General features: G+C 40.2%; 54 protein-coding genes and 2 tRNA genes. 25 read left to right on the top strand and 31 right to left on the bottom strand.

Features of this window, described 5'->3' with window-relative positions; translation table 11 throughout:
- The first annotated feature begins 319 nt into the window (after window positions 1–319).
- From thrS to DX873_RS17945, 5 genes are all read left to right on the top strand, one after another.
- On the top strand, window positions 320–2260 hold the full coding sequence (thrS, locus tag DX873_RS17925; RefSeq protein WP_116185878.1) for a threonine--tRNA ligase: 1941 nt from the start codon (window positions 320–322) through the stop codon (window positions 2258–2260).
- A 30-nt stretch (window positions 2261–2290) separates the two neighbouring features.
- Window positions 2291–2848 (top strand): translation initiation factor IF-3, encoded by a 558-nt coding sequence (gene infC, locus DX873_RS17930; RefSeq protein ID WP_116185879.1) that lies wholly within the window; start codon window positions 2291–2293, stop codon window positions 2846–2848.
- Between the two features lie 52 nt (window positions 2849–2900).
- Window positions 2901–3098 carry a 50S ribosomal protein L35 gene (gene rpmI, locus DX873_RS17935; RefSeq protein ID WP_073181711.1) on the top strand — a complete coding sequence of 66 codons (198 nt, stop codon included), beginning with the start codon at window positions 2901–2903 and terminating at the stop codon, window positions 3096–3098.
- 98 nt (window positions 3099–3196) lie between these two features.
- Window positions 3197–3541, top strand: a complete 345-nt coding sequence (rplT, locus tag DX873_RS17940; RefSeq protein WP_116185880.1) for a 50S ribosomal protein L20 — start codon at window positions 3197–3199, stop codon at window positions 3539–3541.
- 67 nt (window positions 3542–3608) lie between these two features.
- On the top strand, window positions 3609–4259 hold the full coding sequence (locus DX873_RS17945) for an SGNH/GDSL hydrolase family protein (RefSeq protein ID WP_116185881.1): 651 nt from the start codon (window positions 3609–3611) through the stop codon (window positions 4257–4259).
- A gap of 21 nt (window positions 4260–4280) precedes the next feature.
- On the opposite strand, the gene DX873_RS17950 is transcribed toward DX873_RS17945, so the two are convergent.
- Entirely contained in the window at window positions 4281–4706 is a 426-nt protein-coding gene (locus DX873_RS17950; protein WP_116185882.1) for a secondary thiamine-phosphate synthase enzyme YjbQ, read from the bottom strand.
- Between the two features lie 97 nt (window positions 4707–4803).
- Between DX873_RS17950 and DX873_RS17955 the strand changes: the two genes are divergently transcribed.
- Window positions 4804–5595, top strand: a complete 792-nt coding sequence (locus tag DX873_RS17955; protein ID WP_116185883.1) for an HAD family hydrolase — start codon at window positions 4804–4806, stop codon at window positions 5593–5595.
- On the opposite strand, the gene DX873_RS17960 is transcribed toward DX873_RS17955, so the two are convergent.
- The 5 genes from DX873_RS17960 to tgt form a co-directional block, all read right to left on the bottom strand.
- Window positions 5592–6896, bottom strand: a complete 1305-nt coding sequence (locus DX873_RS17960; protein WP_116185884.1) for an asparagine synthetase B — start codon at window positions 6894–6896, stop codon at window positions 5592–5594. The two genes, DX873_RS17955 and DX873_RS17960, sit on opposite strands and share 4 nt — an antisense overlap.
- Window positions 6880–8427: a replicative DNA helicase gene (gene dnaB, locus DX873_RS17965; RefSeq protein ID WP_116185885.1), complete on the bottom strand. Its 1548-nt coding sequence runs from the start codon at window positions 8425–8427 to the stop codon at window positions 6880–6882. The genes DX873_RS17960 and dnaB overlap by 17 nt, the downstream gene beginning before the upstream one ends.
- A 168-nt stretch (window positions 8428–8595) precedes the next feature.
- A complete protein-coding gene (locus tag DX873_RS17970) occupies window positions 8596–9549 on the bottom strand; it encodes an acetyl-CoA carboxylase carboxyltransferase subunit alpha (protein ID WP_116185886.1) in 954 nt (317 codons plus the stop codon).
- Window positions 9550–9622: 73 nt separating this feature from the next.
- Window positions 9623–10705, bottom strand: coding sequence for an LptF/LptG family permease (locus DX873_RS17975; RefSeq protein WP_116185951.1), 1083 nt, complete (start codon window positions 10703–10705; stop codon window positions 9623–9625).
- Complete coding sequence (gene tgt / locus DX873_RS17980; RefSeq protein ID WP_116185887.1) at window positions 10705–11835, bottom strand: tRNA guanosine(34) transglycosylase Tgt; 1131 nt, start codon at window positions 11833–11835, stop codon at window positions 10705–10707. Before tgt ends, DX873_RS17975 begins: the two co-directional genes overlap by 1 nt.
- Window positions 11836–11990: 155 nt before the next feature.
- Here tgt and DX873_RS17985 point away from each other — a divergent pair, with 155 nt between their 5' ends.
- Genes DX873_RS17985 through DX873_RS17995 form a run of 3 tightly spaced genes read left to right on the top strand, consistent with a single transcriptional unit; the run spans window position 11991 to window position 14486 of the window.
- On the top strand, window positions 11991–12836 hold the full coding sequence (locus DX873_RS17985; protein ID WP_116185952.1) for a transketolase: 846 nt from the start codon (window positions 11991–11993) through the stop codon (window positions 12834–12836).
- Between the two features lie 17 nt (window positions 12837–12853).
- Window positions 12854–13807, top strand: a complete 954-nt coding sequence (locus DX873_RS17990; protein ID WP_116185888.1) for a transketolase family protein — start codon at window positions 12854–12856, stop codon at window positions 13805–13807.
- Between the two features lie 49 nt (window positions 13808–13856).
- Window positions 13857–14486 (top strand): outer membrane beta-barrel protein, encoded by a 630-nt coding sequence (locus tag DX873_RS17995; RefSeq protein WP_116185889.1) that lies wholly within the window; start codon window positions 13857–13859, stop codon window positions 14484–14486.
- 33 nt (window positions 14487–14519) lie between these two features.
- On the opposite strand, the gene DX873_RS18000 is transcribed toward DX873_RS17995, so the two are convergent.
- On the bottom strand, window positions 14520–15470 hold the full coding sequence (locus DX873_RS18000) for an FKBP-type peptidyl-prolyl cis-trans isomerase (protein WP_147296693.1): 951 nt from the start codon (window positions 15468–15470) through the stop codon (window positions 14520–14522).
- 78 nt (window positions 15471–15548) lie between these two features.
- On the opposite strand from DX873_RS18000, the gene DX873_RS18005 reads away from it, so the two are divergent.
- A complete protein-coding gene (locus tag DX873_RS18005; RefSeq protein ID WP_116185891.1) occupies window positions 15549–15920 on the top strand; it encodes an RNA-binding S4 domain-containing protein in 372 nt (123 codons plus the stop codon).
- Window positions 15921–15955: 35 nt separating this feature from the next.
- Entirely contained in the window at window positions 15956–16453 is a 498-nt protein-coding gene (locus DX873_RS18010) for a phosphoribosyltransferase family protein (RefSeq protein WP_116185892.1), read from the top strand.
- Here the strand turns inward: DX873_RS18010 and DX873_RS18015 are convergent.
- Complete coding sequence (locus tag DX873_RS18015; protein ID WP_116185893.1) at window positions 16445–16960, bottom strand: shikimate kinase; 516 nt, start codon at window positions 16958–16960, stop codon at window positions 16445–16447. The genes DX873_RS18010 and DX873_RS18015 overlap by 9 nt on opposite strands.
- Before the next feature lie 118 nt (window positions 16961–17078).
- Here DX873_RS18015 and DX873_RS18020 point away from each other — a divergent pair.
- Window positions 17079–17151 (top strand) — tRNA-Lys (locus DX873_RS18020).
- Between the two features lie 238 nt (window positions 17152–17389).
- On the top strand, window positions 17390–17911 hold the full coding sequence (locus DX873_RS18025; protein WP_116185894.1) for a nuclear transport factor 2 family protein: 522 nt from the start codon (window positions 17390–17392) through the stop codon (window positions 17909–17911).
- 116 nt (window positions 17912–18027) lie between these two features.
- Here DX873_RS18025 and DX873_RS18030 read toward each other — a convergent pair whose 3' ends face one another.
- The 4 genes from DX873_RS18030 to DX873_RS18045 all read right to left on the bottom strand — a co-directional run bounded on the left by DX873_RS18030 (window position 18028) and on the right by DX873_RS18045 (window position 27484).
- Entirely contained in the window at window positions 18028–21246 is a 3219-nt protein-coding gene (locus DX873_RS18030) for a TonB-dependent receptor (RefSeq protein WP_116185953.1), read from the bottom strand.
- 284 nt (window positions 21247–21530) lie between these two features.
- A complete protein-coding gene (locus DX873_RS18035) occupies window positions 21531–22484 on the bottom strand; it encodes a hypothetical protein (protein WP_116185895.1) in 954 nt (317 codons plus the stop codon).
- 30 nt (window positions 22485–22514) lie between these two features.
- Window positions 22515–24221 carry a SusD/RagB family nutrient-binding outer membrane lipoprotein gene (locus DX873_RS18040; RefSeq protein WP_116185896.1) on the bottom strand — a complete coding sequence of 569 codons (1707 nt, stop codon included), beginning with the start codon at window positions 24219–24221 and terminating at the stop codon, window positions 22515–22517.
- A gap of 20 nt (window positions 24222–24241) precedes the next feature.
- Window positions 24242–27484, bottom strand: a complete 3243-nt coding sequence (locus DX873_RS18045; protein ID WP_116185897.1) for a SusC/RagA family TonB-linked outer membrane protein — start codon at window positions 27482–27484, stop codon at window positions 24242–24244.
- A gap of 316 nt (window positions 27485–27800) precedes the next feature.
- On the opposite strand from DX873_RS18045, the gene DX873_RS18050 reads away from it, so the two are divergent.
- The gene (locus DX873_RS18050; RefSeq protein WP_232520979.1) at window positions 27801–28577 is read left to right on the top strand and encodes a LytR/AlgR family response regulator transcription factor; all 777 of its coding nucleotides are present in this window, start codon (window positions 27801–27803) and stop codon (window positions 28575–28577) included.
- A 221-nt stretch (window positions 28578–28798) separates the two neighbouring features.
- Window positions 28799–29923 carry a sensor histidine kinase gene (locus DX873_RS18055; protein WP_181899562.1) on the top strand — a complete coding sequence of 375 codons (1125 nt, stop codon included), beginning with the start codon at window positions 28799–28801 and terminating at the stop codon, window positions 29921–29923.
- Between the two features lie 31 nt (window positions 29924–29954).
- On the opposite strand, the gene DX873_RS18060 is transcribed toward DX873_RS18055, so the two are convergent.
- Window positions 29955–31730, bottom strand: coding sequence for a serine hydrolase domain-containing protein (locus DX873_RS18060; protein ID WP_232520980.1), 1776 nt, complete (start codon window positions 31728–31730; stop codon window positions 29955–29957).
- 370 nt (window positions 31731–32100) lie between these two features.
- Between DX873_RS18060 and DX873_RS18065 the strand changes: the two genes are divergently transcribed.
- The 5 genes from DX873_RS18065 (at window position 32101) to DX873_RS18085 (ending at window position 36018) form a co-directional block, all read left to right on the top strand.
- Window positions 32101–32184: transfer RNA gene (locus DX873_RS18065), tRNA-Leu, on the top strand.
- Between the two features lie 172 nt (window positions 32185–32356).
- A complete protein-coding gene (locus tag DX873_RS18070; RefSeq protein ID WP_116185900.1) occupies window positions 32357–33256 on the top strand; it encodes a MerR family transcriptional regulator in 900 nt (299 codons plus the stop codon).
- A gap of 13 nt (window positions 33257–33269) precedes the next feature.
- Window positions 33270–34724, top strand: coding sequence for a phytoene desaturase family protein (locus DX873_RS18075; protein ID WP_116185901.1), 1455 nt, complete (start codon window positions 33270–33272; stop codon window positions 34722–34724).
- Window positions 34725–34728: 4 nt separating this feature from the next.
- Window positions 34729–35568 (top strand): phytoene/squalene synthase family protein, encoded by an 840-nt coding sequence (locus tag DX873_RS18080; RefSeq protein ID WP_116185902.1) that lies wholly within the window; start codon window positions 34729–34731, stop codon window positions 35566–35568.
- The gene (locus DX873_RS18085; protein ID WP_116185903.1) at window positions 35569–36018 is read left to right on the top strand and encodes a sterol desaturase family protein; all 450 of its coding nucleotides are present in this window, start codon (window positions 35569–35571) and stop codon (window positions 36016–36018) included.
- A 4-nt stretch (window positions 36019–36022) separates the two neighbouring features.
- On the opposite strand, the gene DX873_RS18090 is transcribed toward DX873_RS18085, so the two are convergent.
- The 6 genes from DX873_RS18090 to DX873_RS18115 form a co-directional block, all read right to left on the bottom strand.
- A complete protein-coding gene (locus tag DX873_RS18090; protein WP_116185904.1) occupies window positions 36023–36589 on the bottom strand; it encodes a TlpA family protein disulfide reductase in 567 nt (188 codons plus the stop codon).
- Window positions 36589–37149, bottom strand: a complete 561-nt coding sequence (locus DX873_RS18095) for a TlpA family protein disulfide reductase (protein WP_116185905.1) — start codon at window positions 37147–37149, stop codon at window positions 36589–36591. Before DX873_RS18095 ends, DX873_RS18090 begins: the two co-directional genes overlap by 1 nt.
- A 70-nt stretch (window positions 37150–37219) precedes the next feature.
- Window positions 37220–39490: an aconitate hydratase gene (locus DX873_RS18100; protein WP_116185906.1), complete on the bottom strand. Its 2271-nt coding sequence runs from the start codon at window positions 39488–39490 to the stop codon at window positions 37220–37222.
- 95 nt (window positions 39491–39585) lie between these two features.
- A complete protein-coding gene (locus DX873_RS18105) occupies window positions 39586–40545 on the bottom strand; it encodes an AAA family ATPase (protein ID WP_116185907.1) in 960 nt (319 codons plus the stop codon).
- A 3-nt stretch (window positions 40546–40548) separates the two neighbouring features.
- Entirely contained in the window at window positions 40549–41952 is a 1404-nt protein-coding gene (locus DX873_RS18110) for a peptidylprolyl isomerase (protein ID WP_116185908.1), read from the bottom strand.
- Window positions 41936–42784 (bottom strand): peptidyl-prolyl cis-trans isomerase, encoded by an 849-nt coding sequence (locus DX873_RS18115; protein WP_232520981.1) that lies wholly within the window; start codon window positions 42782–42784, stop codon window positions 41936–41938. The genes DX873_RS18110 and DX873_RS18115 overlap by 17 nt, the downstream gene beginning before the upstream one ends.
- A 147-nt stretch (window positions 42785–42931) precedes the next feature.
- On the opposite strand from DX873_RS18115, the gene DX873_RS18120 reads away from it, so the two are divergent.
- From DX873_RS18120 to DX873_RS18135, 4 genes are read left to right on the top strand one after another with little or no spacing between them, the layout of a single operon-like run.
- Window positions 42932–43384, top strand: coding sequence for an SRPBCC family protein (locus tag DX873_RS18120; RefSeq protein WP_116185910.1), 453 nt, complete (start codon window positions 42932–42934; stop codon window positions 43382–43384).
- A gap of 3 nt (window positions 43385–43387) precedes the next feature.
- Window positions 43388–43642: a hypothetical protein gene (locus DX873_RS18125; RefSeq protein WP_116185911.1), complete on the top strand. Its 255-nt coding sequence runs from the start codon at window positions 43388–43390 to the stop codon at window positions 43640–43642.
- Window positions 43643–43694: 52 nt separating this feature from the next.
- Window positions 43695–44792: a serine hydrolase gene (locus tag DX873_RS18130; protein ID WP_116185912.1), complete on the top strand. Its 1098-nt coding sequence runs from the start codon at window positions 43695–43697 to the stop codon at window positions 44790–44792.
- Window positions 44789–45301 carry an SRPBCC family protein gene (locus DX873_RS18135; protein WP_116185913.1) on the top strand — a complete coding sequence of 171 codons (513 nt, stop codon included), beginning with the start codon at window positions 44789–44791 and terminating at the stop codon, window positions 45299–45301. The genes DX873_RS18130 and DX873_RS18135 overlap by 4 nt, the downstream gene beginning before the upstream one ends.
- Window position 45302: 1 nt before the next feature.
- Here DX873_RS18135 and DX873_RS18140 read toward each other — a convergent pair whose 3' ends face one another.
- The 3 genes from DX873_RS18140 to rimO all read right to left on the bottom strand — a co-directional run bounded on the left by DX873_RS18140 (window position 45303) and on the right by rimO (window position 48821).
- Complete coding sequence (locus tag DX873_RS18140) at window positions 45303–46925, bottom strand: Gfo/Idh/MocA family protein (protein WP_116185914.1); 1623 nt, start codon at window positions 46923–46925, stop codon at window positions 45303–45305.
- On the bottom strand, window positions 46922–47410 hold the full coding sequence (locus DX873_RS18145; RefSeq protein ID WP_116185955.1) for a DoxX family protein: 489 nt from the start codon (window positions 47408–47410) through the stop codon (window positions 46922–46924). The genes DX873_RS18140 and DX873_RS18145 overlap by 4 nt, the downstream gene beginning before the upstream one ends.
- 103 nt (window positions 47411–47513) lie before the next feature.
- Window positions 47514–48821 carry a 30S ribosomal protein S12 methylthiotransferase RimO gene (gene rimO / locus DX873_RS18150; protein WP_116185915.1) on the bottom strand — a complete coding sequence of 436 codons (1308 nt, stop codon included), beginning with the start codon at window positions 48819–48821 and terminating at the stop codon, window positions 47514–47516.
- Window positions 48822–48947: 126 nt separating this feature from the next.
- Between rimO and DX873_RS18155 the strand changes: the two genes are divergently transcribed.
- Window positions 48948–50045 carry a serine hydrolase domain-containing protein gene (locus DX873_RS18155; protein WP_116185916.1) on the top strand — a complete coding sequence of 366 codons (1098 nt, stop codon included), beginning with the start codon at window positions 48948–48950 and terminating at the stop codon, window positions 50043–50045.
- Window positions 50046–50127: 82 nt separating this feature from the next.
- On the opposite strand, the gene DX873_RS18160 is transcribed toward DX873_RS18155, so the two are convergent.
- The 9 genes from DX873_RS18160 to DX873_RS18200 all read right to left on the bottom strand — a co-directional run bounded on the left by DX873_RS18160 (window position 50128) and on the right by DX873_RS18200 (window position 57655).
- Window positions 50128–50643, bottom strand: coding sequence for a cupin domain-containing protein (locus DX873_RS18160; protein ID WP_116185956.1), 516 nt, complete (start codon window positions 50641–50643; stop codon window positions 50128–50130).
- 4 nt (window positions 50644–50647) lie between these two features.
- The gene (locus DX873_RS18165; protein ID WP_116185917.1) at window positions 50648–51259 is read right to left on the bottom strand and encodes an FMN-dependent NADH-azoreductase; all 612 of its coding nucleotides are present in this window, start codon (window positions 51257–51259) and stop codon (window positions 50648–50650) included.
- Window positions 51260–51334: 75 nt separating this feature from the next.
- Complete coding sequence (locus DX873_RS18170; RefSeq protein WP_116185918.1) at window positions 51335–51715, bottom strand: RidA family protein; 381 nt, start codon at window positions 51713–51715, stop codon at window positions 51335–51337.
- Window positions 51716–51743: 28 nt separating this feature from the next.
- Window positions 51744–52586, bottom strand: a complete 843-nt coding sequence (locus DX873_RS18175; protein ID WP_116185919.1) for a sigma-70 family RNA polymerase sigma factor — start codon at window positions 52584–52586, stop codon at window positions 51744–51746.
- Between the two features lie 62 nt (window positions 52587–52648).
- Entirely contained in the window at window positions 52649–53506 is an 858-nt protein-coding gene (locus DX873_RS18180; RefSeq protein WP_116185920.1) for a DUF2911 domain-containing protein, read from the bottom strand.
- Between the two features lies 1 nt (window position 53507).
- Window positions 53508–54281, bottom strand: coding sequence for a hypothetical protein (locus tag DX873_RS18185; protein WP_116185921.1), 774 nt, complete (start codon window positions 54279–54281; stop codon window positions 53508–53510).
- A 42-nt stretch (window positions 54282–54323) separates the two neighbouring features.
- Window positions 54324–56345 (bottom strand): six-hairpin glycosidase-like protein, encoded by a 2022-nt coding sequence (locus DX873_RS18190; RefSeq protein WP_116185922.1) that lies wholly within the window; start codon window positions 56343–56345, stop codon window positions 54324–54326.
- Between the two features lie 17 nt (window positions 56346–56362).
- On the bottom strand, window positions 56363–57319 hold the full coding sequence (gene ftsY / locus DX873_RS18195) for a signal recognition particle-docking protein FtsY (RefSeq protein WP_116185923.1): 957 nt from the start codon (window positions 57317–57319) through the stop codon (window positions 56363–56365).
- 183 nt (window positions 57320–57502) lie between these two features.
- Window positions 57503–57655 (bottom strand): DUF4295 domain-containing protein, encoded by a 153-nt coding sequence (locus DX873_RS18200; protein ID WP_090299557.1) that lies wholly within the window; start codon window positions 57653–57655, stop codon window positions 57503–57505.
- Window positions 57656–57671: the final 16 nt, after the last annotated feature.

Below are 57671 nucleotides of genomic sequence, written 5' to 3' on the forward strand. Positions count from 1 at the left end.
AAAAAAAATTGGCCCAAATCGACCAAATTTAACCTCTGTCCAAACCCAGCCTTATCAGCTAAGCGGGTGCAAATATAGAGAGGTTTAAATGATACCACAAAACAATTTCAATAAAAAAATCAAAAAAAATGCAATGAACTAAAAATCAACTATTTAAAATGAAAAAATCGAATATCAACTACACAACGTCCTTCACTTTGACCAATATATAACTGACATTTAATCGATTATAGTTCTCATTAAATGAAATCCACACACTGTTGTAAGCATCAGCTCAAGGTAGTATCTTTGCCAACTATCTTTAATATAAGGAAAACGGATGATAGAGATTACTTTGCCCGATGGTGCAGTGAAGAAGGTTTCTGAAGGCACTACTCCCATGGATATAGCAAAAAGCATCAGTGAAGGATTGGCGAGAAATGTCATTTCTGCCAAATTCAATGATACAGTTGTAGAAACTGTAACCCCTTTGACAAAAAGTGGCACGCTGGTTCTATATACGTGGAACAACGACGAGGGCAAAAAGGCTTTTTGGCACTCAACTTCGCACGTAGTGGCCCAAGCATTGGAAGAATTATACCCTGGCATTAAGCTCACCATTGGACCAGCTATTGAAAATGGTTTTTATTACGATGTGGATTTTATGGACCATACCATATCAGAAAAGGATTTTCCGAAAATTGAAAAGAGAGCTCTCGAAATAGCTAGAGGCAAGCATGATTTTATGATGAGGGCTGTCTCAAAAGCCGATGCACTGGATTTATACAAGAAGCAAAACAATGAATACAAAGTAGAGCTCATTGAAAATCTTGAAGATGGCTCCATAACTTTCTGTGACCACAGTACTTTTACCGACCTCTGTAGGGGTGGTCACATTCCCAACACAGGAATTGTCAAGGCCATTAAGGTTCTAAGTGTTGCGGGAGCTTATTGGAGAGGAGATGAGAACAACAAGCAACTGACCCGCGTCTATGGCATCTCATTTCCAAAGCAAAAAGAACTTACTGAATATCTTGAGCTACTGGAAGAAGCCAAAAAAAGAGATCACAGAAAACTGGGAAAAGAACTGGAGCTGTTCACTTTTTCCAAAAAAGTTGGACAAGGCTTGCCCTTGTGGCTTCCAAAAGGCGCCGCACTTAGAGAAAGATTGGAAGATTTCTTAAAGAAGGCCCAGAAGAAGGCAGGCTATGAAATGGTGGTAACGCCACATATTGGACAGAAAGAGCTTTATGTTACTTCAGGGCATTACGCCAAATACGGAGAAGACAGTTTTCAACCTATTCATACTCCAAAAGAAGATGAAGAGTTTTTGCTAAAGCCAATGAATTGTCCACATCATTGCGAAATCTATAACAGCACACCTTTCAGTTATAAGGACCTTCCAAAACGTTATGCGGAATTTGGTACTGTATATAGGTATGAGCAAAGTGGTGAACTTCATGGACTAACACGAGTTAGAGGTTTCACTCAAGATGATGCACATATTTTCTGTACTACCGAGCAGCTAAATGAAGAATTCAAAAACGTAATAGATCTTTCCTTATATGTATTGAATTCTTTGGGGTTTGATGATTTCACTGCCCAGGTTTCCGTTCGCGACCTAGAAAAACCAGAAAAGTATATCGGTGATGCAAAGGATTGGGAAAAGGCAGAGCAAGCCATAATCAATGCAGCCGAGGAAAAAGGACTAAACTATGTGGTTGAAAGTGGCGAAGCGGCTTTTTATGGTCCAAAACTGGACTTCATGATAAAAGACGCCCTAGGAAGAAATTGGCAATTGGGTACAATACAAGTGGACTACAACCTTCCTAAGCGTTTTGACCTTACCTATAAAGGCAGTGACAATGAACTCCATAGACCTGTTATGATACACAGGGCACCCTTTGGGAGCATGGAACGTTTTGTTGCCTTATTATTGGAACATACTGGCGGAAACTTCCCTCTGTGGCTCATTCCAACACAGGCTATGATATTGCCTGTCAGTGAGAAACATGAAAAATATGCGGAAAAAGTTTTGAATTCTTTGGAAAATCACGAAATTCGCGCGCTCATTGATAATAGGAATGAAACGGTTGGGAAAAAAATCCGTGAGGCTGAGCTTAAGAAAATCCCGTTCATGCTGATTGTTGGAGAACAAGAGGAAAATTCTGAAACTATATCCGTAAGAAGACACGGAGGTGAAGATTTGGGAAGTTTGAGCATCGAAAAATTTTCGGACTTGGTATCTAGTGAAATAAATAGTACCTTAAAGTCGTTCTAAAAAATTTAGTTTAATTAAAAATTGTAAGCCATAGCAATACGTAGACGATTTAGGCCCCAACCTAGAAGGGAAAATAAAAACCCCCATAAAATCAATGAAAAGATAACTGCTCCAGAAGTTAGACTTGTGGGGGATAATGTGGAAATTGGAGTATATCCTATTTCCAAAGCTTTGGAAAAAGCAAACGAACTGGAGTTGGACCTGGTTGAAATTTCACCGAAAGCCAACCCACCGGTTTGTAAGATCATTGACTATAAAAAGTTTCTTTACGAACAAAAGAAACGGGAAAAGGCCATGAAGGCCAAGGCCACAAAAGTTATCGTAAAGGAAATACGCTTTGGACCGCAGACAGACGATCATGACTATGAGTTTAAAAAACGGCACGCGGAAAAGTTCTTAAAGGACGGTGCCAAGCTCAAAGCCTATGTCTTTTTTAAAGGACGATCCATTGTCTACAAGGACCAAGGTGAAATTTTGTTGTTGAGACTTGCCCAAGATCTTGAAGAACTTGGAAAAGTTGAGCAGATGCCAAAGTTGGAGGGAAAAAGAATGACCATGTTCATTGCCCCAAAGACAAGCAAAAAATAATAATACTGAACCCAAGTTCAGCATATATAAGCGGAGATAAATACATAGGAAAATGCCTAAGATGAAAACAAAATCCAGTGCCAAAAAGCGTTTTAAGCTTACCGGTTCTGGTAAAATCAAAAGAAAGCACGCTTTTAAGAGTCATATCTTGACCAAAAAGTCAAAAAAGCGTAAGCTAAAGCTAACGCATTCCACTCTAGTTCATGAGTCGGATGTAAACAGCATCAAAGAGCAATTACGATTAAAATAATTACTCTTTATTCGGTACATTAATTATTAACCCTGGAGTTAGGCCCTCAAAAGTTCTTGAATAAATTCAAGACGCCTACTACAAAAAAATGAAAAATTATGCCAAGATCAGTTAATTCAGTTGCTTCACGAGCTAGAAGAAAAAAAGTGATGAAGCAGGCCAAAGGTTACTTTGGAAGACGTAAAAACGTTTGGACAGTAGCCAAAAATGCGGTAGAAAAAGCAATGCTTTATGCTTATCGCGATAGAAGAAACAAAAAACGTAATTTCCGAGCTCTTTGGATCACCCGTATAAATGCAGGTGCCAGAATGCACGGAATGTCATATTCTCAGTTTATGGGAAAGGTGAAAGCCAATGGAATAGAGCTTAATAGAAAAGTTCTTGCAGATTTGGCCATGAACCATCCTGATGCCTTCAAGGCAATAATTGAGAAAGTGAAATAAGAATTTGTATAAACTTACCCCGCTTATTTAAATCCCGCTCCATGGAGCGGGATTTTTGTATTTTAGAATGATGGTCAAACTAACGTTAACATCCATACTTATCATAAATACATGGTTTTCCTGTGCCCAGGATAGTATTGCTTTTTTGGCTTTGGGAGATAGCTACACCGCAGGAACAAGTGTTCAAAAAACACATAGTTGGCCTTTTCAACTTGTACAGATTCTTAACAAAAGAAAAGTTCCAACCAACAGTCCAACCATTGTAGCCCAACCTGGATGGACCACTACCGACCTTATGCAAAATCTTGCACCAAAACTAAACCCCTCTTATGATCTGGTCTCATTACTAATTGGCGTAAACAATCAATATAAAGGAAAATCACTTGATTTATTTAAAAAAGAGTTTCCGGAACTCTTGGACATCAGTATTAAACTGGCCAAGAACAATCCCAAAAATGTTGTTGTACTGTCCATTCCTGACTGGAGTGTTACCCCTTTTGCACGTTTTAAGGACAAGAAAAAAATAGTAGCAGAGCTAAAAACATATAATGAGATAATTGAAACGGAATGTAAGCTTCGTGGAGTAAATTTCGTGGAAATCACCAAAATGTCCAGAAGTGCCCTTGTAAATCCAGCCCTAATTGCCTCAGATAGTTTGCACCCCTCCAAAAAGATGTATAAAGTCTGGGCCAAAAAAGTCAGTAAGCAGGTTTTTTAGAGATTCTTTTTCAAAAAGAAATCATCCGTGACCATAAGCCGTCAGTACCAATTTACGACCAGAAGCATGGTCTCTATGTTCCCCCAAATAAATTCCCTGCCAAACCCCTAAGTTCAATCGGCCATCCGTAATGGGAATCTGTACAGATGCTCCCATCAATGAAGTTTTGATATGCGCGGGCATGTCATCCGGTCCTTCATAAGTGTGAATATAATATGGAGCGTTCTCCGGCACCATTTTATTCATATGACTTTCAAAATCTGTTCTAACGGTTGGGTCGGCATTTTCATTGATGGTCAAACTGGCAGAAGTATGCTTTATGAATACCTGCAGCATTCCCACCTCAATTTTACGTATTTCCGGGATTGCTTTTAAAATCAAATCCGTTACCAAATGGAACCCACGTGGGAAAGGTCTTAACTGTACTTCTTTCTGATAAAAATCCATAGACTTGAATCGGCCTTGCTAAATTAATACAAACTTTACGGTGACAGGGACATTATGTTTCGAGATAACAAATAACTTTGCGGTTTAACTCTTGAAGATGGATTTATCCCAAATTAAAATGGTGGTTACCGATATGGATGGTACCCTACTGAATTCAAACCACGAAGTAAGTGACCTATTCTATGAATTGTTTGAAGGTTTAAAATCAAAAGGCATTCTTTTTGCTGCGGCCAGTGGAAGACAATACCATAGTATGCTTCACAAATTGGACGCCATTAAAAATGATATCATTTTTATTGCCGAAAATGGAGCGTTGGTCAAAAAAGGCAATGAAGAGATTTCATCCACGCCTTTGGACCGGGATGTTTTAGATCAACTTCTGGGCATTGTTGATAGCATTGATAATGCACATGCGATGCTCTGTGGCAAGTACACCTCATACTTTGATGGCAATTCCTTGAAGTTTTTAGATCAACTGAAAGAATATTATTCAGCATACGAAATTGTGGATGACTATAATAAGGTATCGGATGAGATAGTGAAAATTGCGGTATACCATGAAACCAATGCCGAAAATTATATTTACCCCAAAGTCTCACATTTAGAAGAAAAAATTAAAGTAAAAGTCTCTGGATTAAATTGGGTGGATTTAAACCATGTGCACGCACATAAAGGCAATGCACTCCAAACAGTCATGGAACAACATAACATAAAACCAAGTGAACTTTTAGTCTTTGGTGATTATAACAATGACCTTGAAATGTTGCAGCTTGCCGACTACAGTTTTGCCATGGCCAATGCCCACCCCAATGTTAAAAAAGTGGCAAAGTTTGAAACTAGCAGCAACAATGATTTTGGCGTAGAAAGAATACTGGAAAAATTGATCTAGGTTTTTTGTTTTTTCTTCCTAGCGGCCGGAAACAATACATTATTTAAAATAAGACGATAACCGGGAGATGTTGGGTGCAGCTCCAGTTCGGTTTTTGGGTCCCCCACCCTATGTTGGTAGTCCTCTGGGTCATGTCCACCATAAAAGGTAAAAAAGCCCTTTCCTTTTATACCATGAATGTATCTGGCTTCGCCATTTATCTTGTTTTCACCTAATACCAAAACGGTTGGCTTAACCTGACTTCTGGTAAAGGAAGTGGTCTGTCCCATAAAACCTTTGACCAATGAGGTATGGTTTTGGGTAAGCATAGTGGGTACTGGGTCCCATTTTGCAGAAAACTCCATAAGGGAGAAATAATCGGATTCCTTTGGAACATTACTGCGTTTGTTGGTCATATCAATGGATGAAAACTCATATCGCAACGGATTCCGTTCCAACATAAAATTTGTAAATGCAAAAGTATTGGAGAAATCCAGCTTCCCCTGATAATTGGCTTCTGAAGGATCCCCATCGAACATAGGTTCACAAATGTCTGTGTTTTCAGCTGCCAGAGCAATGTCAAAACTATCTGTAGCCGAACACATGGCAAACATAAAGCCTCCACCAATAACATAATTTCTAATCTTCAGGGCAACGGCCCTTTTCTCTTCAGAAACTTTTGAAAACCCTAGTTTTTGGGCCAAATCCTCAGCCTCTCTTTTTGCCTCGATATACCAAGGGGCAGCGCGATAGGCACCATAGAATTTACCGTATTGTCCCGTAAAATCCTCATGATGTAAGTGCAACCAATCATAGAGCACCAACTTGTCACCTAGTACCTCCTCGTCATAAACAGTTACGTACGGAATCTCCGCATAAGTCAAAACCATGGTCACTGCATCATCCCAAGGTTGGTTCCCCTTAGGGGAATAAACAGCAATCTTAGGGGCTTTTTCCAAGATTACCGCATCTTGATTTTGGGAGGGACTACTGATCTCATCCAAAATGGATTCAGCTTGTGCATCTGAAAGAACTTCAAAGGAAACTCCCCTTATCTGGCACTCTTTTCTAATATTTTCTCCATCCGGAAGAAGAAAGGAACCCCCTCTGTAGTTAAGTAACCATTGCACCTTTTGTTGTTTGGTAAGTACCCAATAGGTAATTCCATAGGCCTTAAGATGGTTTTCCTGGCCTTCGGCATCCATGGGAATCAGAATTACCGACGCCGTGGATTTCAAAAAAAATAAAAAGAAACATAAAAGGGTAAGGTTTCTGGCTTTTGCCAGAAATAGGTTTTGTAGGATTTTAGAAAGGTACGTCATTGTCGTCCGGGTCGTCATCACTGTTCATTGCACTGCCAAAAGCCTCATCTGCACTAGGCAAACTAGGGGGTGCAAAAGGATTTTCTTCGTCCGCATTCATCTTTGATTGAAATTCGAATGGGGAATCAAAGTCATCCAAGTTATCAAATTTACCCAGAGCTCCCACAAATTTTAACCTAATATTATCCAATCCACCATTCCGGTGTTTTGCTACAATGAATTCAGCTTGACCTTGGGTGGGTGTCCGTTCTTCATCATCCCACTCATCAATTTTATAGTATTCAGGTCGATAAATAAAGGAAACGATATCGGCATCTTGCTCAATAGCTCCAGATTCCCTCAAATCCGACAGAATTGGGCGCTTGCTGCCCCCACGGGTCTCCACGGCACGTGAAAGCTGCGAAAGTGCAATAACTGGGACATTAAGTTCCTTGGCCAATGCCTTAAGGTTTCTGGAAATGGTAGATATTTCCTGCTCACGGTTCCCTCCTTTCTGACTTCCTCCTGCGGTCATCAATTGCAAATAATCAATGATGATCAGCTGGATTCCATGTTGCGAAGCCAATCTTCTTGCTTTTGCCCGCAAATCAAAGATGGAAAGTGATGGGGTATCGTCAATGAACAAAGGAGCCTTTTCCAAGGATTTTACCTTAACGTTCAGTTGTTCCCACTCGTGTTTTTCCAAGCGACCTGTTCGGAGTTTTTCAGAAGATAGACCTGTTTCTGACGAAATCAATCGAGTAATCAACTGTACAGATGACATCTCCAAAGAAAAGAATGCCACGGGAATATCGGAATTCACAGCAATGTTCCTAGCCATAGAAAGCGTCAAAGCCGTTTTACCCATACCCGGTCTTGCAGCTACAATGATCAAGTCACTAGGTTGCCAACCTGAAGTTAGTTTATCCAACTTGTCAAATCCGGATGGAATACCACTTGTTCCTTCCTTATTGGAAATCTCCTCAATTTTCTTTTTGGCCTGAATTACCAAATCCAAAGCAGTCTCCGCAGAACGCTTAAGATTCCCTTGCGTGACCTCGTACAATTTTGCCTCAGCACTGTCCAGCAAGTCAAAAACGTCGGTAGATTCGCTATAGGCGTCCTCAATGATTTCGCTTGAAATTTTAATCAGGCTCCTCTGAATATACTTTTGAAGGATGATACGGGCATGGAACTCAATATGGGCCGAAGAGGCCACTTTTTGGGTCAATTTTATCAAATAAAAGTCCCCACCCACAGCTTCCAGCCTTCCTTCCTTCTTTAATTGGGAGGAAACGGTTAATAAATCCACTGGTTCAGAGGATTCAAACAATTTGAAGATTGCCTCGTAAATGTATCGATGTGCATCCTTGTAAAAAACATCGGGGTGCAAAATATCGATGACTTCATCCACGCCTTTTTTGTCAATCATCATGGCACCAAGCACAACTTCCTCTAAATCAACTGCTTGCGGAGGTATTTTCCCTTTTTCCAAGTTGATTAGGGTTGATTTGTCCACTCTATGTCCAACAATCGGGCTAGGCTTGTCCATAACTACGAAAGTAGGTAATTAACCTTTAGTTAACTTTAAATTTTCAGAATACGATTTCCACAGGTATTCAACAATACGAATGTTGACAACTATAAAATACCTGTTAATAACTTAAAAAAAAATGAGGATAAAACCTAATAAAAAAAAGGAGCCTCTGAAAAACAGGATTTACCCGTTGAATACGCCCATTTCGGCATATTTGTCCATACGGGTCTTGACCAATTCTTTTGGTGATAACTTTTTCAATTCCTCATAATGGGATGAAATTTTGTTACTGACGGTCTCAAAGGTCTTTTCTCTGTTTGAGTGTGCTCCCCCCATAGGTTCGCGCACAATCTCGTCCACTAGTTTTAATTTTTTCATGTCAACTGCGGTAAGCTTCAAAGCTTCTGCAGCTTGTTCTTTGTATTCCCAGCTTCTCCAAAGAATGGATGAACAAGATTCTGGAGAGATAACAGAATACCAAGTATTTTCCAACATCAATACTTTATCACCAACACCAATACCCAATGCACCACCGGAAGCTCCCTCGCCAATGATTACAACAATAATTGGAACTTTGAGTCGGGTCATTTCCAAGATATTACGGGCAATTGCCTCTCCCTGTCCTCTTTCCTCTGCTTCAATTCCAGGGTATGCCCCAGGGGTATCTATAAAACAAACAACCGGCACCCCAAACTTTTCTGCCGATTTCATCAACCTCAGGGCTTTTCTATATCCTTCTGGATTTGCCATTCCAAAGTTGCGGTATTGTCTGGTCTTGGTATTGTATCCTTTTTGCTGCCCGATGAACATGTAACTCTGGTCTCCGATTTTACCAAGTCCACCCACCATAGCTTTGTCATCTTTCACATTCCTATCTCCATGGAGTTCCAAGAAGGTGTCACCACAGATGGCATTGATGTAATCCATGGTGTACGGTCTATTGGGATGCCTGGAAAGCTGGACCCTCTGCCAGGCCGTTAGGTTTTTATAGATGCTTTTTCGGGTTTCTGCGAGCTTTTTCTCTATCTGCTGACAGGTTTCACTAACATCCACATCACTTTCCTCGCCAATGATCATACATTTTTGAAGTTGCTCTTCAAGTTCTTTGATGGGGAGTTCAAATTCTAGATATTCCATGGAAAGCTAATTTCAGAAATAAGATGGGGCAAATATATAACTTTAAAATACTCCTTCGAATGATAATTGCGATTTAACGCTTGGCCTTCATCAGCATGTATACTCCAAAGACCCCGAAAATGAGATTGGGGATAATTACAGCCAGTAAAGGAGAAAATCCAGACTGCTCCGCCAGGGTTCCAAACACTTTGTCAAAAAAGATATAGATGAATGCCACGCCTATACCGAAGGCAAGATTGAGTCCCATACCTCCCCTTCTTTTAACGGAAGATACCGCTACGGCTATTATTGTGAGAATAAATGCAGCAATAGGAAGCGCCCATCGTTTGTACTTTACCAATATATAAGTATTGATATTGGAAGCGCCCTTTCGTTGCTGGTCTTCAATAAAATCGTTCAATTCAAATAGGTTTTTCGTTTCGGCAACATATGAAACAGGTGTCAAGTCCTCTATTTTGAAGGTAAAGAGGGTATCCAATCTTCTTTTGGTCTCAATCTGCTCTACATCGTTTTTAAGCTTTCGCTTCACATAGTTGGTCAACCTGTAGATACTGTCCTTTTCAATCCATCGAATATTGGTTGCAGAAATTTTATATTCCAGTTGCTTGATGGAATCAAAATGTTCGTAGGTAAAATTATATCCAATCTTTCTGTTGGGATCAAAGCTGCTTACATATATATAATCATCTTCATTGAGCTGATTGAAAATATTATCTGTTACGCGATCCTGTCTTCCACGTTTAAAGTATTTGTACTCAAACTCATTGTACCCAATACTGGCATGCGGCACAATAAACATTCCCATCATAAAAATTAGAATGGCCACTAAAGTGGCCCCAATAAGATAGGGTCTCAAAAATCGGCTATACGAAACCCCAGAACTAAGAATGGCTATAATCTCGGTGTTACTGGCCAATTTGGAAGTAAAAAATATAATCGATAGGAAGAGAAAAATGGGAAGTAACAGATTTCCAATGACCAAGGTGAAATTCCCGTAGAAGATTATAACCTCGGACAAGGGAGCTTCGTTGTCAATGATCTTACCCACTTTCTCAGCCAAATTGGCCATGATTCCAATAGGTACAAACAGTAAAAGCATCCCTATAAAGGTGACCAGATAACGCCTGAGAATGTATTTGTCAAGAATGGTAAGCATTACAATCTTTTGTCCATTTGTTGTACCATCTGGTTCTTCCACTGTAAAAAGTCCCCTGCTAAAATACGTTCTCTAGCGGTACGTACCAACCAAAGATAGAATCCAAGATTATGGATAGTGGCAATTTGTTTGCCCAAATACTCATTGGCCGCAAAAAGATGTCGCAAGTATGCCTTGGAATACTCGGTATCCACAAAAGTGATTCCCATTTCGTCAATGGGAGAAAAATCTGCCTCCCACTTCTTATTTTTTATGTTGATGGTTCCATGGGCGGTGAACAACATCCCATTTCGTGCATTTCGGGTTGGCATCACACAGTCGAACATATCCACACCAAGGGCAATGTTCTCCAAAATATTGATTGGAGTTCCCACCCCCATCAAATATCTTGGTTTATCTTCCGGTAGGATATCGCAGACCAACTCTGCCATTTCATACATCTCTTCGGCGGGTTCACCTACGGACAGTCCTCCAATAGCATTTCCCTCTGCTCCTACTGAAGCAATATACTCTGCGGATTGTTTTCGCAAATCTTTAAAAGTCGATCCCTGAACAATAGGAAAAAAACTCTGGGAATATCCATATTTAAATGGAAGCTTTTCTAAGTGCGATATGCATCTATCCAACCACCTATGGGTCATGTGCATGGAACGTTTGGCATAGTTATAGTCGCAAGGGTAAGGTGTACATTCGTCAAAGGCCATAATAACATCCGCTCCTATGGTCCTTTGAATTTCCATCACATTTTCAGGAGTAAAGAAATGATAAGACCCATCAATGTGAGACTTAAACTTGACACCTTCTTCTTTAATCTTTCGGTTATCTGAAAGGGAATAAACCTGGTAGCCTCCACTATCCGTCAAAATATTCCGGTCCCATCCCATGAATTTGTGCAACCCACCGGACTTTTCCAAAATATCAGTACCGGGCCTTAAATACAAATGATAGGTGTTCCCTAAAATAATATCAGGATCAATTTCTTCTTTAAGCTCACGTTGATGCACTCCCTTTACCGAGGCCACAGTGCCCACAGGCATAAAAATCGGTGTCTGTATTGTGCCATGATCTGTAGTGATTTCACCTGCTCTTGCCTTGCTCGCTTTGTCCTTTTGTACTAAGGTAAACTCCAATACTTTTGTTTAAGACCGCAAATATAGCCAACTCATTTCCACAAAGCCTTAACAAAAAAATAAAGTTTGTTCGTAAAGCGTTTAGTAAAATCTTTCAACAGCACTTGGTTAGCCCATCTAATGCGGTTACTTTTGGTACCTTAAAAATCAATATAATGCCTAACATTCAAGAATTACAGGATTTAGTGACCCAAGTGCGAAGGGACATCTTACGAATGGTCCACAAGGTCAACTCAGGCCACCCGGGAGGATCCCTGGGCTGTACCGAGTTTTTTGTTGCACTCTACAATGAAATTATGGACCTTAAAAGTGGGTTTGACATGGACGGTCATGGAGAAGATTTGTTTTTCCTTTCCAATGGTCACATCTCACCTGTTTTTTACAGTGTATTGGCACGAAGAGGGTATTTTCCCATTGATGAGCTGAACACCTTTAGATTGATTGATTCCCGTCTACAAGGACACCCAACAACCCATGAAGGACTTCCAGGAATACGTGTTGCATCAGGGTCTTTAGGACAAGGTATGTCCGTGGCCATTGGAGCTGCATTGGCTAAAAAGCTGAACAATGACGATCATATTGTGTACAGTCTTCATGGAGATGGGGAGTTACAGGAAGGGCAAAATTGGGAAGCCATTATGTTTGCCGCAGGCAAAAAAGTAGACAATTTGATTGCTACGATTGACCGAAACGGCCAACAAATTGATGGAGGTACCGAAGATGTAATGCCCTTGGGCGATGTAGCCGAAAAGTTCAAAGTATTTGGATGGGATGTTCTCGAAATTGAAAACGGTAACGATTTAGAACAAGTCATTGCTGGGTTGAATGAAGCTAAAAGCAGAACTGGAAAAGGCAAACCGGTCTGTGTTGTCATGACAACCGAAATGGGGAATGGAGTGGACTTTATGATGCATACACATGCTTGGCACGGAAAAGCTCCCAGCGACGAACAGTTGGAGATTGCGCTGTCGCAAAACCCAGAAACTTTAGGTGATTATTAATTCAGAAGACTTTTAAGATGACAAAATATATAGACCAAGGGAAAAAAGATACACGTAGCGGTTACGGAGCCGGGATGACAGAACTGGGTAGGACAAACCCCAATGTTGTGTCACTTTGTGCCGATTTGATCGGTTCATTGAAAATTGATACGTTCATAGAGGAAAATCCGGAGCGCTTTTTTCAAGTAGGAATTGCCGAAGCCAACATGATGGGTATTGCAGCAGGTTTGACCATTGGAGGAAAAATTCCATTTGCCTCTACATTTGCAAATTTTGCTACAGGTCGTGTATATGACCAAATTAGACAATCTATTGCCTATTCTGGGAAAAACGTAAAAATCTGTGCTTCACATGCAGGACTCACCTTAGGTGAGGACGGGGCTACCCACCAAATCCTGGAAGATATAGGCCTAATGAAAATGCTCCCTGGCATGACGGTTATCAATCCATGTGATTTTAACCAAACCAAAGCTGCAACCATTGCCATTGCCGACCACGACGGACCTGTTTATCTCCGTTTTGGAAGGCCCAAAGTGGCCAATTTCACCCCTGTTGACCAAAAATTTGAGATTGGTAAGGCCCTAATGCTCCAAGAAGGTACCGATGTGACCATTTTAGCCACCGGGCACCTGGTATGGCAAGCATTATTGGCCGCTGAAAATCTTGAAAATCAGGGCATATCAACAGAAGTAATCAACATACACACCATAAAACCTCTGGACGATGAAGCTATTTTGGCCTCGGTAAAAAAGACAGGCTGTGTTGTTACTGCTGAAGAGCACAATCATCTTGGTGGTCTTGGTGAGAGTGTTGCCCGGGTTTTGGCAACCCATCACCCTGCTCCCCAAGAATTTGTTGCAGTACAGGATAGTTTTGGGGAAAGTGGTACTCCCTATCAACTTATGGAGAAGTACGGATTGAACAATAAAGCCATTGAAGCTGCCGTTTTAAGAGTGTTGAAGCGAAAATAGTTTTCGGCATCATCCTTGATGATCTTCAATCAATTAAAACGAAACACTTATGAAAAAAACACTTCTAGTTGTGTTAATGGCCCTTATTGGGTCCGCAGCAATGGCCCAAAGCGGCACAGGATTCGGTATTAAGGCCGGTTTGAGCTACAACAAAAATGGAGACTTGATCGGTTCCGTAAGCGATGCCACAGAAAACATCGTTGAGGGAGCCGAGGGCAAAACAGGATACCACATTGGTTTCTGGGGCAAATTGGATTTTCCGAAGGTATATATTAGACCTGAATTGGTTTTTTCAAAAACCAAAAGTACCTACAATGTTGATGGGAATTCCAACGATTACGATATCTCTAAATTGGACTTACCAGTGCTATTGGGCGTTAAAATTGTTGGTCCCTTGCATGTTTTTGCCGGACCAGCTTTTCAGTATACCTTAAATAACGATCTTGGTGACCTAGAGGTGGAAGATGTTGAAAATGATTTTACGGTTGGATTAAACGCTGGCGTTGGTGTCAATCTTGGAAAAATTGGATTGGACGTGCGCTATGAAAGAGGTTTTTCTGAAAATGAGGCACGAATCATTTCCAATAACATTACCAATATTGACGGACGGGTGGATTCTAGACCCTCCCAAATTATCTTTTCATTGTCCCTGAAATTAAATTCGAGTACCAGACCATAAAAAAAAAGGCCCGCTTAAAGCGGGCCTTTTTTATTAGTTCGTGTCAGGATCTAAATAATCTGGTGTTCCATCACCATCACTATCTGGGTATGGAAGAATTATATTGCCTTGATCATCTGTAATTTCACTTCGGGTAGAAGTTCCATCTCCATCATCATCAGGATCTCTAAAATTTGGCAATGGGCTAAATTCGTCGTCAGCATTCGTATTATCATCAAACAAATATCCATTTCCATCCACATCTTCCAAAATAGAAGGTATGCCATCCCCATCATTATCAGTATCCTTGATGAAAAGACCCAATTCTACTTTGAACAATAAACTGGAATAGGCTGGAATTGCATTCGACGGCGATTGATTAAAATAGGCCAGTCCTGAAGGCATAACCACAATGCCCATGCCTTTATCAACCACATCAAAAGTTCCATCACCATTGTCAATAATCTGGTCTGTGGTTCCCGCAGTGAGTTGGGCAATTCCGTTGGAATACCCTCTTAGAGTAAAGGGATTTTCCTGCCATAGAAAAGTAGGACTCTCATCAAATAGGGATCCATCCAGCAGGGAACCTTGAAATTTCACAAAAACGGAGTCGGCCACTGTTGGGCTTTCTCCTTGCCCTTCAAGTACCTCAATAAAATAATAGGTATGTGCAATATCGTTTTCTTCTTCAGACAACCCAAAATGACTTGAGGATACATCGATAGTAAACGCTTGCGCATCCTCCATCATAGGCCTCTTATCGGCATTATCACCGGATATGGTATCTATTTTTATTTTGAAGTCAAAACCTACAGGTGGTGTCTCAAAATCTTCATAATTATAAAAATGAGTCTGTAGAAACTCCCTGATTTCCTGTTCATCCTCTTCAACTTGTTCGGCCAACAATCTTGGGGGAACACTGATTACATCAGGTCCTCCATCATCATTATTGCAAGAGGACAATAATAGTATAATAGATAAAAAAGCTAGGATTCCGTACTTCATCAAGTATATTATTTAGCTGCGCAAGATACAATTTTCCGTTATTTTTGCTTGTTGCATTAACAAAGATTTGAGTCCATTATGCGCATAGATAAGTTCCTTTGGTGTACTAGATACTTTAAAACTAGAAACGTTGCCACAAATGCTGTTAAAAATGGACATGTTCGCATCAATGGTAATGTGGTAAAACCTTCTAGGGAAGTTTATCCCATGGACGAAATCATCCTCAGGAAAAACCAAATAGACTATCAACTTACTGTAATGGACATCCCTAAAAGCAGGGTTGGTGCCAAACTGGTGGATCTCTACCGAAAAGACACTACACCCAAAGAGGCCTTTGAGCACAATGAGCTGCAAAAATATGCCAAGAGCCACTATAGAAAAAAAGGACTTGGACGACCTACCAAAAAGGACCGAAGAGATATAGACGATTATTTGGATGAATCTGAATGATGTGTTTTATATCTTTGATAATATATTCAACGTAAATGGTGAATCAAATTCTGACCCACGATCAAATCCAGCACATTGCCAAACGAATTGCTTATCAAATTTGTGAGGCCAATGTAAACCAAAAGGAAATTATAATAGCCGGTATTGAAGGGGGAGGGATACATTTTGCGAAGAAAATAGTAGCTGTGCTAAAGAAAATTGCTGAGGCCAAGCTTGTTCTTTGTAAAATAAGCATGGACAAAAAGAACCCTTTAAAAAGTGGAGTGGAAACCTCCATTCCTGAAGAGGAATACAAAAACAAGTCCATTGTCATCATAGATGACGTACTCAACTCAGGTACCACTCTTATTTACGGGGTACATCATTTTCTTAAAACACCCATTAAACAACTGCGAACTGCCGTATTGGTCAATCGAAACCACAAAAAATATCCTATCAAAGCAGATTATAAGGGAATTTCATTGTCCACTTCTTTGAATGAGCATATACGGGTAGAATTTGAGCCAAAAAACAATGCTGTCTATTTAGACTAATAACTTCTTTACTTCCGAAACCACGGTATCCAAATCTTTGCCATCGCCACTTATCGTATGTTTTGCTTTGGCATAGAACCCTCTTCTTTCAAACAAATGTTTCCCCACAAACTCGGCCAGGTCTTTCGCTTCTATATCGCTTACTAAGGGTCTTTGATCCTTTTCATTCGCAATACGGTCTACCAAACCTGAGACCGAAAGCTGTAAGTAAACGGAATGATCTGAGTTATTTAGAATAGTATCCATATTGACCCCATAGCAGGGAGTACCCCCACCTGTGGACAAAATCAAGCTGCTATGTTCCTCCAATACTTTCTGTAGCATCTGATGTTCCAACTTTCTAAAGAAAAGCTCTCCTTTTTCCGAAAAAATCTTGCTGATGGTCATCTTTTGTTGTTCTTCAATATATTCGTCTAAATCAACAAAAGGAATCTCTAATTGTTTGGATAACAACTTCCCAACAGAAGACTTTCCACTTGCCATGTAACCTATCAAAACTACCTTCATTCTTCAGATTTAAATGCGATTTCAAAAAAACACAAATTTATCATTAATTCATCTTGTAAAATAGATTATTGATGTTATATTTGCACCCGCTTAACGCAACAGAACGTTGCAAAAGCATGACCTGATAGCTCAGTTGGTAGAGCATCTCCCTTTTAAGGAGAGGGTCCTGGGTTCGAGCCCCAGTCAGGTCACAACAATACCGAAAAGCACATAAAATCTGGAAGAATAGTTCTTCCAGATTTTTTTTTGCGTAGAGTTTTCTTCAATTTCTTAATTCATTCGCAGTGGCCTTCACATCAACTTATGGTCACTCACATCATATTTCCATCAAGTTTTGCAGGTAATCAGGTAATTAGTATATGCCGCCCTGTTCTTCCTAATTAGTTAGCACAGAAATAATTCCATTTGTATCAATATTACAGGCTATCCATGAAAAATCACTTGAGACCACTATCCTCCCAAAACAACTCTAGAAATCGATTTTATATTCTTCTATTTTTTCTTCAACTAGGCGTATGGAATGTGAATGCGCAGGAAAAGACCCGTTCAGAAATTGCCCTAGAATATATCAATGCCTACTATGCCCAGGATTCAGCATTATATTCTATCCATATGCAGGATTCAATTAGATGGTCCGATCCCACATCAAAGGAGATTGGCACAGCAATAACGGAGGTGAAAGGAAAGCAGGCTGTACTTTCACATTTATCAAATATTTCAAGGGATATAGTCTCTATGGATTTTAAAATGGATAACTCCTTCTTTTCTGATATCTACGCAATTTTTGAAGGTTTTCTCAATTATTCCTGGCAAGATTTTCAAACCAAGAAAATCTATCATTTCAATATAAGAACAGTGATGGTGCTTAAATTCGATGGTAAAAAGATTGTGGAACATATCGACTATGCAGATTTTAAAGCATTAAAAAAACAATTTGGTGCCCAACGCTGATACTATAAAAAAGGAGCCTACACGGACACAAGTCGCTTGTAAACTCCTTTTAATGGTTAGTGCCAAAAGGCACATTGGTAAGAAACCCTAAACGCTATTCTTTGTTAAGCACAGTTCTAGTTAAAGTTATACCTTAATCCAAGTTGCATTTGCCATCTTGAACTTTGAATACCGGCATCATCTATCTGCTCTAACTGTTCAACGATACTTGGATTAAAACTAAATGTGGGGTCTTCACCCCCAGATTCGGTCCTTATTAAACCAACCTGTCTTATAAACCTGCGTTGCCCCCAATCTTTGTTCAGGAAATTGGTAAAATTGAAGATATCAGCAGTAAACTGAAAGGCATGTTTGGTATTACCTCCAAGGTTAAGTGAAAAATCTTGTATGAACTTCAGGTCAACTACATGGCTCCAAGGTCCCCTGTCCCCGTTTCTTTCTGCATAATTACCTCTGCGGCCTCGCAAATAATCATCGCTTTCAATAAATGCATCCAACGCTTGCCACTGTTCTTCCGGGGTGAGACCATTGCTTTCTACCAAATTGATCTCGCCCGCATTCCTGGGTACATAGATCAAAGCATTATCTCTGGAATCATCATTGAGAAGGTCTGCCCCTTCTTGATAAATATAACTAAATGGAGCAGCCTGGTTTCCGTCATAAAAAAGAGCCAAGGTGGTTTTAATGTTGTCATTCCATTTGAACTCATAGGAGAAATTCCCAACAATTCTATGTCCTTGGGAGAAATCAGATCGGGTAACCGGTAAATTTGAATTTTTTCCGTTCACGGTTTGATAGTTTCTCCATTGGGAGCTGTTTTGGGATGAAGTCCCATCAAAAATGGCCCTTGCGTCTCCGTACGAATAAGAAACACTTCCAGAGAAACCATTTATATAGGGTTTTCTTAAAGTGGCGCTAAAGTTCCATGAAGATCCCTCATCCGTATTTGAAGCAAGGTAAACACCTCCGTAGGTACGATCTATCCTATCGTTACGGTCATAAAAAGGTCTGTTATCCGCACCATTCAAGGACCCTACAGGTCCCCTGATATTCAGGTTTTCATAAAAAACCGCATTGATATTGTCGTTATAAACTCCCTCCAAAGATCCTACCAAACCAAAAAATGGAAGTTTTTGGTCAATCGCCAAATTAGCTTTCCAGACCTTGGGCAATTTAAAATCCTCGGCAAACAAGTCTACATTGCCCCCTACACCACCAGTTCCAGGTTCAACATTTACGGGTTGGTTGTTTACATTAGGGTTGAAAGTAACTTCATCAGAGATATTGAAGCTAGCGGCAAATCCACCAGTAATCCCATTATTATTGTAGGTCCCGCCGGGCCATACCAATGGCAATCGGGAAGTAAACATTCCCCATCCACCCCGTATTTGTGTTTCCCGGTTTCCATTTACGTCCCAATTAAATCCAATCCTGGGAGAGACATGAACCGTGGTATTAACACCCTTTCCAACCTGAGCCCCTTGCAAATCTTTTCCTTCAGCCTCTAAAAGTGGAATGGTCCTATTGTTGAAGTCATCATTCACATTCCCGTCCTCCCAAATAGGGAAATCGAACCGTAGACCAGCGGTCAGTTTAAAGTTCTCTGTCACTTGATATTCATCTTGCGCATAAAGTCCCAATTGCCAAACATTAAACTCAGAAGCACCGGCTGACTCATCGCCAACTGTTCCATCACCCACTAGGGAATACCCATGTTGGTAGAAATTTATGTTTTCGTTGTTGATGAAATCTGTCACATTGTTATAGGTATAGTCCCCATAATTGAAGGCAAAAAACAAGTTTTTGACCTTCGCATATTCATTGTGCGTACCTAGAGTAAAGGTGTGCTTACCAGAATAGATCTCAAAATTGTTGGTCAAGGTAAATACATCTTGATTTAACAAGTTTGCAGTTGAAAACGGTTCCGCACCAAATGTGATTCTTCCGCTACCATCAAAAATATCCACTGATGGAAAGGGGCTTCCAGAAGGGTCCCTGTCATCTCGAACCGCCGTATAACCCACGACCAATTTGTTGGCCATACGATTCCCAATTCTGGCATTCCATTCCAATGCCGTGGAGTTGGTAATGGATTCAAAAAACTCAGAACCGTTGATAAAACCAATATTAAAATTGCCAGATGTTCTGGCCTCAAGATTATCGGCCTTTACATAGCTGTGTCTTATAGACACTTTATTGTTGTCATTGATATTCCAATCCAACTTTGCCGTAATCTTGTCACTGGTCAATGTCCTGGTATTATTATCATACCCACCTGGATCATATCCATAGGTGTTTTGCAAAAACGAACTTAAGCTCGTCAGTCCTTGTGCATCAGTGTCTCCAACATAGTTGGAAATGCTGAAAGGTTGAGGGGTTTCATCATCTTGACGTTCATAGTTGACAAAGAAGAAAAGCTTGTCTTTCACCAAAGGACCTCCAACCCTAAATCCAAATGTCTTTGCAGAAAAATCATTCAGTTTTTCTCGAACACCGTCCTCCCCAACATTATCAGGAGGAGTTTTTCCGACTAAATTCTGATTTCTAAAAAAGTAGTAGGCCGATCCTTTAAAATCGTTGGTTCCCGAGCGTGTTACCGCACTTATAGATCCCCCGGAGAAACCCGCAATCCTTACATCAAAAGGAGCCAGTTGCACCTGAAATGATTCTATGGCATCTACAGAAAATGGGTTAACCCCTGTCTGCCCACCATTAGTCCCTGAGCCTGCCAGACCGAAAACATCATTGTTTATTGCACCATCAATATAAATTGCATTGTACCTGTTGTTTTGACCACCAAGTGAGACCGTAAACCCATCATTTCCTTCCCTGATCTGTGCTTGAGGGGTGAGTCGGACAAAATCAGCAATCGATCTAGAAGCTGCAGGAATCGTCTGTATCAATCTATTACTGATATTGGTTTCGGCCCCAGTTCTATTGGAATTGAAAACTCCACTAGATTGTGCGGTTACCACAACACCTTCCAAAGCGGTTGTGGTTTCATTTAGTTGAGTATTTATCCTATAGGATTCACCCAGTTGTAAGAAGATATTTTCCTCTACGTAATCATCAAAACCCATAAAAGATACCTCCACCCGATATGGTCCTCCCGGTCTCATTCCAGTGACCCTAAAATATCCATCAAAATCGGTGGTGCCCCCATATAGTGTGCCTGAAGGCAAATGCGTTACCTTAATATTGGTTCCAAGTAGAGGTTCACCATCTCCATCCAATATTCTTCCTCCTATGGAGGAGGTGGTAACTCCCTGTCCATAACCAAAAGACAGAAGAGTAAGAAAAAATAAAAGAGCAAGTGCTAAGTTTCTGTTTTTCATTAGTTTGTTGTTTACAGATTTGGTGATAAAATTCATCTATCCCCTATTGTTATTTGTTAATCGAAGGTTAAGTGAAGTGAGATATACCCTTTTTGCTATAAGCGGCATATATACTGCTATGAGCGCCCTGTTTTGGGCTTTTAAATAGTTGCTTACAAAGCTTTTTACACACCAAATTCCTCCGCGGATTGCTGCTCAAGGGCTATAAAAATGAAAAGCGGACCGACCATTTGGAGAAAATTCCAATGACCAATCCACTCTTTAAAAATGTATACTCTAACTAACTATATCTTTGTCAGCCTTATGGAACCTTGAGCTCCTCCGGTTCCACAGTCATCCGTCTCATCAGAAGTGAAATTGATAATGAACTCCGTATCATCTGGATTTGCCAAATCGTAGGTACTGTTGTCGACCAAGGCCGGGCCACTTTGTATGGTTCCACCACATCCTGCTCCCATTCCTTGAGCAGCACTCATGACAATTTCTCCACAAATAAATTGAAACTCAATATCCACTGGACCAAAAGGTCCGAAAGCCGCAAAAGTAAATGCGTCTTTTATAACTCTGATGGTATTTCCAGTACTTTCTAGGGTATATTCGGCATCAACAAAATCGTTGACCCCAAAAATACCTGGTGCTAAAGACGTCAATTGATACTGTCCTGTATACAGGTCCGCTGATGGCAATGGAGCTATTAGGTTAACCCTGTATTGAAAAGGCGAGGAAAAGAAAGACCCACCTTGCACCGTTCCTGTCACATCATCGCTAGAAAATACCCTACCATCAGTAAGTTCCAGTTCTAATCTTAAGAGAAAGGCATCACCACAATTATAATCCCCAAAATCCAGTCCCAGTGCCGAGGCCATCTCTCCCAGGGTAATGGAAAGCGTGCCACGAGGCAAGCCAAATTCACCCACACTGAAATCTGAAGAAGGAATGGTCTTTACAAATGCCTCAGTGGTCGTTGTGGTTTCGTCCTCTGTATTATCATCCAAGTCTACAAAAACCCTAACCTCTGATAACAACTCGCCATCTAGATGGTCTTGTTCTTCCAATTCAATGGTAGTAGTTGCAGATGTGTCTAAAACATCAAGTGCGCTTCCTGAAATTGAGAGGGTCCTCAATACAGCACCACGTTCCACTGTGGCTTGAACAGTGTCAACTTTTTTATCATCAGAACTACAACTGCCCAGTAAAAATGCCAACAAGGCTGTTGAGTATAATATGCTTTTTTTCATGATTCTTATTTTAATATTCATAGCTCTATTTTAATTGGCGACTGGACCGCTAGTGTTATCCCAAAAAACGGGTTCAGCGTTGGTGGATTTCTGCGATACACTGGAATTTGAATTCACGGATATCGCAGGATAGTACATGGATCTCATGAATTGCCCTGGGTCTGTTTCCCTATTGGGCTGTACGGTTGTTGGAAATCCAGTTCTTCTATAAAAATTATAGGGGTCCACTCCATTTCCATAGAAGGATATGAGAAACTGCTCACCCAGTACATTCCATTTACCATTGGCATCAGCCGCATTGAAATTGCCAATCACGGTACCGATATAGCTGGTCACCTCTGCAGCCGATGGTTCCAAGGATAAATCAGCACTGGCATCCAATGCTCCAAAAGACTGGACTTTTGCAATTTGTTTGTTCAACCCCTCCTGTAAAAAGGATTCTGCGGAAGCTTCATCGCCTGAGGCCAAAGCCATTTCAGCTCTATAAAAATCTACCATGAAGGCACTTAATATTGGGGAAATCCCAACTCCATTACCTCCAAAAGAGCCTGCATCGTTATTTTGAGCTATAGCCGTAAACGAGCTATCATCGAATCTTCCCCCTGCAGGATATACCCCCCAAGTGGTTCTCAACAATCCGTCTGGTGGGGTACCATCATTATCTCCATGATCACGACCCCAATATCCGTTAGGCAACCAACAGAAAGTAAAACCTCCATCAGTGTAGTGCGGTGGCGGTAGTTCCAAAGAGCATTGCAACAGCTGCTCATCTGGTGGAATCTCTGCACCAGGTACTGCAGTTGCCTGACGATAGTAATAGTACCTAATCCTAGGATCATCTGTAGTGTCCATAAGGTTCATCAACCAGTTAGACGAGTAATCTGTGGCCCCTGCAGAGGCATAGTTGATTCCATATCGAGGATGTCTGGTATCTGGATTACTGGCACTGCTTGCAGGCCATGCCCATTGGAAATCATCTTCGGTATCCTGGATATAGTTTCCGGAACTTATGATTGCATCAAATTGGGCAGCAGCATTGGAATCTACCAATCTGGTCTGCAAATACAACTTAAGCTTGAGCGTATTAGCCGCCAGTTCCCATTTGTCGTAGTCATTATCGTAGAAGAAATCGTTTACGGGATCTACAGGAGCATCTGCCCTAAAATTGGAAATAGCTTCATCCAATAGAGAAATAGCTGCATTGTAAATATCCTGACCGGCATCTTGTACCGGATTTTGTATTCCCTCACTCAAAAGAATGGCTTCGGAATAGGGAATATCGCCAAAGAAATCCACCATTGAAGTAATTACATAGGCTTCAATAAATTTGGCAATAGCAATATGATGCACCAGTCCAGCTTCTTCCGCCAAGGGTTGAAGCGCCACTATATCGGCAAGTATTCCTCTGTACACGTTGGTCCATTCATCATCAAATGCATTTCCTTGAAACGTACTCTGATAGTTTCTACCACTTAAATGGGCAGTACGGACCAATTCCATACCTATTTCGTTGAGCCCATCATTGGTCGACAGAAAGTTATCCTCTGTTGCCGCCGTACCTTCCAAATGTCTTGCAAAATCTTCCTGGATGGAAGTCAGCAAAAAGTCTGGATTTGCCTGGCTTGGCACCAAAGCATTTGGATTATCGGTTATATCCAACTCTGTGGTCTCGCATGAACCCATACCAAGCAAGACCCCACTAAGAATTGCGATTAAATATTTATTTATGTTTTTCATCTTATTCATTTTTTTTGTTCTTAGAATGAAGCCTTAATGCTTAAACCATATCTTCTGGAGCTAGGCCCGTTAAGAAAGTCGAATCCTTGACCGTTGGTCACACCTAAGCCAGCTGTATTTGGATCAAAATTTGCTCCTTTGGGCATGTTTACCGCCCTAAACCATAGGTTCTGTCCTGAAACCGTAAATGTTAGAGCTCCAAATGGAGTTTTGTCCAAAAACTTTTTAGGGAGTGAATAGGCCAAAGAGGCTTCTTGAAGCCTAATAGTGGTAGCATCGTACACCTGTAATTCGCTAGGTCCAAATAGAATGTTACTAAAGAAGTAATCAGAGTTGTTGATTTGTAATCTATTGGTATTCCCGTTGGAATCTACTCCAGGTAGTACAAAGGAGTCCTCCCTATCCAAAGTTTCAGTGATAAGTCCTCTTCCAAGAAGAGTGGAGATTGTTGAAGAGTAAATATCTCCACCTTGCGTATAGTTCCATTGGAAACCAAGAGTGAAGTTTTTATAAGAAATGCTGTTTCTAACATTGGCCACCCAATCCGGATTAGGATCTCCTATTACCGCATCATTTGGATCTTGCACATAAAATCCATCGGATCCTATAACATCATTACCATTGTCGTCGACTAAAATTTTACTTCCAAAAAGGGCTCCTAAAGGCTCCCCTTCAATAGCAACATTTCCAAGGTTGTTAAATCCAGAGTAGATTACCTTGTCTGTATCCAAACCTAAATCGGTCACAGTAGTCTCGTAGGCCGTAAAGTTGACATTGGTGTCCCAGTTGAACCCACCTTCATTCTTAGCTCGAATCCAATTGACCCCTAGGTCAATTTCCACACCTTCAGATTCTATTTCTCCAATGTTGGTAGCGATTACCGTATAACCAGTCTCTGGCCCAAGGGGTCTATCAATAATCAAATCTTTGGTGAAACGCTTGTAAACAGAACCATCTAAAGTGATTCTATTATTCCAGAAACGTGATTCTATTCCTAATTCAATTTCATTTAAAACCTCAGGCTTCAAGTCGGGATTTCCAAATCTTGCTGGCGAAGTATTGGAAACAACATTAGCCCCATTTTCATCTTGGGTGTCCCTAACATTCATGATCAGGGTGTTTGCTATAGGATAAGCGGTAGATTCAAAGTTGGCCGAAGAACCGAATCCTGCCCTTATCTTTAGATAATTCAGGACATTTTCAGATTTAAGCCCATCAAAAGCTGCAGTTGGAATGAATGAAAGACTGGCACTGGGATAGAACTGAGATCTGTTTTCTTTTGAAAAATTGGAAACCCAGTCATTTCTTGCCGCCAAGGTCAAGTAGAAAATATTGTCGTAGTCAAAATCAGCCTGGGCGTATACCCCTACAAGGTTTCGCTCTGCAAAAAGCTGAATTGGCAAGGAATTGAGAAAGTTAAAATGCCTCAATACGCCAAAAACCTGCTGATTGTCACTGGCAACTCCATTCTGGTCAAAAACTTCTCTTCTGGAGGTGGCCCCTATATTAAAGGTGGTACCAATCTTTTCCGTAATGTCGTAATCCCCATTGAACACCAAATTATGATCCCAAATGGTGTTGGTATTGTTCCAGGTTTCATAAAAACCACTGGCCAATCTTACATCATTACTGTTACTGTTTACCCCACCCCTATTTTGAAAAGTGACATTGTTTTCACTATAGACGTCAACTCCTGCTCTATAAATGATGTTAAGGTTATCGTTTAAGTCATACTGAATAGAAGCCTGACCAAAAACTCTATTGGTTTCTTGGGATGTTTCTGCATTGTAAACAGTCCATAGCGGATGCTGAATGGAATTGTTCTGTCTGTAATAGACACTACCTCCAGTAATAGGATCTTGAAAAGGAAGACCTTGAACATCAATACTCCTAGGTGTAAACCACAGATCACCAAACACAGAAGAACCTGAACCCTGGGCGCCATTACCCAAACTTAGAGCCACCGGTGGTGATACATATTTGGTCCTAGAGAAATTAAGCGTACCGCTTACCGTAAATTTATTGGTAAGCTTGGCATTACCCCCAATTCCCAAAGTATTCCTTGTAACGGAGTTGTTGGGTGTAAATCCTTTATCGTTTAGATGCCCGTAGTTGATGTTATATGAAATCATTCCATTTTCTGATGCTCCTCTAACATTAAGGTTTAGCGTAGCTGCACCTCCCTGACGGAAGAACTTCCTTACACTATCGTAAGGCCTCCATTGGTATCTAACTCCTTGAAATTCAGGAAAAGCTGCTTGAATTGCAGATGTTGATGTGGAGTATGGATGTGGCAAGGTGCCATTTTCATCAATTGCAGCTTGATTTCCCCATCCAGCTGCTCCACCTCGATCAAAACTTGGACCCCAGTTGCTGAAGAACCAACCAAAAGATTGGTCAAAACCGTTACCATATTGATCTTGGTAGTCTGGCAAGGAAGCTATTTCATTTATGAAATAAGAAGTATTTACTGTTATTTCGGTTTTCTTAGGGCCGGATGAAGCACTACCCCCTTTAGTGGTTATCAGAATAACACCATTTCTACCTTGGGAACCATAAAGTGTAGCCGCAGCAAGACCTTTCAGTACGTTAACACTTTCAATATTGTTGGGGTCAAGGTCCAAAAACCGGCTCGACCCATTGTTTCCATTAATGAAATCCTGAGTTTCTCCTCCTCTTCCCTGTGAATTGGTATCCGTACTAAAAGGAACACCATCCACAATAAACAGTGCTTGGTTACTGGAACTGAAAGTAGAAAGTCCCCTAATAATAATGTTAGTACCGGAACCGGATAAACCATTCTGGTTTGTAATCTGTACCCCAGAGGCTTTTCCTTGAAGAACCCTGGCCACATCACCCTCGGGGCGTTGCGCCAATTGATCTTCTCCTACTTCAGCTACGGCATATCCCAAGGCCTGCTTTTCCCTTTTAATACCAAGGGCGGTTACCACCACTTCTTCGAGGGCCTGTGTGTCCTCCTGCATTTGCAGATTCATCACATTATTTGCACCTACCGTGCGTCTCTCGTCTCTTTGTCCTATATATGTGAAGAGTAGAACCTGACCTTGCGAAGCAGAGATGGAATAATTCCCATCAAAATCGGTCTGAGTACCTGTTGTGGTACCTTCTACAATAATATTCACACCAGGCAACGGTAAGCCACTTTCATCGGTGACAGTACCTGTAATTTTTCTTTCCTGTCCATAGCCAATAGCAACATAGGCCAGAAAGAACAGGAAAATCAAGTAAATTCTGTTTCTCATTTTTATTTTAGAGTTTATTAGTTATCGAGTAAAAGTAAAGTCCTGTGATACGCTCTCAGATTTAATGAACTCTAGTCGTGTTTTGATGAAGTGAGGGGCCTAAATTCCGCTCTGTTCGGCCATTTGACGAAATTCTGGTAGTTTTCCAAAGACAGGCTTCATTCTTTCTTTGGTTTACAATTTGATGTGAACAGCCATATAATGATTTAAAGCGTCAATTTTCTGATTTAAAAAAGCTTATACCTGATTTTAAGGCTCTGAACCAAATTTGCACTGACAGCGATATTTGTTACTTTTAAATCTCAAAAGGTTATGGATGGCGGTGATTAAGACCATTATTGCAGACGATGAAATTTTAGCGACCAAGCGAGTAGAATTGCTTTTAAAAGACAACAAAAAGTTTGATCTTATTGGTTGCTATAACCAAGGGCAAGAGGCTATGGAAAAAATCAATGAGCTAAGGCCAGATTTGGTTTTTTTGGATATTAATTTCCCCAATATAACTGGTTTTGATATAGTTAAAGGTCTTGAATACAATCCTATTTTCATTTTTGTTACGGCTTATGACAAACATGCCATAAAGGCTTTCGACGTTTTTGCTTTTGATTTTCTGGTAAAGCCTTTTAAGGATGAACGTTTTTTTAAAACGCTGTCAAAAGTTGAAGAATATTTCTCCAGAAAAAGTCCAGGATATGATGAAAAAGTATCCAAGCTGTTAGAATATTTAGAAAACAAGGAAAGTGCTAGAAGTGCAGATCAAAACTTGACCAAAATTCCAGTTAAGTTGGGCAATAAAATCAATCTGATAGCGACTTCCGAAATCAAATATATTTTGGCTTCCGGTTATTATTCGGAAATATACACCTTAAAGAAAAAATATGTGCTTCGGGAATCCATAACCAATCTTATCAAACAATTGGAACATCAATCTTTTGCCAGAATACACCGCTCATCTATTGTCAACTTTGATTTTATAGAGGAACTGGTTTATTCCAATTATGGAGAGCTAGATGTTAAAATGGTTGACCATAATTTAATCAGGGTAAGTAAGGGATACAAAAAGACTTTCTTTTCAAAATTGGGGATAAATTAAAAAGCCGACACAGGGCCGGCTTTAATAGCTAATTCAAAACAATTTAAAACTGAGAAATAATAAATTGTTATAGTAAATGTACCTGCCCCAAGCCCACGAAAAGGAACAAATGATCTGTGTCCCCTACTTTCTGATCTTAATGGAAGGTTTAATGATTTATGCTGTATAAAAGTTAGGGCCCGAAAACCCTCTTAACAAATACCAAATTCGTAATGGCTGAAATGCTCAATACAAAATCTGAAGGCTTTATAGAGAGAAAATTGGTGGTTTTACTTGCCTTGTTCTATACTGGGCTCACCATAATCTCAATGATCAAGACCATTTACTTGAAAGTATTTGTAGGACTACTGGGCTTTGTCACCTGGACCGATATTATTATTAGTATGATTTTGGAATGGATGGGTGTCATGGGGTTTGCCATTCTAATCAGTTATTTGATCAAGAGTCTTATCGAACGAAAAACTTCTTGGCGTTATATCATCCCCATACATCTTTTTTGTGCCCTGATTTTTGGGGCTTTAATGACCTTCTTACATCAATTGGCAACTATAATAGATAACCTTCCGCACAGGAGGGGCTTTAACCTTGAGAGATTACGGTTTAATTTTATCCAATATTTTGAATATAACCTACTGGTGTATTTCACCATAACCTTTATTATCTACACCTACTTTTATATTAAAAGTTCACTTGCGGAAAGCGAAAAAAAGAACATCATTCAGCAAAAGTTCCATGAGGCCAAAACTTTGGCTCTTCAGAACCAGCTTCATCCGCATTTTTTGTTCAACTCCCTGAATAGTGTTTCAGCCTTAATAGACATCGACAAGGAAAAATCCAAAGACATGATTGCCGATATTAGCGAATATCTCTACAACACGGTCAATCTCCACGAACATAAACTCATTTCTTTGGAGCACGAACTGGAGTTATTGGATAAGTATCTCAATATTATTGAAACCCGTTTTCAGGCCCAATTGAGCATTAAAAAGGAAATACATTTGGAACCCAAAAGTATTCAGGTACCTCCTCTTATCATACAACCTCTAGTGGAAAATGCTGTGAAACATGGATATTCTGCCACTCATCAGTCATTGATTGTTGAAATTGAAATATCCATTGACGAAAACAAATTATTGGTCATAGAGGTCAGGAACAATGGAACCCCATTGGATAAAAACCTGACGGAAATGAAGAAAAAAGGAACAGGAATAAAAAACATTGATGAAAGGTTGAGGGCCATTTATGGGCAAGACTATCAATTGAATTGTTACAACGACATGGTTTCATCCAAAGTGGTATATCAAATCATTCTAATTCCGAATATTGACGATCTAAATGAAAAGTGAGGCAAAGACCTATCAATACTAAAAAGAGAGGTCAGTTTTCAATTTGGATAATTTGCCCTTCTCCATTAAGTTTTAAAAATTGAAGTGCTCGGACCCCCCCAAAGGTTACCTCGAAACCGGTAATGTCTTCTTTATCATCGCGAATAAACTCCACGCTATCGAAAAACCATTCATTACCAATAAAATTATTGGAGTCCATGGGCCTCAGCTCAAAAGGTTCATGCCTTTGATGAAAAACCATGAATTTATGTCCTATCCAACGGATTTGATACATAGTCCCAAGTTCTTCACTATAATAATTTCCTTCATACTCAGGTCTATTCAATTTAACCCCATCTTTCAAAAGTACTTTTGATGCTATTCTTTTCTGAACTTTGTTTTTATATTCAAGACCTATCACCCTATAAAAGAAATCTCTTTTAAATACGATTTCAGTACCATTGGTTGAATCACCGTAAACGTCTATAGCTATCTTTTTTAAATGAAGTTCTTTGTCTAAATGTTTAACTAGTAAGTCATTCTGGTCAGCAACCACTTTAATGGTATCCCCTGAATCAAATAAATACCTGCCAATTAAATCTTTGGTCTCTTCTCCATTATCCTCTAAAGAATACCTGTGTGTGCTTTCATCGGCTTTTTTATTGGGATTAATTATATCCTCCAAAAAGATATCTGCAATGCTTTTGGCCATACTTCGTGGGTCAAATTCTTCAAAATTACCCAATACTACAACAGAAAAATCCAACTTGGGTATTCGTAAAACATGGGCCCTATAACCCGCGTCTGCCCCACCATGCCAAAAGGACCTATATTTTTGATAGGTTCCGATAAACTGTCCAGAAGAGTAATTGGTTGCCTTACCGGAATTTAACTTTCCAGATTTTGTAAACTGTTGATTCATAAATGAATCTTCTTTCGATATTGTATTTAGATATGAGGCCCAAACACCAATGTCTTCTACATTTGAGAACATGCTGGTGGCGCCCACACTCGCATAGTTTAGGTTGCTTTTTTTGAATTCGCTGTTGCTGTCATGGTAATAAGAATAAACTCGATTTTTGACAATAGTCTCATGATCTGAATAAAAGAAAGTATTGTGCATTTGTAAAGGTTCAAATACTTTATCGCGAGCAAAATCCGAAAATGATTTTCCCGATACCCGTTCAATAATTTCTGCCAACAACGTATATCCCGTATTGCAATACATGAAATCGTCTCCTGGAGAAAAATTGAGTTCTTTTTGCCGACCAATCATTCTCATAATTTGGTTTTGGGTAATAACATCATCCAAGCGCCAACCCGCTATGGAAAGTAATATCCATTGATCTCTTAACCCACTGGTGTGGTCCATTAAATGCTTTATGGTAATAGTGGCACCAAAGTCCGGCACCTCTGGCAAATAATCGCGAATATCATCTTCAAGAGCTAATTTACCTTGCTGATTCAATAATAGAATCAAATATGCTGTTACCTGTTTGGAAATGGAAGCAACATGAAAAATACTGTTCACATCGATGGGTATTCCATATTCAAGGTTTGCGCTACCATATCCCTTGGAAAATATAATGTCGCCCTTAATGGTAACTGATAACGCCGCACCTGGTGTATCCGTGGTAAGATTGGCAAATAGGCTATCTACTCTCTTTTCATACTGTTGTCCAACGTTTCTGGTGCCCTTTGATTCTTCACTTCTTTGAAGACGCTGAGAGTTTAGTATATGTGTGCCTACAGTTACTAGTGCAAGAACCAAGAAAAACCTTATGCGTGATGATTTGTTTAAATCCTGAGTTATTATTTCAAAATTCATTTGGTAAGAAATATATTCTTGTTTTTTTAGCTTCGACGCTTCCATGCATTGAAAGATGTCATTTTTTGCCGCACCGGATTTTATATTTAAGAAACGGAAGGCCAATCCTTTAAAGGTAATATATCGAACAGCAGGGGTAGATCAAATGATTTGGAGTATCAAAAAACTGATTTAAGCGACCAATAGCAGAGGCATAAAGGGTATGATCAAAATTCTGTTCACCAATCTTTATAGTGGGCAAAATATCTATCCGTGAAAGAGCTAACTTTTTGAAAAATCCAAAAAACTTTTCAAAAGATAAATTTATGTCGATATTTGCGGTCCGCTAACAAATACTTGTGTTTGCGGCAATATTTAATAAAATCCAATAGCCCACGTGGTGGAATTGGTAGACACGCTACCTTGAGGGGGTAGTGTTCGAAAGGACGTGCTGGTTCGACTCCAGTCGTGGGCACAAAACCGCAATTAATTGCGGTTTTTTTGTTTTATAGGTCCAAACACAAAGAATTATTCCAGAAAAACTCTCATAATCAGCACTTTTTATTAAAACTAGCTTAAATTTTTGAAAGATTCATTAGGTAATCATCTTTAAAAGTGTAAATTTGTTTAACGTTTATGCTTAAAAGATGAACAATGTAAAAAAATCCTTCAGCATCAGAGATATGGAAAATCTCTCTGGAATCAAGGCGCATACCATAAGAATCTGGGAAAAGAGGTACAATCTGTTCGCTCCGGAAAGAACGACCACAAACATACGAACCTATAATCTGGGAAGCTTACAAAAGCTTTTGAACATTACTCTGCTCTACAATAACGGTTACAAAATTTCCAAAATAGCAAAACTGGATGAATCGCAGATACCGGTATTGGTCAGGGAAATTGTATCCACCAATAGTGAGAAAGGTCACGCCATAAATGCTTTTAAACTGGCAATGGTAAATTTTGACCAGGCGCTATTTTTAAATACTTACAATAGTCTTTTGGCTGAGAGGTCGTTCAGGGAAATCTTCAATGAGGTTCTTATTCCATTGTTGAATGAATTAGGGCTGCTCTGGCAAACAGATACCATTAGCCCTGCTCATGAGCACTTTATTACGCATTTGATCAAACAAAAAATATACATCAATACAGAAAAGCTCCAAATACTGGAACCCACAAAAAAGGATAAAGTTTTTGCGCTGTTTCTTCCAGAGAACGAGATTCATGAAATTGGTTTGTTGTACATAAACTATGAGATTACCCTTAGAGGGTATAAATCGATTTATCTTGGCCAGACCATGCCCATTGAAAATTTGGTAGACTTACTGAAGTATTATGACAATGTTCACTTTGTATCCTACTTCACTGTATCACCAACCAAGGACGACCTAAATCAATACTTCAATGAATTTTCCAGAACCCTTAATTTTTCTGGAAATTCCAAACTATATGTTTTGGGCCACCAAATACAGCATATCAAGAAGGAAGAACTTCCATCAAGTATCAAAGTTTTTAATTCAATAGAACATCTTTTAGACACCGTTTGATGTCTTAGAAGTAATGAAAAAAGTCATTGTCATAGGGTCTGGATTCTCATCATTGTCAGCTTCATGCTACCTGGCAAAGGCTGGATATGATGTTGAAATTTTTGAAAAGAACAGCACTGTTGGAGGCAGAGCAAGGCAATTGGTAAGGGACGGGTTTACCTTTGATATTGGACCGAGTTGGTATTGGATGCCGGACATTTTTGAGAATTTCTTTTCGTTTTTCGGAAAAAAGACCTCTGATTATTATGAGTTGGAAAAACTTGACCCGGCTTATAGAATATTCTTTAAGGACGATACCATTACCATTGGTGATTGTATGGACAAAATATGTGAAGAGTTCGAGAGAATTGAATCCGGAAGTGGAGTTCATCTCAAACGGTTTATAGGAAAGGCTCAAGAGAACTATAACATTGCCATTAACAAAGTGGTCCTTAAACCCGGATTATCTCCGTTTGAATTGGTCACTAAGGATACCGTCCTAAGAGTGGACCGTTTCTTCAAGACCATTAGCCAGGAGGTCAGAAAACAATTTAAAAATCCAAAATTGGTGTCCACCTTGGAGTTTCCTGTACTCTTTTTGGGAGCTAAGCCCAGTAAAACCCCATCATTTTACAGTTTTATGAATTTTGCGGATTTTGGATTGGGCACCTGGCATCCAAAAGGCGGAATGTACGAAATCATCAAGGCCATGAAGAGTTTAGCCGAAGAACTCGGTGTTAAAATACATACCGAGAGTCCGGTTACTAAAATCTTGGTTTCCGAAGGAAACGTCAAGGGTATTGAAAGTTTGAATAAAAATCACTTAAGTGATTTTGTGGTAAGCGGAGCCGATTATCATCATTCTGAAACTCTTTTGGACGAGAAGTACAGACAATATTCAGAAAAATATTGGGAAAAGAAAGTATACGCCCCTTCATCGCTGCTGTTCTATATTGGATTCAACAAAAAATTCGAAAATATTGAACACCACAATCTGTTTTTTGATACGGATTTTGAAAAACATGCACAGGAAATTTATGACCGTCCCCAATGGCCTTCCGACCCTCTCTTTTATGCCAATTTTCCTTCGGTTACGGATGAATCCATGGCACCTAAAGGATGTGAGACCGGATTTTTTCTAGTTCCGATTGCTCCAGGATTGGATGATACCCCAGAATTGAGGGAGCAATATTTTGATATTGTGATGGATAGATTCGAACAGCTAACGGAACAATCAGTCAAAAAATCCATTATCTTTAAAGAGAGCTTTTGTGTAAACGATTTCATAGACCAATATAATTCCTATAAAGGCAATGCCTATGGCATGGCCAATACTTTGAGCCAAACGGCTTTTTTACGACCTAACCTAAAAAGTGACAAAGTTAAAAACCTGTTTTTTACAGGGCAGTTGACAGTTCCTGGACCCGGTGTACCGCCATCCTTGATTTCCGGAAAACTGGTATCCGAACTGATTCTAAAAAAAACTTAAGCACATGAAAACAATTTTTGACCAAGTATCCTACAATTGCAGTAAGATCGTCACAAAGTCGTACAGTACATCTTTTGCCCTTGCCACCAAAATGTTGGCTCCATCCATACGTTCACACATTTATAATATTTATGGGTTTGTGCGTTGTGCCGATGAGATTGTGGATACTTTTCACGATTATGATAAGGAAAAGCTCTTTGAAAACTTTGAGAAATCCCTGGATGATGCGCTTGCCAATAAAATAAGCTTAAATCCAATCCTTAACTCGTTTCAGCACACCTATCATAAATATGACATTCCTTATCATCTGGTGGAATCGTTTATGAAAAGTATGCGCATGGATCTTACCAAAAAGGAATACCTCACCTATGATGAATACAAAGAATACATCTATGGTTCCGCTGATGTGGTGGGACTTATGTGTCTCTGCGTATTTGTTAACGGTGACAAAGAGAAATATGAAGAATTGAAGGAATCTGCCATGGCTTTGGGCTCTGCGTTTCAAAAAGTCAATTTCCTAAGGGATTTAAAAGCGGATTATGAAGAGTTGAACCGAACGTATTTCCCCAATACCAATTTAACGGAACTAGACGAAGTTTCTAAAAAAAGGATTGTAGACGAAATCCAGGCAGATTTCGCCCTTGGTTATTCAGGAATAGTAAAATTACCAGAACAAGCCAAGTTTGGGGTTTATACAGCGTATCGTTATTATAAAAAACTGCTTCAGAAATTGCAGAGCACGCCTCCCTTGGAGATTAAAAATGCCCGAATCCGTGTCCCAAACTATCAAAAATTTGGACTTTTGGCTCATTCATATCTTAACTATAAACTACAACTGGTCTAAATGAAAATAGCCCTCTGGATAATTATTTTTCTAGGAACTTTCTGCTTCATGGAGTTCATGGCCTGGTTTACCCATAAATATGTGATGCATGGCTTTCTATGGTCTCTTCACAAGGACCACCATAAAAAGGACCATGATTCATGGTTTGAACGTAATGATGCCTTTTTTCTGTTTTATGCCGTAATCAGCATGACCCTTTTCTTTTTGGCCAATTATACCTCCTTTTGGTATGGATGGCCCCTTGGTCTCGGTATTTTGGTTTATGGAATTGCCTATTTTTTGGTCCATGATATTTTTATCCATCAACGTTTCAAGTTATTCCGAAATGCCAATAATTGGTATGCTAGAGGCGTAAGAAGGGCGCACAAAATCCATCATAAACATCTTGGGAAGAAAGACGGAGAATGCTTTGGTATGTTGGTGGTTCCCTTTAAATACTTCAAAAAGTAATAGTCTACTCGGCAATTAGCTTGTCCAGCAAGTCTCTTGTAGCTTGAGAATTCCAATTGGCCACACCGCTTTCCTCTACCACAATTTTACCAGAACGACTCAATACATAAGTCGTGGGAATGCTTTTGTGTTCCAACAAATCGGGAGTATTTGAAGCTTCAAAAAATACAGGTAACTGATAATCTTTTTTTTGAAGAAAAGAAGAAACTTTGTCCACATGGTCATTCGCCACAAAAGCGAAGACCACCTTATCTCCATAATCCGCATGCAATTTTGCCAGACTTGGCATTTCGGCTACGCAGGGTGGGCACCAGGTTGCCCAAAAATTAAGCAGAATTACTTCTCCCTTGTTTGATTCAAAGTTGAACCTTTGTCCATTTGAATCGACCAAAATCCAATCGTAATCTTCAAGTGTTTCTTGTTCCTCTACATTGACCACACTTGCACTGGTAGCAAAAATTTTACCAACCCATACCCGCAGATGAAATCCAACCGGAGTAAAGACAATCAAAGCAATTGCCAAAATCCATACAACATTGCTTATTTGCTCTTTGGAAAGTTTTAAACCCATTATTCAGCTATTAGGTCGTCCAATAGATCATAAACCTTTCTTGAGCTCCAATCGGCAATCCCATCCTTATAAATGACAATGTTTCCTTCTTTGTCTATTAAATAGGAAGACGGAACTTTTTCGGAGTCGATGGGCATTTTTTCTCCAATAATCAAATAGGTTACAGGAAAGGTGAATTCTTGTTTGGTCATGAACTCTTCCACCGGAGGCCTGTTCTCATTGGTAATGATGTAGAAATCCATCTTGTCCTTGTACTTGTCATACATTTCCTGAATACTGGCAAGCTCTGCTTCACAAGGAAGTCTCCATGAAGCCCATAAATTGATGAATACAACGTTTCCTTTTGACCTTTCAAAATTGAAAAAATCCCATTCAGCATCCTTTAGCTTCCAATCATAATCCCCTATTTTTTCCCTTTGGGCTTCCTCAATAACAGGAGGCGAAAAAGAAAAGAGACGATTGAGCATGATTTTTCCATAATACCCTAAAGGGGTTACAAAAAAGGAAAGCACAAAAAGAATCAATAGAATATTGAGGAACGTTTTCTTACCGGTTTTCATTTAGAGGCTTTGATTAAAAATCAAAAACTCCTGAGAAAATCAGGAGTTTTTGGGATAATGTATTCAAATATTATGCATTTTCCTTTTTGATCAAGTTTAACGCGGAACCTTCCATGAACCACTTGATCTGTGCATCATTGTATGTGTGGTTAGTAATGATGGTATCTGTACTTCCATCTGAATGGATTACTTCCAACGTCAAAGGTTTTCCAGGTGCAAAGTCAGCGATATCAACAAAATTGAAGGTATCATCCTCTTGAATCAAATCATAATCACTCTCATTTGCAAAGGTAAGTGCCAACATTCCCTGCTTCTTTAGGTTGGTCTCATGAATTCTTGCGAAGGACTTCACCAAAACCGCAGCAACGCCTAAATGTCTTGGCTGCATAGCAGCATGTTCACGAGAAGAACCTTCTCCATAGTTATGGTCTCCTACAACAATGGTTCTTACACCTTCTTTTTTATATGCTCTTTGTGCTTCAGGGACTGCTCCATATTCTCCTGTCAACTGATTCTTGACAAAATTGGTTTTTTTGTTGAATGCATTTACAGCTCCAATAAGTGTATTATTTGCGATGTTGTCTAGATGCCCTCTATAGCGCAACCATGGACCGGCCATGGATATATGGTCCGTAGTACATTTACCAAACGCTTTAATCAACAACTTGACTCCTTTTAGACTTTCTGGTGCAATGGGCACAAAAGGCTCCAATAGCTGTAGTCTTTCTGATGTTGGGGAAACAACCACTTTTACACCGCTTCCATCCTCCATAGGCTCAACATAACCCGCATCTTCAACAGCAAACCCTTCCGGTGGAAGTTCATAACCTCGTGGTTCATCCAACATAACCTCTTCACCATCTTCATTGATCAACTTGTCTGTCACTGGATTAAAATCCAGTTTACCAGCAATTGCAATGGCCGTAACCAACTCGGGTGAACCTACAAAAGCCAAAGTATTTGGATTTCCGTCTGCTCGCTTGGCAAAGTTTCTATTGAATGAGTGGACTATGGTATTCCTTGGCCCATCAGCAGCCTTGTCTCCATAACGGTCCCACATACCGATACATGGGCCGCAGGCGTTAGCAAATACCGTGGCTCCAATAGAATTGAAGGTATCAATGAACCCATCTCTTTCTATGGTGTAACGAACCTGTTCTGAACCAGGAGTTATAGTAAAATTGGATTTTGTCTTAAGATTCTTGTCAGAAACTTGTTTGGCCAAAGAAGCTGCTCTTGAAATATCTTCATAAGAAGAGTTGGTACAAGACCCTATCAATCCAACCTCAACATTGATAGGCCAATCATTTTTCTTGGCCGCTTCACTCATTTTTGAAATAGGAGTAGCCAAATCTGGAGTAAAAGGCCCATTTAAATGGGGCTCCAAAGTATCCAAGTTAATTTCTATTACTTGGTCGAAATATTTTTCAGGATTTGCATAGACCTCAGCATCTGCAGTAAGGTGTTCTTTCACTTCCAATGCGGCGTCGGCAACATCGGCACGGTTAGTAGCTCTCAAATAACGGTCCATGGACTCATCGTAACCAAAGGTTGAAGTGGTGGCCCCTACTTCAGCACCCATGTTACAAATGGTGCCCTTACCGGTACATGACATGGATGTTGCTCCTTCACCAAAGTACTCGATTATAGCACCAGTACCACCTTTCACGGTTAGAATATCGGCTACTTTTAGGATAACATCCTTAGGTGCGGTCCAACCTGAGAGTTTTCCAGTCAGCTTAACCCCAATCAGTTTGGGGAACTTAAGTTCCCATGCCATTCCAGCCATAACATCTACGGCATCCGCTCCTCCTACACCAATAGCGATCATACCCAATCCGCCGGCATTCACCGTATGGGAATCGGTTCCTATCATCATACCTCCGGGGAATGCATAATTCTCAAGTACTACCTGATGAATGATTCCTGCTCCAGGTTTCCAAAAACCAATACCGTATTTGTTGGATACTGATCCTAAAAAGTCAAAGACTTCATTACTTGTTTCGTTCGCTCTTTTTAAATCGGCCTCAGCACCAACCTTGGCCTGAATAAGGTGATCGCAGTGCACAGTTGTAGGAACTGCAACCTTTGGCTTACCTGCGTGCATAAATTGAAGCAAGGCCATTTGCGCTGTGGCATCTTGACATGCAACCCTGTCCGGGGCAAAATCAACATAATCCTTCCCTCTAGTAAATTGCTCCGAAGGGGTACCTTCCCAAAGGTGAGAATACAATATCTTTTCTGCTAGGGTCAAAGGTCTTCCCACTAATTCACGGGCCTTTTCCACGCGCTCTCCCATGGTGGCGTAAACCCCTTTAATCATGTCTATGTCAAAAGCCATTCTGCTATTAAATTTTAAGAATTTAGTAATTCGGTAAATTTAGTAAAATACCAACGATTTAGGAATTAGAATATGGTAAATAAGTGGGGTTGATTTTATGTTTCCAGTAATTTGGAAATGATATCTTCTTCAGAGATACCTTCTGCTTCCGCTTTGTAGTTCTTAAGAATCCGGTGACGAAGAATCCCCATTGAAACCGCTTTTACATCTTCAATATCCGGAGAAAACTTGCCTTTTATGGCTGCATGGGCCTTTGCTCCCAAAATAAGGTTTTGCGAAGCCCTTGGTCCTGCACCCCAGTCTACATAGGCGTTTACAAAATCAGAAGCACCCTCCATTCCTGGACGTGTCTTGTTTACCAACCTCACGGTATGATCCACAACATTGTCAGGAACCGGTATTCTGCGAACCAAATGTTGAATTGCTATGATCTCTTCAGCATTGAACAATGCCCTTAGCTGAACTTCATCATCAGAGGTGGTTGACTTTACTACTTGAATTTCTTCTTCAATGGAAGGATATTTGAGTTCAATAGCAAACATAAAACGATCCAGCTGTGCTTCAGGGAGTGGATAGGTCCCTTCTTGTTCAATTGGGTTTTGCGTAGCCAAAACAAAATACGGCATATCCAGTTTGTAACGTTGACCAGCTATGGTAACCGCTCTTTCTTGCATGGCCTCTAAAAGGGCTGCCTGGGTTTTGGGCGGAGTCCTGTTGATTTCGTCAGCCAAAATAATATTTGCAAAAACAGGGCCTTTGATGAATTTAAAGTTCCTGTTTTGGTCCAAAACCTCACTACCCAAAATGTCACTGGGCATTAAGTCCGGAGTAAATTGGATTCTTTTAAAATCTAAACCCAGGGTTTGGGCAATAGTGTTGACCATTAAAGTTTTAGCCAATCCCGGGACTCCAATGAGCAATGAATGACCTCCAGAATAAATGGAAAGTAAAATTTGCTCGATCACTGTTTCCTGTCCAACAATGACCTTGGCAATTTCATCTTTTAAGGCCTGATGCTTTTTAACCAGGTTTTCAACTGCAACAACATCTGACATGCACTATTCCTTTACCCAATTGTTTGCAAAATCGCATCCTCTGTTATCTGTGTTAACATGGATATAGGTATCCTCGATGTGCTCGTCCATCCATTCTTTTATGGCATTAAACTGTTTTTCACGCAGAGCCAATTCCTGAATTTTAAGGTAATCTTTTGCAAAATCGGCCTGATGCTCATCATATCGATTGGAGATTCTCATGATTTTGAACTTGGGCGGACCTCCTCTTGGGTCATCTTCCCTAAGGGGTCTTGAAATTTCTTCATCCTTTAAGTCACGCACTTGATTGTAAAGCGTAGGATCCATTTTGGTCAATTCAAACCTTGAACCGTAATCGATTGGGTTCCTCATAAGACCGCCATCAAACTTGGTTTCTTTTTCATCGGAAAAGTTCAATGCAGCTTCAGCAAAAGTGTATTTGCCATCCAAAACCTGTTGACGAACAGAATCCAATTCCTTCACAGCTTCATCTATAGCGTTCTGCGGTATTTCTGGAATTAACAAAATGTGGCGTAGATCCAATTCCTGCCCTCTTATCTTTTCAATATAAATGATATGATATCCAAAAGTGGTCTCAAAGGGTTCAGAAATCTCACCTTCCTGTAAACTGAAGGCCACATCCTTAAATTCCTTTACAAAAGGTGTTTCACGGGTCATACTATAAAAGCCTCCCTTGGATTTAGAGCCTGGATCTTGGGAATATAAAATAGCCTTTACATTGAAACTGGCATCATTTTCCTCAACATCTTGTTTTATCTGTTTTAGCCTATCTATAGCCTTTTGTTTTTCTTCATCGGGAGCCGTAGGCTGTTTTACAATCTGGGCAATTTCAAGTTCGGCTCCAAAAACTGGTCTTTCGTCCTCAGGGATTTTGTTGAAGAATTGTCTAACCTCTTCAGGGGTTACTTCAATTTCCTCTATTATTTTTCCCTGCATTTTTTCTGAAAGCATCCGAAGTTTGTTGATTTCAAACAGCTCGGAACGAAAACTTTCTACATCCTGTTTTTTATAAAACTTGAGCACCTTTTCCATAGAACCCACCTGGGCCACAAGTTGCTGTATTTGACGGTCGCTTTGCGAATTCACCTGGTCATCCGATACCAAGAGACTATCTTGTACCGCTTGATGGGCATATAAACGATCCTCCATTAACTTGCCCAAAAGGCTGCATCGGGTAATGTCTTGTGTTGAAGCTCCCTGACTTTTAAGATCGATCAAGGTTTTTTCTATGTCGGACTCCAAAATCACGTAATCTCCGATTACCGCTGCAATCCCATCCAACTTAATTCGGTTAGCGGAACTGGTAGTATCCTTTTCCGCCAATGCTTCGTCTGTACTTTGGGCAGTTAGTATGCCCACTGTACCCATTAGGGTCAAGACGATTACTTTTTTAATTATTTTTTCCATAAACCTCAAATTCTTTCTTCTTTGTTGCTTCGTCTATAATCTCGGTCTCTATTCTTCTTATATAATCTAATCTTCTTCGGTTCAAGATAAGTTGTCTAATGTCCGGGGCGATATATTCAAAAGGCGCCGTATCATTGATTTCCAGAACATCCGTGACCTTACCCAAATATACCTCTAAGGAATCTTGTAATTCAAAAAATTGTGATTTTTTTAAGTACTCAGCCTCATTAGTTGAGTTAAGGGGAGGTATCTCTTCCATAACCCTGGACGTACTCACCCAAATGGAATCGTTGAAATGAATCTTCTTAAACTGAACGGCTATTGAATCCAAATAGGTTTTATCCGCTGTCTCCCAATCCTTCATTTTGGTAACCACCTGATCCTTATCCAAAAATTGTCCTGGAAGGCAAATAAACCTCAGCTGGACCAACTTTTCGCTCAGCTTAAAGTTCTCTTTTTGTTTTTCGTAATAATCCCTTAGCTGGGACTCAGTTATAGCCGTATCTTGCTCTTGGAGCACCAAAGCCTCTACATAAGCTCTAGTGTAAAGGTCTGCCCTGTAGTCAGATACCAATCGGTCAAATTCTGCCAACCTGTCTTCTGGAAGATTTATCTTGGATTTGGAGAGCAGTAATTGCTTTGATGCCCAATTGTTGATATAATTGGTCACAAACAAAGTGCTGTCCTCTGCATTCATGTCCTCAGTGATCAACGAAGCAATATCTTCCTTGTACAGATACTGGTCCCCTACCCTGGCTAGTGGTTCTTTTTCCTCGTTTTCTTTAAAAAGGGAATCGCATGAAGTAAAAAAAGCAAGTGCAACTGTGCACAATACAAGTAGGTTTTTCTTTTGGAGCAAACACATTTCGCAAAAATAACAATTACTTAAAGCCGTACAAGTAGGTTTTGTTCTCATTAACAGATTTTTAGTAGCAAGCGCATAAATGATAATTTATTACATTAGTGGAAACCTCCATATATGAAATATACCAATCAAATAACCATCGATGTTCCCCGCCAGGAATTTTTGGAGAAATTGAACAATTCTGAAAACATGAAACATTGGCAAAGGGGACTGGTAAACTATGAGCACATTTCCGGAAAACCAGGTGAAGAGGGTGCACAAATGCGTTTGGACTACAAAATGGGCAAACGAGAAATTACCATGATAGAGACCATTCTAAAACAAAACTTTCCAGACGAACTGCACACTAGCTATGACACCAATGGGGTCCTGAATATTCAACACAACTACTTTGAGGAAACAGATGGTAAAACCGTCTGGAAGTCGGATAGTGAATTTAAATTTTCTGGATTCGGCATGAAATTGATGGGTTTTCTAATGCCGGGCGCCTTTAAAAAGCAATCTATGAAGTACCTGGAGGACTTTAAAGCTTTTGCAGAAAATGGGACTTCAGTTCTTGATTCTTAGATTATGAAAAAAGTACTGGACCGAAAAATTAAGTTTATTTGGGATTTTAGGGGAGATAACTCCGCTTCGTTGGCCAAACACTTCCAAAAGCACCTTGAAGAATTCGTGATTATCGAGGAACTTAAATATGACTTGAGTGGGGTAATGCACATAACTACCAATCATAGCATGGTCTACTTGGTGGTTGCAGAATTTGAAATGGAAGAAATTCGAGAAATTTTGAACCCTCACAGGGGAGAGTACTACGATGGGCCTTAATCCTACACAAAACAAGCTGAGAAACTATTTTCTCCTGTTCGTCTGCTCTTTTATGATTGCTTCATGTGCAGAGAGCAATCCAAGAAATCCATTGGAAATTGTTCTTGATTCCAAAAGCCCTTTGATCAAAAGGGTAATGGATAATTTGGATAAACATGAAGTCCAAATACGATACACCCAGATTGACCGAAGCAAGGGAGAAGTGGTTTTTACTGATTTTGATTTTCAAGTAGACCATGAAAATTATTTCTACCCTGCCAGCACTGTAAAATTTCCTGCTGCTGTAGCCACTCTCGAGAAACTGAACGAATTGGACACCCTTTCCGTAGACACCCGGTTTTACATTGAGGGAGATTCCGTGGAAACCACCTTTGGCAAGGCCATATCTGAAATTTTTGCTGTTTCGGACAATGCGGCCAACAACCGATTAATTGAGTTTTTAGGACAGGATAACCTCAATTCCCGTATTCAAAAAAGAGGTGTTGAGCCCTTTCGGGTTGCGCATAGATTATCAACCATTGATGCAGACGATGTTACCACCAAACCCTTGGTTATTTATCTCAACGATTCCACTACGGCCATAAGTAAATCCATCATTAACTCTCCACCCAAATCCTTAGATATCAATAAAATAAAAAAAGGACATGGTTTTTATTCTGATGGTTCCTTGGTTGACGAGCCGTTTGATTTTTCGCTCAAAAACTATTTCCCAATCCGAGCTCAGCATGAACTGCTCAAACGCATAGTTTTTCCAGCAGCTTTTTCTTTGGAAGAACGTTTCAACATTTCCGAATCGCAACACAAGTTTCTCCTTGAGGCCATGGGAAGCATTCCCAGAGAGGTCGGGTACGATTCTGAAACATATTACGACAGCTATGTGAAGTTTTTTATGTTCGGTGATACTCAAGAACCCATTCCCGATCATATCAAGATTTATAATAAAGTAGGCTATGCCTATGGCACTTTAACAGACTGTGCTTATATTAAAGACAGCAAAAACAACATTGATTTTATGATTACCGCTACTGTATTGGTGAATAGCAACGGTATTTTTAATGACGATACTTACGATTATGACGAGGTAGGCGTTCCATTTTTGGCACAATTGGGGCGCGAACTTTACGAATATGAACTAAATAGAAAAAGATGAGCAAGCTTTCTTTTGACAGTTTTACCAAAAAAATATTCATTAAGGCATCAATGGAAAAACTATACTGGTGCTGGTGCACGGTTGATGGTATTACCTCTTGGTTCTTAGAAGATGCTGTATACACCTCCACGGCCGGCGAAACCAGAAAACCAAATGAACCTATCCAAAGTGGGGATTCTTACACTTGGAAGTGGCACAATTGGGACGGGCAGGAAAATGGACAGGTGCTGGCTGCCAACGGCACCGATTTTGTGGAAATTACCTTTACAGATAGCAAGGTCTCCGTTTCTTTGGAAGACCACGGCAAAGCCGTGCTTTTAATCTTAAAGCAACATGAAATTCCAACTGATGACGAAAACAAACTCAACATTCACCATGGCTGTAGTAATGGGTGGACCTTTTGGCTTGCCAACCTAAAGGCCTATCTAGAACATGGGATATTGCTCAACGAAACTGAATTCGATTTGAGAAATATCCCAATGTCTGGATTTGAGTTTGTAAATATGTAAGCTAACCTTCTAAGGTATCTTCGGGTTTGACCTCCCAATTTTCATTGGCCAACAACACCTGGTCAAAATCGACTCCTTCAATGGGTTTTAGAATTTCTTTTTCTAAATCCCACTCAATTCGTCTACCCAACTTCCAGGCAAGTCCGGCCATATGAGCAGCTATTGCCTCTTCAAATCCTTCTTTGATACCGCAACTTACCTTACCTCCATTTTTGATTACACTCAACCATTCCCGCATGTGCAAGAAGGTAGAATCTACCCGTACTCCATCAATATAGGTCCACATAAGGCCTTTATCGGCAAAATACTGTGATGTAGCCGAGGAAATGGCATCAGGTACATTGGCTGAAGGATTGTACTGATAAATGGGAATATGAGGTCTCATTTTTTCGGTTTCCAGCATTTCTGCATATTTGGTGGATGCACCATCTGGCCACACTGTCAATTTATTGCCCAACTCCATAGTGGCATCGTGGCCCATCAAAATAGTTGGTCTATTGAATGCGTTACCAAGATTTGCGCTGTAACAGAAAGTCATCCCGTTTTCCTTACCTTCTACTTGACTGCTTCCAGTACTAAAATTGGGGAACTCCATGTTCACTTGAAGGACATCGGGCACGTTTCTTCCATCATTATGTGTATAAATACCTCCTGATGCAGTAACGGCCTCCGGTATTCCCATGTTTAAAACACAATTCAAACGGTCATAATCATGGCTCAACAAATCACCAGATAACCCAGAACCATATGCCCACCATTTTCTCCATCTGAAGAAATGGTTTTTATTGAAGGGAACTTGTGGAGCAGAACCCAAAAACTGTTCCCAGTCTATGGTCTGGGGACTGGCTTTTTCATGAATGTCATAATTCCAGGCTCCGTTGTCATCGTTCCGGTTGGTATTGGTCTGAATAAGGGAGACATGACCCAAAGTACCTTTTTCCACAATATCCTTGGCAGTACTGAAACTCAATGTTTGTCTGTGCTGGTGACCTACCGCAAAAACTGCTTTTGATTGTTCCGCGGCTTCTCGTAACCTATAGGTTTCCTCTACAGTGTGGGTCATTGGTTTTTCCACATACACATGAACATTATTGTTCAATGCCTCAATGGACATTGGAGCATGCCAATGGTCCGGAGTGGCAATGATAACAGCATCTACATCACCGCTTTTGATCATTTCGGTATACGTAGTATAACGTTTCATTTTGTTCTCAGGGGTTGAAAAGGAATTAATGGCCTTTTCCGCCCTATAATCAAAAACATCGCATACACCCACGAGTTTTACGTTGAGCTTGTCCTGCCTCAGGAAATCTTCGAGTGCCTTGTTCTTAGGGTCTTCCTCGGCCGCCAACCTCATTTCCTCTTTCCATTCCTCAGTTGCAAAACCTAAAGACCTGCATAATTGCTCTCCTCTAATCCCAAAACCAATGATTCCAACCCTAACTGGATCTCCTCCTATTTCTGGAACCGTTGGTGGCAACGATGGCCTAATGTTCAATTGTTCCAGAATTTCTGATCTTTCTCTTTTGCTGGATGTAGCACTGGCAGCACCTGCCCACCAAACTGCTCCCAAAATGGGAAGTCCACCCAATCCTTTTAACAAATCTCTTCTAGTCCATTTCATGATTTTTCAGTTTTGAGATGTTGTCCCTTTTTAAAGTAAGCAAGTCCAAAAAATTTGCTTGTGGGATAGTTATAGATTAAAACACAGGCTACGAGCTCAATTAGGTTTTTATTTACAAACCAATAGCTTCCTTCTACATTTAACTGCGGTAACCAAGGAAACGACGGATGGGCCAAATAGTAAAGTGCCAAAAGCCCAATTCCCACAATGGCCCCAAGACGTTCAAAAACGCCTAAAAGCAGGGTAATGCCCACAATCATGAGAGCCACAATATTCAATACGTCTACCCAGCCCATGACCGAAGCATCGGTAAGTGCTGAAAAAACAGGTTTTAGGGGTCCTTGGGCAGAAGCTAGATAGCCAAAGGAGGTCCACTCTGGATTGTACATTTTAATTACGCCTTCGTATAAAAAATGCCAACCAATAAAAATCCGAAGAAGTGTGATACTGATCTTCACCCTTCTGTTGTCCGTTTCGTTGACCATAACAGTAAAGATTTTGATTTTTTTGATAATGTACAACCAAAACTACTCGCAAACAAAAAGAAGAACTATGATTTATATCAGTGACCAATCTGGCAAAAAAGCCCTAATTGGCCACAGGTTCACCATAAAGGTCAAAATCTGAAGCTTCAGTTATTTTGATTTGGGTAAAATCTCCGATTTTTAAATAATGTTGGGAAGCATCAATCAGCACCTCATTATCAACATCGGGAGAGTCATGCTCTGTGCGTCCTACAAAATGACTTCCTTCCTTGCGGTCGATTACACATCGATAACTATTTCCAATCTTTTCTTGATTCAACTCCCAAGAAATCTGCGATTGAATCTCCATAATTTCATTGGCACGTTCCTGTTTTACTTCTTCAGGTACATCATCCTCCAAAGCAAATGCATGGGTATTCTCTTCATGACTATATGTGAAGCACCCCAATCTTTCAAAACGCATCTCCTTTACCCAATTTTTGAGTTCTTCAAAGTTTTCTTCCGTCTCACCTGGATAGCCCACGATCAAGGTTGTTCTGATGGCCATTCCGGGTACCATGGCCCTGAAGTCGTTGAGCAATTTGGTTGTCTTGGCGTAGGTAGTACCCCTGCGCATACTTTTTAAGATTGAATCTGAGATATGCTGTAAAGGAATGTCTATATAATTACAGACTTTTGGTTCGTTTTTCATGACCTCCAAAACATCCATGGGGAAACCGGTTGGAAAGGCATAATGTAATCGTATCCACTCAATACCCTCTACCTTTACCAATTGTTGCAATAATTCAGCAAGATTTCTCTTTTTATACAGGTCCAACCCATAATAGGTAAGGTCCTGTGCAATCAAGATCAATTCCTTAACACCTTTGGCGGCCAATTTCTCCGTTTCATTCACCAATTCCTCAATTGGTTTGCTTTTGTGCTTACCCCGCATCAAGGGAATGGCACAAAACGAACAGGGACGATCACAACCTTCTGCAATTTTGAGATATGCATAATTCTTTGGAGTAGTGGTTAAACGTTCTCCCAACAATTCATGCTTATAATCTGCCCCGAGGGCCTTTAAAAGATTAGGTAGGTCACTTGTCCCAAAATATTCATCCACATTGGGAATTTCTTTTTCCAAATCTGGTTTATATCTTTCGCTTAGACAGCCGGAAACAAAAACTTTGTCCACAACCCCATCTTCCTTTTTTTGAACATATTCCAAAATCGTGTTCACGCTTTCCTCTTTGGCATTGGCAATAAATCCACAGGTATTTATTACTACAATGTTACCCTCCTCCTCATGGACCACTTCTTTTCCACTGGCTTTCAGTTGTCCCATCAGGACCTCAGAGTCGTACACATTTTTACTGCACCCTAAGGTGACCACATTGATCTTGTTCTTTTTGAGGGATTTTGTCCGCATAGTTTTAACAAATGGTCTGCAAAAATACAATAACACAGGGCATTACATCGATAAGCCTTAATATTTTTCTAGTTACAACGTTAAACTTATAGGGCTTTCAATAGTCCAAACGTTAAATCCCAAATCATGAAGAAATCTATTATACTGCCAATCCTGATTTCCATGGTGTTTTTGTACAGCTGTTCTACAGAGAACACCTCATCCAATGACGATTTTAATCCAGAATCGGAAATAGAAAACTTCTATTTTCCACCTTTTCAGTCTGCAGAATGGGACGCCGTTACGCCAACAGACCTGGAATGGAATCTTAGCGCAGAAGACGCTTTATATAATTTTCTCGAAGAAAAAAACTCCAAAGCTTTCATCATTCTAAAAGAAGGTAAACTTGTAGTGGAATGGTATTTTGGAGAACACACCCAAAATACAAGTTGGTATTGGGCATCTGCAGGTAAAACATTGACAGCGTTTACGGTTGGTTTGGCCCAACAACAAGGCTTATTGGACATTGAGGACAAAACCTCCAAATATCTTGGCGAAGGGTGGACCAATGTCCCCTTGGAAAAAGAAAATCTAATCACCCCGTGGCACCAATTAACAATGACCTCAGGAATGGACGATACGGAATTTGACTGCGTGACCCATGAATGCCTCACTTATTTGGAAGATGCGGGTGCCCGCTGGGCTTATCACAATGGTCCCTATACGCTTTTGCAACATGTGGTGGCCAATGCCACAAATACTGCATGGTCGGATTTTTTCAACACCAATTTGCGGGATAAGATTGGAATGGACGGTTTCTGGTTTTCAACCAATGGAACCAACAACGTTTTTTTTAGTACCGCAAGAAGCATGGCGCGCTTTGGACTACTTAATTTAAGTAATGGTGAATGGGATGGAGAGACCATCCTAAGGGATGTTGAATACCGAACCGCCATGAAAAATACTTCTCAGGAATTGAACATGTCTTACGGCTATTTGTGGTGGTTGAACGGAAAACAAACCTATCGTGCTCCTGGCACACAAACAGAATTTCAAGGCGAGCTGATTCCAAATGCCCCTTCGGACCTCTATGCTGGTCTGGGCAAAAACGATCAAAAGTTGTACATCATACCAAGTCAGGATTTGGTCATTGTGCGTATGGGGGAAGATGCGGGAGAAGATTTGCTAGGCCCCTCCAGTTTTGACAATGAACTTTGGGAAAAACTAAATGCGTTCATCAACTAACATCTTTTACATTTTCTCTATTTAAAAAATAATTGAAGTGAAGCCCTTCAGGGCTTCACTTTTAGTTTTCACCCTTGGGATGTTACCTCTTGGGAATCATATTAGAGATGTCCACTGGAAAACTATCATACTTGTTATAAAGTTTCAAGTACTTTTTAGGGTCAATGGGGTCTTCACCAAGGGTTTCATGCAATCCCCTGAAAAAACCTTCTCTTTTTTGTGAAGGATTAAACAACAAGGTAAGTCTTACCTCTTCATCTGTATCATTCCTAAATCCATGTGGAGTAAATCTGGGAACATAAACTATGGCTCCGGGGCTTGCCTGGAACTCCTTTTGCCCCACTTGCAAGGTCAATAGCCCTTTATCAACAATGAATATTTCATCCATAAAACGGTGATAATGTGGTTTGGCCCCTATGGCCATGGGTGCTAAAGCAATGGTATAAACCCCAAGTTGACCATTGGACATTTCGCTGGTCACCTTAAAGGTGAATCTAATATCATTCAAAGCCAACTCCTCTCCTTCTTCTGGTAAAATAATGGTTGCATTATCCTCCAAAAGGTCATTGAAATAATCTTCTTTAAGGTCCTGTATCATCCTATCAGTTTTTAAACAATTCATCAATCAAAGCCTGTACTTCCTGTCTGTTCTTATCTAAAGTGTCCTTGTTTGCTGTTCCTTCCAAAGAAAAGAACTGTTGTACCTTGATACCCATATGACCAAGAACCGCCTCTAAATATGGTTCCTGAAAATCATATCGTTCCATATCGGTTCCTTTGTACACACCTCCTTTGACCGTTATAATAAAGGCTATTTTATCTTCCAAGAGTCCGAAGTATCCGCCATCGTTAATTCCAAAGGTGTGTCCAATTCTAACCACCTGATCAAAATAGGCCTTAAGGTTTGAAGGAACATTATAATTATATAAAGGACTGCTTATCAATAGCTCATCAGCCTCTTTTAATTGCTGTATGAGCTCATCTGAAACTGCTGTGGCCTCACTTAGTGCTGGAGACCAATACTCCGTAGGAGTATAAAACCCTTCAATAGTGTTGTTATGAAGATGGGGTATCTGTTTTTCTGCCAAGTCTGTGCGGACCACTTTTCCCGCTTCATGCTTTTCCAACCATTTCTGTTCAAAATAATCCGCCAATTCTCGGGAATGCGAGCCTTCTACTCTAGAACTGCAATCAATTCTTAATAATGTTTTCATTTCTTATTGTTTACCTACATGACAATGCATCATGGTAAAACGTGACAACTTTCAGAATCAATTCAATACAGGGAATTACTCCTTAAGTGCGGTAACCTGAATCTCAATTTTCATTCGGGAATCGGAAAGACCCGCAGAGATCATGGTAGCAGCAGGTCGCACTTTGTCAAAGTACTTTTGCAAAACAGGCCAGCACAAGGGAAATTCATCGGTATTTGGTAAAATATACATCACCCGTACCACATCGGCCATTTTGGAACCGGCATCTTCCAAGGCTTGCTGAATATTGTTCATACATTGCTCTGTTTGCTCTACGATGTCCTCAGAAATGGTCATGGTCTTATAATTGAACCCCGTGGTACCGGAAACAAATACCCACGGCCCGGTCACTAAAGCCCTTGAATAACCTATTTGTTCTTCAAATGAAGAACCGGAACTTATTTGCGTTCTTTTCATTTTAGAATATTTTCTTGGTTGCTATGCCCTAAGACAATTGTGCGGCCAACGGCTTAAGTTTTTTTGGAGCCAATTGCGTGTGTATTTGAACTATTTTGTTTTCGCTGACCTGGAAAACTTGGCAATTCACCAAAACACCTTCTTCAAAAAATAATAGAGCGGGTTGGTGATTTATTTGGGATACTTCAATGGTTTGCTCCTTTTGATAGGTTTTAAATACGAAGAGTAGTAATTTAATAGCATTTTTAAGGCCTTGGGTCAGCTCCCGGACCACTTTGATCTCATTCCCGCCATCTGCCATCAAGGTTATCTCTTCGGAAAGCATTTTTTCCAGGGTTTTAATATCACCACTCCTAATACTGTTGATGTATTTACCCATATATTCTTTAGAAACCATTGGGGTATTTGTAGAAACTGTATCCGTGGAATTGTCGAGTTTGCTCTTTGCCCTACTCAGTAATTTTCGAGAGTTTTCAATGGTCAACCCAAGCACTTCGGCTATTTCTTTATGGGAATACTCAAATGCTTCCTTTAAAATAAATACGGCCCTTTCCTTGGTTGATAGTTTTTCTAAAAGCACCAGCAGGGAATATGAAATGATTTCTGAACTATCCACAGAACCATCGGCCACTTCGGTGGCAACAGGCTCTGGAAGCCAGATACTATCACCATACATTCTTTGGCGCTTTTTTTTAATGTTTATGGATTCATTGATAACAGCTTTGACCAAATAACCCATATCATTTTCTATATGGTCATTCTGTCTTGAATGGTATTTGATCAGAATCTCCTGGATGGCATCTTTTGAGTCTTCTATGGAACCTAAAATATTATAGGCGTAAGGAAATAGTGTGTTTTGATAATCCTTCATGGGTATATGACAATGTTGTCACGAAAAACGTGACAAGATTTTGTCACAATTCACGATAGCTTCTATTTTTTTAACATCAATCGCCATTTTTCAATATTCTTTTGGTTCATCCGCACAAACTCATCTTTCTCCAGGTCCTTTGAAATTTCCAAGGATTTACCCGCTGATTTTATAGCAGATTCGTAGTCTCCCAAAGCGGCTTCAACCAGCGATTTTACCTTATGAAAATAATAAGTGTCTCCGCCAATTTCCAAAGCCTTGTTTAAATACCCTAGGGCACGTTCATAATCCAAACCCTGTTCTTGAAGGTAACGTGCAGCTTCATAATAGGTTTGAGCAGAGGGGTTTTCCTTTAATTGCTTGGCAATCTCAGCATTCATTTGCCCATGCGTATCCACCGCAAAGGGGATAGTCACCATAGTGCTGGCCCAAATCAATTGCATGTTGGTGGTATTGTGGGTAATGGAATCAAAGGCTATCAAAAAATTTTCTTGATGACCTGAAATCTGCATAGGCGTAACCTTGATGCGAAACAAATCTTCTTTTGGGTCATAGTTTTTTCGGCCATCTCCCCAATGGGATGTATTGGTATGAAATACCATTTCCCAAGATTCAGCCTCAGGAAAAGCGTAGAGTGCATAGGTTCCTTTGGGCAATAAATTGCCCATAACCTCCATGTCTGTGCTGACTGTTATTTTGGTTGATTCATTGGCACCTACCCTCCATATGCGTCCATAAGGCACGAGATTTCCAAAAATCTCCCGCCCCCTTACCGCAGGTCTCGAATATTCTACGGAGATTTTAGATAATCCTACTTCCTGTTCAATTTTGGAAAAAGGACTAGCTTTTGGATGCGTGATTTGACCGTTTACTCCCAAAACCAGGAGAAAAAGTACAAAACCTAAAAATCGTTGGAACATGTTACTGTTTTTTGGTACCCAAAAGATACAAAACAACTCCTGGACCCGACTTTACTCTTTCAATTTCCCAATTATAGGAATCAGAATTCTTTAGGTTTGCCACCAATGTTTCCATTTCTTTGACCGAGTAGGTCCTTAAACAAGAAACCACTCCGTCCCATAAAACGAAAAGGGGCACAATAGGGATGAGATAAGTGAACAGCAACCTTCCCAATTTAAAAGGTCTAATGAATGGTGTTGTGAGCAAAACACTTATCGGAGAAAATAGCATGGCCAAAATACTGGGCAGACTACGTTCCTGTGCTTCAAAAACACCGATACTGCTACCCGCATCCACAGCATTTTGCAAAATTCTTTGCGCATCTTCAGGTTTAAAATGATGGAGGGACAGGAATTGGGTCCTAAACCCCTTTAAACTTTCGGGAACATTTCTGGCGTCAATGGATGTTTCTATATACTCAAAATTATCAGCTTGTGCTTTCGTGTATTTGAAAGCTGTTCGATTAGGAAAATAATCGGTGAGCACTATTTTTAAATCCGGAAAAGTCTTTAGCAATTGGGAATTTAGCCAAAGTAATCCTCCACCTCCTCCAGAAGCCAAATCTACTATTTGAGATGTTTTACTGGCCCTTAATCCTTTTTCAAGAATGGGTATAATAGGTTTGTAGAGATTGGTCTTATTGGAAAGAAATTGTAAAAAATCTGTACCGTAATCCCGGAGAAATTTTGGAAACCACTTTTGGTCTTCAAACTCGAATAGGTGAATTCTTGCCATGAACAAGTATTTATTCACCTATAAAATTAACAAATACCTGGGCTATTTTAAGCTTAGCGTTGCAGATTTTCCAACCGATAGAGTTCGTCTTAGTACAGTTTTTCCATCTCGATCGATTCTTAAGGCAATTCGCTCTCCCTTTCTTTCAAGAAAGATATCCACAGGAACACCTGAAACATATATGTCTTGCAGTGTCAAATAGTCCCAATCTTCCGGCAATTGCGGCTTTATTTTGACCTCCTTGAATCCTACTGGTTCTATTCCCAGGATTCCTTCGGTAAAAATGCGACAGTACAAAGCACTTTCAGCAGATAAATGCCTCATATTGTTCTCAGGGTAAGCCTCGATCACATAGGGCACATGATCTCCCAATAACCTTTTCTTGGAGAAATCCTTCAGCTTGGAATACCCAATATTTAAACCATTGGTCTTAAAAGCACCTCTCAAAGCATAAAGCGTGGCCCTATCCCAGAAGAGAATATTGGTGTCATCGGTCTTATCAGTATTCAACTCTACCAGAATTCCATCCTTTGTCCACAACTTGTTGAACAACGCCTGAATGGTTCCTTCCTGCCTCTTGGTTATTCCCATGGTAAGCGGAAGGCAAATCCAATGTCTTAAATATTTATTGGTATCAAAGTACTTGTACGTATCCAATCCTTCCAATGTGGCACCAAAATAGCTTTCAATAACACCTTCCATTTCAGAAAGTCGGCTTGTGTACATCTTGGCCTGTTCCGTATGACCAAGTTCCATAGCAAGTGCCGCGGAATATTTTAGGCCTCCATAATACAATGTGGAAGTGGATAAATTGGCTGTACCAGTTTCAATTCTACCTTCCATTTCATCTGATTCAGAGATAACAGCTCCTTGGTCGTTTCTATGATTATGGCAATATTCGAGACTCCAAGTGATCAATGGCCACAGTTTTGTTGCCATTTCCAAATCTCCTGAGGATAGGACATAATGTGAGGTGCCGTAGGCAATCATTGCCGCATCCCCTCTATCTAGATGGCTCATGGGAAAATTTCCATCCACTTCAAACGCATAGGGTATGTGAGATCCATCCGAAGGAATATTCTCAAGAAACTTTTTATAGGTATTGAAAGCGGCCTCATTGCCAACACCGTAACCCAAGTACGGAAAGAAAGGCCCACTATATTCTACCTGATCATTGGCCCAAATTCCGACATAATAATTTCCTCCGCCAGGTGAATGTACCAATCCCATTGAAGAATTATAAATACTTTCTGCTGCCCTAATCTTGGAAAAGTAAAACAACGTATTGATAACTTCATCCGGTGTTTTTAAGGACAAATTCTTGTACATCGTATCCAAGAACTCGCTGCGCTGCTTCCACGCCAAATCAGCATCAAAATCTGCAGCGTTTTCATCATTCAATGTAGCTCCATAAAATACTGGGAATTTATAGGTCTCTCCTGGCGCCAATGAAACTTCGGAATTTGCCCTGCTGAAAGCAGTAAACGCATAAGCGCCTTTGTACCCCAATTCCTCTTGACTCAGCTGACCATTGGAAATGGTGAAATTCTTTTGGTTCTCACCCACATTTTGAATACTCCAATTTTCAACTAGAAACCGCTCTTCCATAGAAGGCAAGAGTGTTCTGGTTACAGCAAGCCCGTCAACGGGAGTGGCATAAAAAATCAGCATCCCTCCTATTTCAACAGAATCGATTTTGGAGGGTACAATTATCTTGTTTTCCAAACGTATTGACGGAGCAACCTCATCTCCGATAGTTTTCCTGAAATATGCGCGATATTTCTTCCAATCTGGCTCATTGGATTTGTTGTAGGTGCGTAGTTGTGGAAAAATGACATCCCTGTTTAGCGTTAAATTTCCCTCTTCATCAATATCATAATAGATGATTGCAGCCACATTCTTTCCTGACATTTCAATATTGTCAGAATGGGGAAGTCTATTCTCCTGGGCTACATCCCATACAATACTTTTTCGATTGGTTATGCTCCAGTAGGTTTCTATGTCCTCTTGACTGTGCAATAACGGGGATAAGATTATGAACACGAAGAAAAAAGAAATCCTCATAACGGCAGGGATTGGATTTACATTTTGAAAAATGAATCGACAAACTCATATTTATTGAAGACCTGGAGGTCCTCAAGTCCTTCTCCAACGCCAATATATTTAACCGGTATCTGAAACTGATCGGAAATACCGATGACCACTCCGCCTTTTGCGGTACCGTCCAGTTTGGTAACCGCTAAGCTGGTCACTTCCGTTGCTTTGGTAAATTGTTTGGCTTGTTCAAAGGCGTTCTGCCCTGTGGATCCATCCAAAACCAACAATACTTCATGAGGAGCATCGGGCACTACTTTTTGCATCACCCGCTTCACTTTGGACAGTTCATTCATCAAATTGACTTTATTGTGCAATCTCCCCGCAGTATCCACCAAGACAACATCAGCGTTTTCCGCCACTGCAGAGTTCAGCGTATCGAAAGCCACCGAAGCCGGGTCACTTCCCATTTTTTGCTTGACTATGGGTACTTCTACACGGTCTGCCCAAACCTGCAACTGATCTATGGCAGCTGCTCTAAAGGTGTCCGCGGCCCCCAAAACCACTTTTAAACCACGGTTTTTGAACTGATGGGCAAGCTTACCAATGGTAGTGGTCTTTCCCACCCCGTTAACACCAACAACCATAATCACATAAGGTTTCTTGTCAGCCGGCACCACAAATTCAGTATCCTCGCCCACATTGGTTTCTGAAAGAAGTCCTGCGATTTCTTCCCGCAATATGGTGTTGAGCTCTTCCGTGCCCATGTATTTGTCCCTGGAAACACGCTCTTCAATTCGTTCTATAATTTTCAGCGTGGTGTTCACTCCCACATCTGAAGTAACCAAGACCTCTTCCAGGTTATCGAGCACCTCATCGTCCACTTTGGATTTTCCTGCTACAGCCTTTCCCAGTTTACCGAAAAAACTGGTCTTGGATTTTTCCAATCCCTTGTCCAGGGTCTCTTTTTTGTCTTTTGAAAATATATTCTTGAATAAACTCATTGGGTATGCATCAAACGAAATTCAAAGATAGGAAAGTAAGGGGAGTTTTGTTAAATCAAACCAACCTGATTGCAATTAAAGCATCAAACCGTCCAGTAGCCAGCAATCAAATCCATGTGCTATTGAGCCAAATAAAAAAGCCGCTTAAAAGCGGCTTCTAATTTTTTTTTTGACTGGTAACAATTATTTTTTGTTCAACCAATCGTTTACCATTTCTGGAGCCATAACAGACTCTACAAAAGTGTAAGCTCCAGTTTTTGGAGATTTTACCATCTTAATGGCCTTGGTCAATCTTTTTGAAGATGATTGAAGTGTTGCTACCGTTTTCTTTGCCATGGCTTATTTCTTATAT

The sequence above is a fragment of the Flagellimonas nanhaiensis genome, from assembly GCF_003382275.1.
Classification (GTDB): domain Bacteria; phylum Bacteroidota; class Bacteroidia; order Flavobacteriales; family Flavobacteriaceae; genus Flagellimonas; species Flagellimonas nanhaiensis.

Excerpts from the sequence above, each read along its gene's own strand:
- DX873_RS17945 (WP_116185881.1), top strand. The coding sequence starts at position 3,609 with ATGATGGTCAAACTAACGTTAACATCCATACTTATCATAAATACATGG.
- DX873_RS17955 (WP_116185883.1), top strand. The coding sequence starts at position 4,804 with ATGGATTTATCCCAAATTAAAATGGTGGTTACCGATATGGATGGTACC.
- DX873_RS18050 (WP_232520979.1), top strand. The coding sequence starts at position 27,801 with ATGGCGGTGATTAAGACCATTATTGCAGACGATGAAATTTTAGCGACC.
- ftsY (WP_116185923.1), bottom strand. The coding sequence starts at position 57,319 with ATGAGTTTATTCAAGAATATATTTTCAAAAGACAAAAAAGAGACCCTG.
- DX873_RS18155 (WP_116185916.1), top strand. The coding sequence starts at position 48,948 with ATGAAGAAATCTATTATACTGCCAATCCTGATTTCCATGGTGTTTTTG.
- DX873_RS18010 (WP_116185892.1), top strand. The coding sequence starts at position 15,956 with ATGGTGAATCAAATTCTGACCCACGATCAAATCCAGCACATTGCCAAA.
- DX873_RS18060 (WP_232520980.1), bottom strand. The coding sequence starts at position 31,730 with ATGAATTTTGAAATAATAACTCAGGATTTAAACAAATCATCACGCATA.
- DX873_RS18170 (WP_116185918.1), bottom strand. The coding sequence starts at position 51,715 with ATGAAAAGAACGCAAATAAGTTCCGGTTCTTCATTTGAAGAACAAATA.
- dnaB (WP_116185885.1), bottom strand. The coding sequence starts at position 8,427 with ATGGACAAGCCTAGCCCGATTGTTGGACATAGAGTGGACAAATCAACC.
- DX873_RS18090 (WP_116185904.1), bottom strand. The coding sequence starts at position 36,589 with ATGGGTTTAAAACTTTCCAAAGAGCAAATAAGCAATGTTGTATGGATT.
- DX873_RS18105 (WP_116185907.1), bottom strand. The coding sequence starts at position 40,545 with ATGTCAGATGTTGTTGCAGTTGAAAACCTGGTTAAAAAGCATCAGGCC.
- DX873_RS17990 (WP_116185888.1), top strand. The coding sequence starts at position 12,854 with ATGACAAAATATATAGACCAAGGGAAAAAAGATACACGTAGCGGTTAC.
- DX873_RS18135 (WP_116185913.1), top strand. The coding sequence starts at position 44,789 with ATGAGCAAGCTTTCTTTTGACAGTTTTACCAAAAAAATATTCATTAAG.
- DX873_RS18125 (WP_116185911.1), top strand. The coding sequence starts at position 43,388 with ATGAAAAAAGTACTGGACCGAAAAATTAAGTTTATTTGGGATTTTAGG.
- DX873_RS18140 (WP_116185914.1), bottom strand. The coding sequence starts at position 46,925 with ATGAAATGGACTAGAAGAGATTTGTTAAAAGGATTGGGTGGACTTCCC.
- DX873_RS18085 (WP_116185903.1), top strand. The coding sequence starts at position 35,569 with ATGAAAATAGCCCTCTGGATAATTATTTTTCTAGGAACTTTCTGCTTC.
- DX873_RS18110 (WP_116185908.1), bottom strand. The coding sequence starts at position 41,952 with ATGGAAAAAATAATTAAAAAAGTAATCGTCTTGACCCTAATGGGTACA.
- DX873_RS18095 (WP_116185905.1), bottom strand. The coding sequence starts at position 37,149 with ATGAAAACCGGTAAGAAAACGTTCCTCAATATTCTATTGATTCTTTTT.
- DX873_RS18185 (WP_116185921.1), bottom strand. The coding sequence starts at position 54,281 with ATGGCAAGAATTCACCTATTCGAGTTTGAAGACCAAAAGTGGTTTCCA.
- DX873_RS18120 (WP_116185910.1), top strand. The coding sequence starts at position 42,932 with ATGAAATATACCAATCAAATAACCATCGATGTTCCCCGCCAGGAATTT.
- DX873_RS18190 (WP_116185922.1), bottom strand. The coding sequence starts at position 56,345 with ATGAGGATTTCTTTTTTCTTCGTGTTCATAATCTTATCCCCGTTATTG.
- rplT (WP_116185880.1), top strand. The coding sequence starts at position 3,197 with ATGCCAAGATCAGTTAATTCAGTTGCTTCACGAGCTAGAAGAAAAAAA.
- DX873_RS17975 (WP_116185951.1), bottom strand. The coding sequence starts at position 10,705 with ATGCTTACCATTCTTGACAAATACATTCTCAGGCGTTATCTGGTCACC.
- DX873_RS18100 (WP_116185906.1), bottom strand. The coding sequence starts at position 39,490 with ATGGCTTTTGACATAGACATGATTAAAGGGGTTTACGCCACCATGGGA.
- DX873_RS18045 (WP_116185897.1), bottom strand. The coding sequence starts at position 27,484 with ATGAGAAACAGAATTTACTTGATTTTCCTGTTCTTTCTGGCCTATGTT.
- DX873_RS18035 (WP_116185895.1), bottom strand. The coding sequence starts at position 22,484 with ATGAAAAAAAGCATATTATACTCAACAGCCTTGTTGGCATTTTTACTG.
- DX873_RS18005 (WP_116185891.1), top strand. The coding sequence starts at position 15,549 with ATGCGCATAGATAAGTTCCTTTGGTGTACTAGATACTTTAAAACTAGA.
- DX873_RS18200 (WP_090299557.1), bottom strand. The coding sequence starts at position 57,655 with ATGGCAAAGAAAACGGTAGCAACACTTCAATCATCTTCAAAAAGATTG.
- DX873_RS17995 (WP_116185889.1), top strand. The coding sequence starts at position 13,857 with ATGAAAAAAACACTTCTAGTTGTGTTAATGGCCCTTATTGGGTCCGCA.
- DX873_RS18160 (WP_116185956.1), bottom strand. The coding sequence starts at position 50,643 with ATGATACAGGACCTTAAAGAAGATTATTTCAATGACCTTTTGGAGGAT.
- rpmI (WP_073181711.1), top strand. The coding sequence starts at position 2,901 with ATGCCTAAGATGAAAACAAAATCCAGTGCCAAAAAGCGTTTTAAGCTT.
- thrS (WP_116185878.1), top strand. The coding sequence starts at position 320 with ATGATAGAGATTACTTTGCCCGATGGTGCAGTGAAGAAGGTTTCTGAA.
- DX873_RS18145 (WP_116185955.1), bottom strand. The coding sequence starts at position 47,410 with ATGGTCAACGAAACGGACAACAGAAGGGTGAAGATCAGTATCACACTT.
- DX873_RS18080 (WP_116185902.1), top strand. The coding sequence starts at position 34,729 with ATGAAAACAATTTTTGACCAAGTATCCTACAATTGCAGTAAGATCGTC.
- DX873_RS17950 (WP_116185882.1), bottom strand. The coding sequence starts at position 4,706 with ATGGATTTTTATCAGAAAGAAGTACAGTTAAGACCTTTCCCACGTGGG.
- DX873_RS18040 (WP_116185896.1), bottom strand. The coding sequence starts at position 24,221 with ATGAAAAACATAAATAAATATTTAATCGCAATTCTTAGTGGGGTCTTG.
- DX873_RS18075 (WP_116185901.1), top strand. The coding sequence starts at position 33,270 with ATGAAAAAAGTCATTGTCATAGGGTCTGGATTCTCATCATTGTCAGCT.
- DX873_RS18070 (WP_116185900.1), top strand. The coding sequence starts at position 32,357 with ATGAACAATGTAAAAAAATCCTTCAGCATCAGAGATATGGAAAATCTC.
- DX873_RS18000 (WP_147296693.1), bottom strand. The coding sequence starts at position 15,470 with ATGAAGTACGGAATCCTAGCTTTTTTATCTATTATACTATTATTGTCC.
- DX873_RS18130 (WP_116185912.1), top strand. The coding sequence starts at position 43,695 with ATGATTGCTTCATGTGCAGAGAGCAATCCAAGAAATCCATTGGAAATT.
- DX873_RS18165 (WP_116185917.1), bottom strand. The coding sequence starts at position 51,259 with ATGAAAACATTATTAAGAATTGATTGCAGTTCTAGAGTAGAAGGCTCG.
- DX873_RS18055 (WP_181899562.1), top strand. The coding sequence starts at position 28,799 with ATGCTCAATACAAAATCTGAAGGCTTTATAGAGAGAAAATTGGTGGTT.
- DX873_RS17985 (WP_116185952.1), top strand. The coding sequence starts at position 11,991 with ATGCCTAACATTCAAGAATTACAGGATTTAGTGACCCAAGTGCGAAGG.
- DX873_RS18175 (WP_116185919.1), bottom strand. The coding sequence starts at position 52,586 with ATGAAGGATTATCAAAACACACTATTTCCTTACGCCTATAATATTTTA.
- rimO (WP_116185915.1), bottom strand. The coding sequence starts at position 48,821 with ATGCGGACAAAATCCCTCAAAAAGAACAAGATCAATGTGGTCACCTTA.
- DX873_RS17960 (WP_116185884.1), bottom strand. The coding sequence starts at position 6,896 with ATGACGTACCTTTCTAAAATCCTACAAAACCTATTTCTGGCAAAAGCC.
- DX873_RS18015 (WP_116185893.1), bottom strand. The coding sequence starts at position 16,960 with ATGAAGGTAGTTTTGATAGGTTACATGGCAAGTGGAAAGTCTTCTGTT.
- DX873_RS18025 (WP_116185894.1), top strand. The coding sequence starts at position 17,390 with ATGAAAAATCACTTGAGACCACTATCCTCCCAAAACAACTCTAGAAAT.
- DX873_RS18030 (WP_116185953.1), bottom strand. The coding sequence starts at position 21,246 with ATGAAAAACAGAAACTTAGCACTTGCTCTTTTATTTTTTCTTACTCTT.
- DX873_RS18180 (WP_116185920.1), bottom strand. The coding sequence starts at position 53,506 with ATGTTCCAACGATTTTTAGGTTTTGTACTTTTTCTCCTGGTTTTGGGA.
- DX873_RS17970 (WP_116185886.1), bottom strand. The coding sequence starts at position 9,549 with ATGGAATATCTAGAATTTGAACTCCCCATCAAAGAACTTGAAGAGCAA.